The following is a 57,671-nucleotide window of genomic DNA, read 5'->3' on the forward strand; positions in this document are numbered from 1 at the left end:
GCGCTATCGCAACCCGCTACGATAAACTGAAATCGACCTTCCTCGCAGCCGTGCAGTTCGCCTCAATCATCATCCTGCTTAACTGACGACACGCCGTAGGTCTTGCTGACCGGATGACTGAGATAAGGCGAAACCTGTCATCTGCGTCCGTGGTCGAGTGACCCGAGGTTTGCGGTTCATGCAATGCTGCGGCAGATTGGGGCATGGTCCGTATTTTCATCGATTCTGATGCCTGCCCCGTGAAAGACGAAGTGTATCGTGTGGCTGGGCGCTATGGCTTGCATGTTTTCGTTGTCTCCAACCGGATGATTGCGGTGCCGGAATCGCCGTTAATCGAGCGCGTAGTGGTAGATTCAGGACCTGACGTCGCAGATGACTGGATTGCCGAGCGCACCTTGAACAGGGACATCGTCATTACGGCGGATATTCCACTGGCGGCGCGCTGCGTTGAAAAAGGCTCGTACGTTCTCGAACCGAAGGGGCGCCGTCTGGACCGTGATGCGATTGGCATGGCGTTGGCGATGCGCAATCTGATGACAGATCTGCGCTCGGCGGGCGTTATGACCTCGACCGGGACTGCGTTTGGGAAAGCTGATCGATCTCGCTTCCTCTCGGAACTCGATACGTTGGTTGTAAGGGCACGCAAGCCGTGACGTGGCCGGAATAGCGGTTGATGCGTTGCAGTTCGTTTGAAATTTGAAGCGGGAATATCCGGTTTCGGGTTGGCAGGATAATCCGTTGAGTGCCTAAAATGAGGCGACTACCGCCTGTCTGCTTGATGTTCACTGAACAGACAGGCAACGGGCGTGTCGTCAGTTAATTCCAATAATGGCGGAGCCGAATTGCACGGCTGCGAGGAAAGTTGACTTCAGCGTGTCGGTATGCCTCTGAACTGCTTCAGTTTGGCGAAGAACCGTTCAATGATGTTTCGTTTTTTATAAATTGAAAAACGGTTTTTCCTTGAGGGGATCGGCGTCATAAGCCTTGTGGGCGATGAAGGCCTCGGGATCGACTTCATCCAGGAGAGGCTCTGCTTCAGTGATGTCCGCCCTTTGCCCGGGTGTCAGGGAAAGAGCCACAGCCTTTCCCGCGGCATCGACAATGGCATGGATTTTGGTATTCAGTCCGCCACGGGATCGGCCGATGGCCTGATCCACCCCCCTTTTTTACAGGCGCCCGCACTATGCTGGTGAGCGTGGACAATCGCGCTGTCGATCATCATGTATTCGTTGTCATGGTCAGCAGCCAGATGCCGGAAAATCCGTTCGATCACACCGCTTTCACACCAGCGACGCAGCCGCCGGTGCACGTTCTTCCAGTCCCCAAAGCGAACAGGCAGGTCACGCCAGGGAATGCCTGCGCGATAACGATACAGCACGGCTTCGATAAACAGACGGTTATCCGCAGCCGTCCCACCGACATGACCTTTGCGACCCGGGAGAAGGTCCTTTATCCGCTCCCACTGACCGTCGCTCAGACCATACCGTCGCATTCACACTCTCCCCGAAAACAGGGAGAAAACATCACAGATCAGGCAGGAGTACAAGCGGCATAATCCTCCCGCTTAACTGACGACACGCCCTAACCCGTTCTTTCCTTCGCACCCGACGGAACCGTAGCTACGACGGGGGATATATCTTCAACCGGCCTGCGACCGGGGGCGACGCGGCGGAACCACATCACAACAGGGCGCAGGCAGATGCACAGCATGATCAGTGCCGCAACATCGGCGGCCGCAGCAGCCCCCTCCAGATGCCACAGCGTTGTCATGCCATAGACCAGTGGCAGGTAGGTCAGCGTTACGATGATACGCCCCTTCAGCACCTGCGAGACCTGTCCGATAACGGTCAGCAGCGGCTCAAGCGGCACGACGCCAAGACCCAGTATCGCGCTGCCCAGCATCAGCATGATCAGGTGCCGCCCCCCCTGCCAGTGAACATGCAGCATCCATGTCAGCAGGATATTGCCGATCGCCATCGCCACGCCCATGAGCAGGATGGAAAATCCGCCGATCATAAGGAACAGCTTGGTCGTGACACGTTTGATGCCGTACCAGTCCTGCTTTTCGCGCAGGCGGATGAATTCGGGGTAGAGTGCCGGCATCATAAGCTGCGCAGGCTTGGCGATCCCTTCACCAATCTGGCGGGACACGCGATAGACGGCGGCATCAGCCGGCCCCAGCAGCCCCCCCACCAGCAGCGTGCCGAACTGGTTGAAAACCGATCCCAGCACATGATTGCAACTGGTGGAAAGCGTGAAGCGCCAGATACCCGGCGCATCGCCGGACTTGAGGCGACTGAACAGGCTGAAACCTGCCAGCCCCCCTGCCCGCCTTATCTGCAGCCAGCCCAGCGTGGTGCTACTCATGAACATGACAAGCTGCGTCCCGCTCCACACCAGCAGGTAGTAATCCAGACCCATATGCCACATGAAGCCAAGACCTGACCCCACCGTGCGAACCAGCACGCCCGACAGATCGGTCAGCGTTGTCAGCCAGAAGGAATTGCACAGCCGGAACACACCCGCCGACCAGCTTGTATTGGTATAGGAAATCGTCACCATATAGATCAGCGCCGCCGTCTGATCGGCGGCAGGCCAGCCCATATAAGTGCCGAAAAGCACCACCCCCAGCGAGCCAACAAGCCAGCCCACACTCCCGCTGATATAATCGGCCCGCATACAGAATGCCAGCACGCGGGCGAACTGCGCCCGCCTGCCACGGGTAAAGGGATCAGTCCCGAAATGCAGCAATGGCTGCCATGACTGCAGATGCGTTGCGGCGGATACGGCGGCGCCGAATGTCGTCACCAGCATCAGCACACCGAACTGCTGCAATCCGAGTGCGCGCACGGCCCACGCGACGTAGACAAAGCTGCACACCGCATTCGTCGCCCGCCCGGCGATCAGGAAACCGGTATTGCCAAAAATACGCCTGAGCGCATCCCGTTCCTCACTGGACATGGGCGCTCACACGTACCAAAGCCCGCGCACGGCAAAAACCCGGACACGTTCCCTCTAGACCACCGGCGAAAACGATAGCGCAAGCCCCCCTGGCTGAACTCAGGCGCGGGTTATGGCCAGCAGGCTGTCGTCCGCGATATCTGGCATCAATGCCCATGGCTTCATACTTTAATGCGCCGGGCCGGTTGCCGCTAGCCCCCTGCCCCCACGCGTTGCAAACGATTCGTAACCGGCGATGCCGCCAGCGCCCAGCCAACCGCCATGAACAGCCACCCCGCCGTGGGCTGGGTCAGGAACGAGCTGGATGACTGAATAGGCCAGAAAACCAGAAAACAGGTAATGGCCAGCATCATCCGGCCCGGATCGCGTGCGGGAGACAGGTCCGTGCAGGCCACCCGCAACCAGCATAGCACCAGCGCCACATACAGACCGATGGCAGGCAGCCCGCCCATGGTCCCGATCAGCAGATAGTAGTTATGGGGGTGCAGATTACAGCCCGCCGCCCCGCCATGGGTACCTTCCGCCACGCCAAGCCATGGCAAGCCGTGGAAATAGGCCGGATCGGGACAGGCATGGCGAAATCCGTCAAATCCCAGCCCCAGCCATGGATGACGCCAGATCATGACACCCGCGCGGATAAACAGCATTCCGTAAGGACTGTCGGCAAAACCGTGCAGATGTGCGATGAAATTCACGACCAGCTTCTGATACGCCTGCGGCGCCAGCAGGGGTGACAGCACAACGCCCACCGCCCCCAATCCGGCAGCCACCAGCATCCCGCCCCGCAGACGCGGGATCAGAACGCCCACTATTCCCATCGCCATCAAAAAGTGCAGCAGCGGCATGCGCTGGGCCACCAGCACCATGGTCAGCATCAGGCCCATCAATATGGCCGCCGCCATGGTGCGCCCCCGCCTGCCTTCTCGCATGGATAACGTCATGGCCAGCGGGAACAGGGTGGGAAGTGCTGTCATGACCAGCGCATGCCCCGCGCGTGGTGCCCATAATGGACCAAGCAGCGCGCCATCAGCCCACCGGCCATACCCCATGAAGTTACGCCCACACAGATACTGCTGCCAGCACCCGGCCACCAGCCACACGGCCACTGCAGCATAAGCCTGCCCCAGCATCCGCCGCGTACGGGCATCGGGCAATATCCATACCTGCAGGGCCGCAACGAACAGGAAATAGCGCACGAAACACAGGGCCTGCACACCCGCATGAATGCCCCCCATTACGCCGGATGCAACAACAACGTCACCGCACAGCAGTGCCGCCACCACTACCCATGCCTGCCGTAACCAGCCCCAGTCCCGACATAGCAGGCAATGCACGACAAACAGCACGGCCACCACCGTCATGACGACTTCCGCCGGAGCCAGCGCGTACAGAAGCAACAGCGGCATGGGAATGACAAGGCCGGTTACACCCCGCCGCATCCAGTGCTCCACCCGCTGCATCAATCCTGTGTCCCACATGCCATCATGCACCGCATATGATACGCAGCCCGTCCCCATGAAAAGTGTAATGTCCAGGAAGAGGCCCGATAGCTGTCACCGCCCCTACGCGGCCTCGTGTATGTTTATCGTCCCGTTCATTCATCGGCGGGGCCTCCCATAACTCAGGCCGTCATGAGGCCTTGTGGGCGGAACGAACCAGGATGGAATGTGTAAAAAATCTGGATGAACGGGAGCCATATAATCGCGGCAACAGGGTGATTGCCCGTACTTTTCTTCCTGCGTCACACCCTTGCCGTCGATAGCACATACATCTTACGGGCGTTTCCTGTCGCCCGTCATCTCAACGCTGAACCACCCCATTATCCGTCCCTGAAGGGCTTCGGATACCCTGAAACATATGAAAAGACCCGCGTGCTACCCTCGCCCGTTGCGGGACGTTATAGCGGGCCTGCATCGAAAAAGGGCAGCAGGACAGAAACCGGGAGCAGCACCCGTAAACCGCTACGCATGATCCACGTTGAGCCTTCACCCGCAGGAGGCTGCCATGCGCCATACCTTACAGTTCCTCACCATCCTTGCCCTAAGCCTTTGTGCCACAGGCTGTCACCACCCATCGCATAACCGCCCTGTCTACTGGCATGAAAATCAGGATCCTTACAGAAACCCCGACCAGCACTGGAGCCGGGGGCCGCATACGGATCACTGACACCGCGCAGCTTCAGGCTGGAGAAAACGCAGGGGTCAGGCAGTCTGGGGCAATTGCACCGCGCGATCATCGAGATTACGACGCACATCCTGCACGAAACGCGAATATCTGACTGCCGTGAAGAAGATATCCATCAGGACACGGGCAGGCCATCTGCATGGACGCCTGACCTGAATCAGCAGGACATAGCGGGTATCGTCCGTATTGTTCCAGACTTCATGGTTATAGGTATCGTCAAACAGGATCGACTTGCCCGCGCTCCATGGATGGACGTGCATCTGTCCGTGATCTTCAATCTGTATCCAGCATTTTTCCCGGTCACGCGGAACATGCAGGGCCAGATGGTAGGTCAGCATGGCCTTCGTCATGCCCCTGTGCCGGGGGATATGACAGCCCGGTTCCAGCACGGAAAACGTCGCCGTGCACAGATTGGGAATCCGGTCGATCAGGGCGCTGGTGACAGGAACGCGCGCACGGTTTTCCTGTCGCTGGTAGCCATACCCCTCGAGAAAGAAGGACCGCCAGCGTCGGTCGGCTGCGATGCGGCCATGGTCGGGTGATATGTCCCCAAGGGAGGGGATCTCCTCCCCCCCAAGCCGGATGGCCTCATCGCGTATCCTTTCCCAGTTCTGTTCCAGTTCCTTGACCCAGAACATGATGTGCGGGTCAAAGACCGCCAGATCGGGAAGCAGGGAAAACCGCATGATGAAAGCATCAAGCCGGTCCCGGATGCCTTTGGTCAAATGATAGATCGATTTCCTTGTCGACATTTTTACTTTCTCAGAACACAGGCAGGATCAGGCCATATTATTTCATGAGATAGCGCATGAACATGCCTGCAGTTCGGCATGTACACCTGCGCCGACAGCATATCACACCAGTAACATAGGAAAATAATCCGGATTTCTGGTATTTATTGATACTTATTTTCATAATTTATTGGATCAACTTCCGGAAAAACGGAAATTTTTCTCCCAACATGACCTGATAGCATCCACCGTCTTTCCATCACGCTGCGATGGTCCGCCGTGTTCTGTGGAATACCAGATGCTGAATAGAGCATTACCAATGGGACAGTTCATGACCTTCCCATCCCGTCCGTTGCCCTTGGGGCACCGGCCATGCTAGATTTCTGTTCAGTAGCGCCCGTTCGATACCTTTTACGATGACGATCCGGACCTCGCACCTCCGGTACAGGGCTTCATCGCGACGGGACAGTTTCTGTCCCGCAACCGGTATACCGAAGGGCCCGACATGACTGTCGATCTCCTGATAACTGACGCCTATATCTATGTTGACCGTGGCCATGAAATTGCAGGCGGCTGGATCGCCATAAAGGACGGACGCATCCATTCCCATGGACAGGATGCGCAAGCCGCGCCACAGGCACACAGGACCATATCGGCCCATGGCCAGCTTGTGACACCCGGCCTGATAAACGCCCATCACCACATGTACCAGAACCTGACCCGGTCCTACGCGCCCGTTACGAACGGAACCCTGTTTGAATGGTTGCAGGGTCTCTATCCCCTGTGGGCAGGACTGGATGAAGAATCCGTCTATCTTTCCACTTTCATTGCCATGGTCGAACTGCTGATGGGTGGCTGCACGACCTCGATGGACCATATGTATGTCCACCCCAAGCCATTCCTGATCGACGCGCAGTTCCGGGCGGCGCGCGAGATCGGCTTCCGTTTCCATGCAACGCGGGGTTCCATGACCCGCTCTATCGAGGATGGCGGCCTTCCCCCCGCATCGGTAGTGCAGGACGAAGATACCATTCTGGCGGATAGCGAACGTCTTGTGGCCAAATTCCATGATGCGTCGCCGGGTGCTATGGATCGCGTCGCTCTGGCGCCATGTTCGCTGTTCAGCGTTTCCGAACGGATCATGCGGGAGTCCGCCATGCTTGCGGACAAGCACGACCTCCGCCTGCATACCCATCTTGCCGAAGACCCCGACGAAGATGCGTATTGCGCGGAAATATATGGCTGCACCCCCACGGAATATTTCGAGCGCGTCGGCTGGGCCTCTCCCCGGTCATGGGTCGCGCATTACATCTATCCCTCCAGCGCGGAAATAGACCGGCTGGCCCATGCGGGTGTCTGTACGGCCCAGTGTCCGTGTTCAAACATGATGATCGGCGGCGGTTCCGCCGATGCGATGGACCTGCGCCGACGCGGCATGCGGGTGGGGCTTGGCTGTGACGGCTCGGCATCGACCGATCATGCGTCCATGTGGCTTGAAACCCGCATGGCGCTTCTGCTTGGGCGTTTTCGTCATGGTCCGCACTCCATGTCCGCGCGCGATGCGCTCGACATGGCGACACGGGGCGGGGCTGCCTGCCTTGGCCGGGAAGACGAACTCGGCCACCTGCGCCCCGGTGCCTGCGCCGATCTGGTGATCTGGAAAATGTCGGACATCGCCCTTGCCGGCGCCCTGACGGACCCTGTCGAAGCATGGTTGCGCTGTGCGCCCGCCGTAGCTGGCACCACCATTGTCAACGGTCGGATACTGGTTGAGGACGGCGTGCCACTCATGTCCAGCCTCAACGACATCCTGCGCGCCCATACACGCGAAGCCCGCCGCATCCAGCGCCTGTCTGACCAAATCTGACCGACATTCGCACCATCCAGATCATGACAGGTCGCGTAACACCGGAAGTGCCTGCCTGATACGATTACATAGCCTTCAGGCGACGGGATCGTGCGGGATGAGAACTTACGCGGAATGTTAAGGGATGGCGGCCTGTGCCTGTCCCAAGAATGAAGGAATATAATCAGTCTTATCGACCATAACGGTGCTGCCCCACCCTCGATAACTGAAGAAGGCCACCGACCGGCCAGGCCGTGACAGCCCGGAGGGATGCATTTAGCATCCTTCCGGGCGCAGGCCAGAAAAGATCATTATCCATGCGCATGAACGCGACAGTTTTGTCAGGGTAGTATCTGGACGAGCGCGACAGACGTAGCTAAACAGTTCCTATGGAGAGGTGGCCGAGCGGTTGAAGGCAGCGGTCTTGAAAACCGCCGTGCGTGTGAGCGTACCGTGGGTTCGAATCCCACCCTCTCCGCCATCTCATTTCAACTTACCCGTTAGGCGTTGGTCCGTTATGGTCCAACTGCATCTTACGGCGTGCAGTTTGATTTTCTTAAAGACTGTTTGAAACAGTCTGTCCGGCAAACATCCAGAAATCATAAAGAAGTTTTTTGGCGTAGCTTTTTTCAAAACGCTTCGGGAAACGTTGCCTTTTCGCCAAAAGGCGACACTTAAAAAGTGCGCCTGTTTTTATAAAATATTTCTTTTCAAATAATATCTTATCCAAATAATAGTTTTTGCATTTATACTTTTTTAAAGTAATTCCTCCTCAAACGACAGTTACAATCATTCAGAAACAGAAGAAATGAGGCATAAGGCAATATGCCCGTTCATAAATAAAAAAAGCACCCGACCGGCATGGTCGGGTGCTTTCCTTATGAAAGGCTTTGCGCGCTTACGCCCGCCGAGACGGGCCGAAAGCGGCAGGGTCAGACCGCGCGGCGGCCTGCACCACCTGAACGCTGACCGCCACCGGGGCGGCCCCCACGGCCACCTGCGGGGGGACGACCACCGCCACCAGCAGGACGACCGCCGCCGGGGCGTCCACCACCGGGGCGTCCGCCGCCACGGCCACGACCGCCGCCACCACCCAGCACGGGCGGACGCATGGTCGAGTTCTCGGCCGCTTCCGAATGGTAGGGATGTTCGGACACAACCGGGATGGCCTTGCCGATATTCTTTTCAATATCCCGCAGCCATGCACGCTGTTCCGCATCGCACAGTGACACGGCCCAGCCTTCACGCCCGGCGCGCGCCGTACGACCGATGCGGTGCACGTAGCTTTCCGGCACATTCGGCAGGTCATAGTTGAACACGTGGGTCACGTCATCCACGTCGATGCCACGGGCCGCAATGTCGGTCGCCACCAGCACCTTGACGTTACCGGAACGGAAGCCCGACATGGCGCGTTCACGCGCACCCTGCGACTTGTTGCCATGGATGGCTTCGGCGGTGATGCCATGATCGCTCAGGAAGGCTGCGACCTTGTTGGCTTCATGCTTCATGAGCGTGAACACCACGGCGCGCTCGACCTTGGGCGAGTCCACCAGCAGCTTCAGCGCCTCGCGCTTGTTGCCCGTATCGACGAACATCACGGCCTGACGGATACGGTCCACCGTGCTGGACGGCGGCGTCACCTGCACGGTGGCCGGGTCACGCAGCAGACCATGGGCCAGGTCGGAAATGCTCTTGGGCATCGTGGCCGAGAACAGCAGCGTCTGGCGGTCGGTCGGCAGGGCCGCGACGATCTTGCGGATGTCGCGGACGAAACCCATGTCCAGCATGCGGTCGGCTTCATCCAGCACCAGCACTTCAAGACCGGACAGGTCCACATGCCCCTGACCCATCAGGTCCAGCAGGCGACCGGGGGCTGCAACCAGCACGTCCACGCCACGGCGCAGGGCTTCGATCTGACGCCCCTGCCCCACGCCACCAAACACGACAGCGTAGCTGAAGCGCATGTGGCGGGCATAGGATGCAAAGCTTTCCCCGATCTGGGAAGCCAGTTCACGCGTGGGCGCCAGCACCAGCGCACGGGCGCCCTTGGGGTGTGCACGGCCCTTTTCACGGAACAGGCGGTCAAGGATGGGCAGCGCGAAAGCTGCGGTCTTGCCCGTGCCGGTCTGCGCCAGACCAAGCAGGTCGCGCCCTTCCAGCAGGTAGGGGATGGCGCCGGCCTGAATGGGGGTCGGGGTGGCGTAGCCTTCCTCGTCCAGTGCCCGCAACAGCGGCTCTGCAAGATGAAGATCGGCAAACGTTGTCATGAATGGCGCCTCCTGGCGCAAAAAATCGGGGCCGCAGGCCGTAAGGCTGGCGGCGGACCCGGATGGCGAACCGACAGATATGCCCGTCCCTGTCCCTTGGTGGCACAGGGGCGCGTATTCTGGCGTCGCAGGGATATCATGTGAGGAATAAAGGCCGGTCCAGTCTGCGTTTCTGCGTGTCCCCCGCGTCAAGGACACGCGCAATCAAACCAGCACGAGGAACAGGCGCGGTCCGTTCCCAAGCGCGATGCTGTATCGCGTTGTGGATGCGGGCGCAAGCTTTTTCACGCCCGCATGCCCTGCCATATGTTTACAGGATATTCAGGCGGAAGGGAAACGGTCGGTCAGGATGACTTCGCTATCGGGCAGTTTACCAACCCGCGGCAGGGCCGGGACCAGGCCCTTGCCAATCACCACGAACATCGCCACCACATGGTTGGGCGGCAGGTTGATCAGCCTGCCCACCGCTTCGTAATCAAAACCATCCATGGGACAGGACTGATAACCCATGTCGGCTGCCGCCAGCATCAGGGTCTGCGCGGCCAGACCGCTGCTGCGCATGGTCTCGTCCTGCTGGACCCATTCGCGGCCTTCGTAATAGGCTTGGATCTTCTCCACCATCATCTGCTGCACGTCTTGCGGCGCGCCATTGAAGTAGCGGGCCGGATTTTTCTTCCATGCATCACGGTCCGCGCACACGACAATCAGCACCGATGCGTCGGTTACATGCGCCTGATCCCACGCGACCGCGCGCAGTTCACGGCGCAGGGCGGGGTCCCGGACCACCACGAAGCGGCAATGCTGGATGTTGAAGGCCGAAGGCGCCATCCGTGCCGCCGAAAGCATGGTCCGCAGTTCGGCATCGCTGATCGTGTGATCGGGATCGTAGGTCCGTATGGCCCGGCGGGTGCGGATTGCCTCAAGTGTATCCATTATCGCGTCTTCCCCTTGTGCCGCTTTTATGTGCGTGGGGTGTCCTTGCGCCGCAGCAGAAACAGCGCCTGTTCACCAAACAGGTTGGCCAGCCGGATCGAACGCCGCCATGGGGCGCGTTCGCCATCCTCATCAACCGCCATCCATTGCTGGACAACATAACCTTCATCTTCGCACAGCGTCAAAAAGTCGAGGATCGTGCATGGGTGGATATTGGGGGTGTCATACCATGGCGTGCTCCACACGCTGGTCATGGGCATGCGCCCACGGGTCAGCATCTGCACGCGCAGCCGCCAGTGCCCGAAATTGGGAAAGGATACGATGGCATGGCGACCGATACGTAGCATCTGGCGCAACACTTCGCGCGGACGTTCCACGGCCTGCAATGTGCGTTGCAGCACGACGTAATCGAAGGCGTTGTCAGGATAATGCGCAAGGTCATGGTCGGCGTCGCCATGCATGACCGGCAGTCCGTGCGCGACCGAACGGGTCACTTCCTTCATGTCGATCTCGATGCCACGCGCATCGCACCCGCTATTGCGGAACAGATGGTCCAGCAGCGCACCATCGCCACTGCCCACATCAAGCACCCGTGTTCCGGGCCGGATCATTCCGGCGATCAGCCGCTGGTCAAGGCGCATGGTCAGGCAATCCCGGCATGTTCGGCGGTACCGGCCAGAAAGCCGCGTATGGTCCGGTCAAAATCCGGTTCATCCAGCAGGAAGGCATCATGACCCTTGTCACTATCGATTTCGACAAAGGATACGTTGGCGGCAACCCGGTTGAGCGCCCGCGCCAGCAGTCGCGCCTGCGATGTGGGGAACAGCCAGTCCGAGGAAAAGGAAATGATGCAGAAGCGCGTACGCGTGCCCGCGAACGGGTGCGACATATCGCCATCATGCTCGGCACCCAGATCGAAATAGTCCATGGCCCGCGTAATGGTCAGATAGGAATTGGCATCAAAGCGCCGCACGAAGGATGATCCCTGATGGCGCAGATAGCTTTCCACCTCGAACATCTCCCCGAACAGGGAACCGGGCACCCCGCCCCGTCCCGGTTCATGGCGCACGCGGCGACCGAATTTGCGGGTCAGCGCGGCTTCCGACAGGTAGGTGATGTGCGCCATCATCCGCGCAACCGCCAGCCCCCGCGCCGGGATCTCGTTACATTCCCAGTACCGCCCGCCATGCCATTGCGGATCAGCGAAAATGGCCTGTCGGCTGACTTCGTTAAACGCGATGTTCTGCGCGGAATGAAACGGCGATGTCGCAATCGGCATCGCGGCGAACACATGGTCGGGGTAGGTTGCGGCCCATTCCAGCACCTGCATCCCGCCCATGGACCCCCCCACCACGGCCAGCAGGCGGCTTATGCCCATATGGTCGATCAGCAGTTTCTGCGCGCGCACCATGTCGCGGATGGTAATGGCGGGAAATTCGGTGCCCCACGGCTCCTGCCTGCCATCTTCGCCCCTACGCAGGCTACGCGGGCCGGTCGTCCCCATGCAGCCGCCCAGCACATTGATGCAGATGACAAAAAAACGGTCCGTATCAATCGGCAGGCCGGGTCCGACCATGCGGCTCCACCAGCCGGGCTTGCCGGTCAGCGGGTGCGGATCGGCTACATACTGGTCGCCCGTCAGCGCATGGCAGACAAGGATGGCGTTGTCACGCGCGGGCGACAGCGTGCCATAGGTGCGATAGGCCACGTCCACCGGTGCAAGGTGGAAACCGCAATCCAGACGTAATCCGTCCGGAAAGGTGACATGCTGGTGCGACAGGCTGGGGGCTGGGACGGTCTGGTCCATTCTGTATCCGGCATTGCGTCGACAGGGACGATAAAAGGCGGCAGGCACGCGCTCGCCCGCGCATGCGGGGGATACATGCTTCACAGCGTATGACATTACAACCCGGCGGTTGCAAGGTTCATGACCATATCACGGGTTTTACGGGTTCAGAACTGCTCCACCCTGCCAACCCCTTCTATCGCCTTGATCATCTGCGCCACGCGCGGCGTTACGCGATACCGCTCGGCCAGGGTCAGTTCAACGTCTCGCGTTTCCGCAACCGATGGCAGCAGGATCACCCGCCCCCGGCCACCGCCATTGCCATGCAGCACGTCGCGGATCGGTTCCAGCGCATCGGCGCGGTCAAACCATATGCGCAGCTCAGCCGCGGCCTCCGCCGCAGCCTGTTCCAGCTCCATCACGTCCGACGCGGTAATGCGCAGTGCCTCGCCTTCCAGCTTCAGGTCGGCGGTTACGACCACGGCATTACCTGCCGTCAGGATCTCACGCGACCGCGACAGCACTTCGGAGAAGAAGGTCACTTCGCACCCGCCGCTGGCGTCTGACATGCGCACCCATGCCATCTTGTTACCGGTGCGCGTGGGGCGTTCCTTGCGGTCCACCACGCAGCCCGCGATCTTGACCCGGCCAATGCCCGCCTGTGCCGCCGCTTCCAGCCCGGTGGCCCGGATGGCACCCAGCCTGCGCATGAGGGGACCGTAGGAATCAAGCGGGTGCCCGGTCAGGTGAAAGCCAATGGCGTCGGCTTCCATGTTCAGGCGTTCGAATTCAGGCCAGTCGGTACAACGCGGCAGGCGCAGCGGTTCACGCTGGGCGGGACCGCTGCCACCCCCACCAAACAGGCCGATCTGCCCACTGGCCGCTTCATGCGCGTTGGCCTGCGCGCGGCGCATCACGGTTTCCGCCGCACCACAGGCCTGCGCGCGGTTGGGCAGGATGGTGTCGAACGCCCCGGCGCGGGCCAGGTTTTCAAGCTGCATCTTGTTGACCTGCCTGGGGTCCAGACGCGCGGCCAGATCCTCAAGATCCTTGAAAGGTCTGTCGCCACGTACCGCCACCAGCGACTGCATGGCGCTCAGTCCGACTTTCTTCACCGCCGCCAGCGCGTAGCGGATGCCGTAGGTCTGGCCGTCGGGCATTTTTTCCACCGTAAAATCCGCGCCGGACGCATTGATGTCGGGCGGTAGCAGCGGAATGCCCAGCCGGTCGGCTTCCTGCCGCAGTCCCGCCAGCTTGTCGGTTTTTTCACGCGCAAGGGACATACACGCAGCGATGAAGGCGACGGGGTGGTTCGCTTTCATCCATGCGGTCTGGTACGAAACCAGCGCATAGGCTGCGGCATGGGATTTGTTGAACCCGTAATCAGCGAATTTGGCCATGAGGTCGAACACCTCCGCCGCCTTTTCGCGTTCGATGCCGCGCTTCATCGCCCCTTCGGTAAAGATTTCACGCTGACGGTCCATTTCAGCGCGGATCTTCTTGCCCATCGCACGCCGCAACAGGTCAGCGCCACCCAGGCTGTAGCCCGCCATCTTCTGCGCGATCTGCATGACCTGTTCCTGATAGACCATGATGCCGTAGGTCTCTTCCAGGATGTCGCGTATTTCCTCGTGCGGGGGTTCCCATGCCTCCCCGTGCTTGCGGCGACAGTAATCGGGAATATTCGCCATCGGGCCGGGACGGTACAGCGCCACGGCGGCGATCAGGTCTTCCAGACGGGTCGGGCGCATCTGCTTGAGCACGTCACGCATGCCCGCGCCTTCGAACTGGAACACGCCGCCGGTGTCACCGCGCGCCAGCATGTCATATGTCAGCCCGTCATCCAGCGGCAGGGCCGACAGGTCGACCTCAACCCCCATGCCATGCAGGAATTTCACCGCGCGTTGCAGGATCGTCAGCGTGGTGAGACCAAGGAAGTCAAATTTGACCAGCCCCGCCTGCTCGACAAACTTCATGTTGTACTGCGTGACCAGCATGTCGCTCTTGGGGTCGCGGTACAGCGGCACCAGTTCCACCAGTTCGCGGTCCCCGATCACCACACCGGCGGCGTGGGTACTGGCATGGCGGAACAGCCCCTCAAGCTGCTGGCCGATTTCCAGCAGGCGGCGGATGGCTTCATCCTCGTCGCGCATTTCCTGCAGGCGCGGCTCGCCTTCTATCGCCTGTTTCAGGGTGACTGGCTGGGCAGGATTGTTGGGAATCAGTTCCGCCACCCGGTTGACCATGCCAAACGGCAGGCCCAGCACACGCCCCACGTCACGCACGGCGGCGCGGGCCTGCAGCTTACCGAAGGTAATGATCTGGGCTACGCGATCCGGCCCGTATTCATGCCGGACGTAGCGGATGACTTCATCACGCCGGTCCTGACAGAAATCAATATCGAAATCCGGCATCGACACGCGTTCGGGATTGAGGAAACGTTCGAACAGCAGGTTGAACGGGATGGGATCGATATCGGTAATGGTCAGCGCCCACGCCGCCAGCGAACCCGCCCCCGACCCACGCCCCGGCCCCACGGGGATGTCATGCGCCTTCGCCCACTGGATGAAGTCGGCAACGATCATGAAATAGCCGGGGAAACCCATCTGGGCGATGATGTCGAGTTCAAACGCCAGCCGTTCTTCATATTTCTGGCGCGTCTCGTCATCGATTTTCATGCGCGACAGACGGTTCGCAAGACCGCTAATGGCCATGTGGCGCAGGGTCTGTTCCTCGGTCTGGCCTTCTTCCACCTTGGGACAGACCGGCAGCAGGGGCTTGCGCGTTTCCACCTGAATGGCACAGCAACGCGCGATTTCCAGCGTATTGTCACAGGCTTCGGGCAGGTCGGCGAACAGTTCGCGCATTACCTCCGGCGGCTTGAACCAGTGTTCGGGCGTGACCCGCCAGCGGTCACGCTCCGCCATCGTGCGCCCCTGCGCGATACACAGCAGCGCGTCATGGGCTTCATACATATCGGGGCGGGGGAAGAAACATTCATTGGTGGCGACCAGCGGTATGCCCATGCGATCAGCCATGGCGATCATGCCCGGCTCCACCGCGCGTTCCGCCGCCTGTCCATGCCGGTGCAGTTCCACGGCCATGTTGGCGCCATAGGCTTCATGCAGGCGGGCCATGAAGGTTGCGGCTTCGCGTTCCTGCCCTTCCGCCAGCATGTGAAACAGCGGGCCCCGGCTACCGCCAGTCATAAGGAACAGCCCCCCTGCCCGTTCACACAGCAGGTCGAGGGTTACGGTCGCCTCATCCGTTTCATTCTGGAGGAACCCCGCCGAGGACAGGAACTGGAGATTGGCCAGCCCTTCCGCATTGCGCGCCAGCAGCGCCAGCGGTTCGGCCGGCATGCCCGGCTTGTCGCTACGTGATGGCAGGGCAAGCTGGCAGCCGATGATGGGCTGCACGCCCTTCTTGCCGCAGTACTGCGAAAACTCCAGCGCGCCGAACATGTTGCCCGTATCGGTAATGGCGACGGCGGGCATGTTCATGTCATGCGCCAGCGCCACCAGTTCGGGCACGCGGATGGCCCCCTGACTGAGGGAATAGGCGGAATGGACACGCAGGTGGATGAAATCGGCATGGGACATGGCGACACTCTACCCTACTGGCCACCCGATTTGCACTACCTCCGAGACCTGGCCGACCTGCCCGCACGGGTGCTGCAGGGGCAACGGCAGACAGGACGCGCCCCGCGCACATGCCCGGCCAGAGTACGGCATCGGTTGTGAGTGGGGGCCTGAAAAAAGAAATGCCGGAACCCGAAGGTCCCGGCATGGGATAATGCAGACTGGTCGGATCAGACGGGGCGGCGTTCACGCAGGAACGGAAAGCACGCCATCCCCGAAAAAAAATCTAGGCGTCCGTCTCGCCCGACGTGTCCTCCAGCGGGATGATCTTCCCGTCACGCAGGGTAACAACGCGGTCCATGCGCCGTGCAAGGTCCATGTTATGGGTGGCGATCAGGGCGGCCACGCCATGCGCCCGCACGGTTTCAAGCAGCGCGTCGAATACCGCATCAGATGTATGGACATCCAGATTGCCGGTCGGTTCATCCGCCAGCAGCACCTGCGGGCGGTTGGCAAGGGCACGGGCGATGGCCACGCGCTGCTTCTCCCCCCCCGAAAGCTTGCCGGGCAGATGTTCCAGGCGATGCCCCAGCCCGAAGGCCGCCAGCAGTTCTTCGGCCCGTTCGCGTGCCTGCCTGCGCGAAACGCCTGCGATCATCTGCGGCAGCATGACGTTTTCCCGCGCGCTGAATTCCGCCAGAAGGTGATGGAACTGATACACGAAACCGATCCGGTCCCGCCGCAGTTCCGTACGGTCCCGGTCCGGCAGCGCACCCGCATCCTGTCCCGCCAGCAGGATACAGCCCGCATCGGGTTTTTCCAGCAGGCCCGCAAGGTGCAGCAGGGTCGATTTGCCCGTGCCCGACGGGGCCACAAGGGCCACGATCTCACCGGGATAGAGGGTCAGGTCCGCGCCACGCAGCACGTCCAGCACTTCTTCCCCACTGATATAACGGCGGGCAACCGCGTCCATGCGCAGCGCGGGTGTGGACGGATTGGGGTTCTCATTCATGGCGCAGGGCCTCCACCGGATCGGTCCGCGCCGCCCGCCATGAGGGATACAGCGTCGCCAGAAGCGACAGGACCAGCGCCATGACGATAACCTCGATCACCTGCGACCAGATCAGTCTGGCGGGCAGATGTTCGAGATAATAGACCTCCGCATTGAACAGGTCGGTGCCGGTGATACGCTGCAGAAGCTGGCGGATATGTTCGATGTTGAGACAGAACACGATACCCAGCACCGTGCCCGCTATCGTGCCGGTCACCCCGACCGACGCCCCGCACATGAGGAAGATGCGCATGATCGCACCCCGTGTCGCCCCCAGCGTACGCAGCACGGCGATATCGGCGCTCTTGTCCTTGACCATCATGATCAGCGATGAAATCACGTTGAACGCGGCGACAAGGATGATCAGCGTCAGGATCAGGAACATGACATTCTGCTCCACCTGCACGGCACCGAAAAAGGCGTTGTTGCTCTGCGTCCAGTCCATGACGCGCACGGTGCCATCCATGGCCTTTTCAATGCCCTGACGCACCGGGGCCACGTTTTCCGCATCGCGTGTCATGACCTGCACCTGCGTCACCTGACCGGGTAGCTGGAAATAGACCTGTGCGGCATGCAGGGGCAGAAATACGTAGCTGGCGTTGTAATCATTCACCCCTGCATCGAAAATCGCCACCACGCGATAGGCCCGCACGCGTGGCATGGTGCCAAACGCCGTTGCCGCACCCTGTGGTGAAACAAGGGTAAGCCTGCCGCCTACGGTTAGCCCGGCGCGTTCAGCCAGCGTGGTGCCGACGATGATGGTGTCATCATCTCCAAAGTCATCCAGCGTTCCGGCGACCAGATTGTCACTGACTTCGTGCAGGGCGATCAGGTCATTGCGGGTCATGCCACGCACCAGACCGCCCGCATTGTAGTTGCCCGAATTGAGCAGTACCTGCGATTCCACCAGCGGCGCTGCCGAAACCACACCCGGCACCTGACGCACGCGACCTGCGACATCATCATAATCGCTGATCGTGCGCGTAACGCCGTATACGCTCAGATCCCCGTTCAGGCCGAGGATGCGGCCCAGCAGGTCGGCCTTGAACCCGTTCATGACCGACATGACGATGATGAGCGTCGCAACGCCAAGGGCGATCCCCACAAGCGAGAAGATCGCAATGACGGAAACGAACCGTTCCCCGCGCCGGGCATGCAGGTAGCGCCCGGCGACCATCCGCTCGAAGGGACCGAACATCAGCCGTGGTTTTTCAGGACAAGGGCCAGCGCACCTTCAACCGTATCCTCGGTGCGTTCACCCGTGCGGCGGTTCTTGATCTCGACCTTGCCCTCCTTCGCCCCACGCGGGCCGACGATAAGCTGCCACGGATGCCCCATCAGGTCAGCATCGGCAAACTTCGCGCCCGCGCGTTCGCTGCGGTCATCATACAGCAGCAGGTCCGGCGCGGCCGCGTACAGTTTTTCGCAGATACCGTCACACACGGCGTCACCCGACTTGAGGTTGATGATCGCGGCCTTGAAGGGGGCCACGGATTCCGGCCAGATGATGCCGTTTTCATCGTGGCTGGCTTCAATAATCGCAGCAACCAGACGCGAGACGCCAATGCCATACGATCCCATTTCCGGATACAGCGGCGCGCCATCCGGCCCGCTGATCGCGATATCCATGGATTCGGTGTATTTGCGCCCGAAGTGGAAGATGTGCCCGACCTCGATACCACGGCCCTCGCGGCGGCGCCCGGCAGGTACCTGCGCCCATGCGGCTTCGTCATGCTTCTCGTCGGTCGCGGCGTAGAAGGAGGTCATGCGCGTGAAGAATTTCTCCAGCGACTGGCGATCGGTGATATCGACATCTTCTGCCAGCCAGTCCTGCTCCTCCAGTGCGCTGTCGAAGAACACGCCGCTTTCACCGGTGGGGGCAAGGATCAGGAATTCATGGCTCAGTTCGCCCCCGATCGGCCCCGTATCGGCCAGCATCGGGATCGCCCGCACGCCCAGACGCTGGAACGTGCGCAGGTAAGCCAGCATCATGCGGCGATAGGTATCGACAGCCGAAGCGTAGTCCGTATCGAAGCTGTAGGCGTCCTTCATGTAGAACTCACGCCCGCGCATCACGCCAAAGCGGGGACGCACCTCGTCACGGAACTTCCACTGGATGTGGTAAAGCACCTGCGGCAGTTCCTTGTAGGACTTGACCACCTGACCGAACAGGTCGGTGATCATTTCCTCATTGGTCGGCCCAAACAGCATGTCACGTTCATGGCGGTCACGGATGCGCAGCATTTCCGGCCCATAGGCGTCGTAGCGGCCCGAACGCTTCCACAGGTCGGCGGACTGGATGGTGGGCATCAGCATTTCCTGCGCGCCGATGGCATCCTGTTCATGACGCACGATGTTCGCGATATTGCGCAGTACCCGCAATCCGGCTGGCAGCCAGGCGTAGATGCCTGCCGCCGTCTGGCGAATCAGGCCCGCACGCAGCATGAGCCGGTGCGAGGTGATCTGGGCCTCGGTCGGATTTTCCTTGAGGGTCGGCAGAAAACTGCGGGACAGACGCATATCCGTATGAACCTTGAAGTATGGGAGCCAATAACGCGACGGACCCTAAACCAATAGCAACGCCCGTGGAATGGGGCATGTGCAGCCGTCCGCCCGATACCACACCGAAGCGTGATGCCCCGCCATCCCCCGGACGTAAACATCCGCGTGAGGGGGTGTAGCCGCTGCCCCCGTGCGGGGCTAAGGTGCGCGGGCAAATCTGGTTGCAGAAACGACGCCGGGTTTAGGGAAAACGTACCAAAAAAAATGGCAGGAAACGGATCAACCGCTTCCTGCCATAATCATTTCCGGCCTTGGCCTGCCGGTCAGACGCGCAGCAGATGCACATCCACCAGCGGGCGCTTTTGCAGCTTGCGGCCCAGTGCGCGGCGCAGGGCGGTTTTCGCCGCCTCGCGGAAGGTGGCGTCGCTTGCACGCAGTTCATCGGGAATCTCATCCAGCGCATTGCTGAACTCTTCCGTGATCCGCTGGGTTTCCGGGTCTTCCGCATCCAGCAGGCCCGGCGCGCTCACCTTCGGGTCACCGATCAGGTAGCCTTCATCATCCACCGCGAAGCTACCCAGAACCATGCCATTGAACAGCATGCGACGGCGCGCCGACAGGACGCCACCGTTCATGGGCAGAATCCGACCGCCATCAAGCACCAGACGCCCGGTGGGCGCCGTATCCCCGACTTCAACGCCATCAGCGCGGATATCGAGGATATCACCATCTTCCAGCAGGACCGGCTCGATATCGAGTTCCTGCGCAATGGCCGCGTTGGCGGTCAGGTGCCGCCATTCGCCATGTACGGGAATAAGGAAGCGCGGCCGCACGAGATCATACAGCATGCGCACGTCGCCACCCGTTGCATGGCCCGATACGTGAACAAGGTGATCCTTGTCCGTAATCACATGCACGCCACGGCGGGTCAGGCTGTCCTGCACCTGAATCACCGCCTGCTCGTTACCGGGGATCATGCGGCTGCTGTAGATGACGGTGTCATTCTCGCCCAGCGCGATATTGGGGTGCGTATCACCTGCAATGCGCGACAGGGCCGAACGCGGCTCTCCCTGGCTGCCCGTTACGATAAGCAGGATTTCGCCATCGGGAACCGAGTTGGCATCCTGTTCCGAAAGGAAGGCCGGCACGTCGGACAGATAGCCACATTCACGCGCCGCGACCTCAAGGTTGCGCAGGCTACGGCCCACCACCGCCACACGGCGGCCCGCCGCCTGCGCGGCCTTGGCCAGTGTTTCCACGCGCGCCACGTTACTGGCGAAGCAGGTAACGGCAATCCGCCCTTCAAGCGAGGCGATCAGCCGCGTCATCTCGCGCCGCACATCCGCTTCGGAGGCGGAGGGACCTTCGGTGCGGACATTGGTGCTGTCACACACCATCGCCAGCACGCCTTCACGCCCCAGGGCGGCAAAGGTCTCAAGGTCGGTCGGGGGGCCGACCTGCGGGTCGGGATCAATCTTCCAGTCGCCGGTATGGACGATGATGCCCTGCGGCGTACGCAGCACGAGCGACTGCGATTCCGGCACCGAATGGGTGACCGAGACGAAACGCAGGTCAAACGGCCCGACCGTAAACGCGCTGCCCGGCGCCACGACATGGATCGGCACCTGCTGGAGCAGTCCGGCCTCACCCAGCTTGCGGCGCAGCACGGCGGCGGCAAACGGGGTGACATAGACCGGACAGCCAAGCTGCGGCCACAGATGGGCGATCGCACCCAGATGGTCTTCATGCGCGTGGGTGACCACAAGGCCGGTCAGCGCCTTCTTGCGTTCGGCGATGAAAACCGGATCGGGCAGCAGGATCTCGGCTTCCGGCGTATCGTTGCCGCTGAAGCCGATACCACAATCGACTGCAAGCCATGCCTCGCCCTGACGGTACAGGTTGAGGTTCATGCCAATTTCACCTGTCCCGCCCAAGGGCAGGAATGAAACGCCTGTTACTTCATTCATCAAGAAATCCTGTTTCTGTTAATACGGTTTGCGATGGGTTCGAGAAAACGGGCCTGGAACGTCTGTTCCGTGCCGGATTGGTTGTCCTGTTGTCAGCCCGTTCAGGGCCAAGAATACCGTCAGTCACCAGCCTCAGGCCGGTATGCGCGCCGCGCTGCGTGGTGGAACCTGTCCATCTTCCCATTCCTTGCCCCAAGGGGACCGGATGGCTGAAAATGGTGCTCGACACCGACGCAGGTTTGCGGACCTACGCTAACAAATCCTGTATGGGATTATCATGTAATGCCGCTGACTCAAATCTCTTTCGGTGGTCGGGCTGGATTATTATCATCCGCGGGGCGCCAGAAGCACCTCGCCCGTTACGACCCGGACCGGGCCGGACGCCGTGTGCAAAAGCAGGATTCCATCATCGGCCAGACCTGCAAAAGTGCCGCTGAACTGCCGGTTTCCTGCCTTTACATCAATCTTTGTGCCTACCGGATGCCCGCGTTCAAGCCATGCCGTGCGGATTGCCCCAAACCCCTGCGCCGCATGACAGGCAAGCCAGCCATCCAGCCTGCGCAGCAGAACCTGCGCCATGTCGGGGGCAGTCGGCACATCCCCCCCGCATTCAGCCAGACAGGCCACATCCCGACCGGCGATAACAGGCGCACAGCGCAGGTTCGCCCCCATTCCGATAACCTGCCAGGCGATACCTCCGGCGCTGCCGGTCTCGATCAGGATACCCGCCATCTTGCGGCCATCCAGCAGCAGATCATTGGGCCATTTCAGTTCCAGCCGGTGCCCGGCAGGCAGAAAATCCGCAACCGCGTCATACAGCGCAAGCCCCGCGATGAATGGCCACAACCCCACAGGCACATCATCCGCCCCCTGCCCCATCAGCATGACGGACAGGGCCAGATTGCCACCGGGATCGGACCATTCCCGCCCCCGGCTGCCACGCCCCGCAGTCTGCTTCAGGGCCAGGATCGCGACACCGTTGGCGCCCTGCCCCGCATCCAGCCGCTCCCGGCACAGATCCGATGTCGATCCCAGCCGGTCATGCACCTCCAGCAGCCACGCCCCACCACCCATGCGGGGAATGGAACGGATGGAAGGACGGGCCGGGATATGGGTCATGCTTTACCTGAACAATGCGGAAGCCGCCGCCTGTGCCGCCGTGGCGACGGGACCAAGCCCCACCACGAAGAACACCGTCACCAGCCCCATTCCCACTGACACGAACGAGACGGAAACAGGAGACCGGTCCAGCGCCGGGACGGCGGTATCAAAGAACATGACCTTGACGATGCGGATGTAGTAGTACGCCCCGATCACGCTGCTTACGATACCGATTGCAGCCAGCGCGTAAAGATGCGCGTTGATCGCGGCATAGAACACCATGAGCTTGCCAAAGAACCCGGCCAACGGCGGCGCCCCGGCCATGGAGAACATGAATATCGCCATCGCCAGCGCCATGCCGGGGTCCGTACGGCCCAGACCGGCCAGATCGCTGATACGGGTTACGGCGCGGCCATTGCGGCGCATGGCGACAATGCCCGCAAATGCGCCGACATTCATGAACAGGTATGTCACCAGATAGACCAGCGTGCCACGCGTGCCTTCCGCCGTACCGGCGGCCATGCCGATCATGGCGTAACCCATATGCCCGATGGAGGAATAGGCCATCAGCCGCTTGATGTTCCCCTGCGGGATCGCCGCCAGCGAACCGAATACCATGGAAAGGGCGGATACCACTTCGATCAGCAACTGCCATTGTGGCGTCATGCTGCCGAAGGGACCGGCCATGACACGCAGCAGCACGGCGAAGGCCGCGATCTTGGGCGCGCCGGCCATATAGGCGGTCACCGATGTGGGGGCACCCTGATATACATCCGGCGTCCACATATGGAACGGCACCATCGACAGCTTGAAGCACAGCCCCACCAGCACGAACACGATGCCCACCATAAGGCCCGCAGGCAGCACGGCGCTGCCACGCACGGCCTGTTGCAGACCCGCATATTCCAGCGTCCCGGCAAAGCCGTAAGCCAGTGAAATGCCATAGAGCAGGATGCCCGACGCGAGCGAGCCAAGCACAAAATACTTCAGCCCCGCTTCAGCCGCCCCCACCCGGTCACGCGCGAAGGCGCACAGGATGTAGATGGACAGGGACGAAAGCTCCAGCCCCACAAACAGCGTCATGAGATTGCCAGAGGACGCCATGATCATGGCCCCCAGCGTGGAAAACAGGATCAGCACCGGGAATTCGAACTTGTCGATTTCCATTTCGCGCGCATAACCCACGCTCAGCACCAGTGACAGTGCCGCGCCCGTCAGGCTCAGCACCTTCATGAAGCGGGCAAAGCCGTCATTGATGAAAACATGGCTGTAGCCCGTGCCATCGGGCGAAATTACGACAAGCACCCCCGTCACGACAAAGGCCAGCAGCGTCATCATCGCGCAGGAAAAGAAAGCCTGCCCACGCTTCTGCATCACCCCGGCCAGGAGGATGGCCAGCCCCGACAGGGCCAGCACGATTTCAGGCAGAGCAAGTGTCCAGTTCATCGGTATTGGCCCTGACATCCTTGGGGTTAGCGGTAAAACAGCATGGTGGACAGTAGCACCACCAGGCCGATCAGCATGGAAAAGGCGTAAACCGCGATGGAGCCGGTCTGGACCCGCACCGCCTGTCCCGCACTGCCGGATGTCAGGCGGGCCAGTCCTTCGGGAATGGCCTCGATCACACCTTCATCCGCGCCCTTCCACAACAGGCGTGCAAGGGCACGGTACGGGCGGATGATCGCCACATCATACAGTTCGTCGAAATACCATTTGTTCAGCAGGAACAGGTAAAGCGGCCGCAGGCTGCGGGCGAGTGCCCCAGGAATACCGGGGCTTGCCACGTAGCAGACATAGGCGACCGCAATACCCAGCACGGCTGCGAATGTCGGCACCAGCGCGATGAAGCCCGGCGTCTGTTCAAGACGGTCGATCACGGACTGACCGGGCACACCGGCAATCGCCCCATTCCAGAATGCCGCATGACGCGCGCCGATATACAGCGGTTCCAGCGCCAGACCGGCCACCACGGCACCGAAGGACAGCAGCACGACCGGCAGCATCATGGATGGCGGGCTTTCATGCGCGCCTTCATACAGATGCCCGTCACGCGGCCGGCCATGAAACACCAGAAAGATCAGGCGCCAGCTATACAGCGCGGTCAGGAACGCGGTGATGCAGCCCATAAGCCAGCCATAATGGCCCATGCCATTACCCGACATCCATGCGGCCTCAAGGATCGCATCCTTGGACCAGTACCCGGCAAAGGGGAAGATACCCGCCAGCGCAAGGCTGCCGATCCACATGGCAATGTAGGTCAGCGGGATCTTGCGCCACAGCCCGCCCATGCGGAACATGTCCTGTTCATCGTGAACGGCATGGATCACGCAGCCCGCGCCAAGGAACAGCAGCGCCTTGAAGAACGCATGTGTGGTCAGGTGGAACATGGACGCCTGATAGGCCCCTACACCCACCGCCACGAACATGTAGCCAAGCTGCGAACAGGTGGAATAGGCGATCGTGCGCTTGATGTCAGGCTGCACCAGCCCCACCGTCGCGGCAAAGAAGCTGGTTGTTCCACCGATCAGCACGATCAGGTCGCGCGTGACGGGGGCAAGTTCCACCAGCGGCGACATCCGCACCATAAGGAAGATGCCCGCCGTCACCATGGTCGCGGCATGGATCAGGGCGGAAACCGGGGTCGGTCCCTCCATCGCGTCAGGCAGCCATGTATGCAGGAACAACTGCGCCGACTTACCCATCGCGCCGATGAACAGCAGCGTCGCGATGACTTCCAGCAGCGGATGCGTGCCAAAAAGCTGGAACGTGTCGTTCACATGTGCAGGCAGGGCGGCAAAGATGTCATCATAGGACACGCTGCCCAGACGGATGAAGATGAGCGAGATGCCGACAAGAAAGAACAGGTCCGCCACGCGGTTGACCACAAATGCCTTGATGGCGGCGGCACAGGCGGACGGACGGTCGTACCAGTAGCCAATCAGCAGGTAACTCGCCAGCCCCACCCCTTCCCAGCCGAAGAAGAGCTGGAGCAGATTGTCGGACGTAACCAGCATGAGCATGGCAAACGTAAACAGCGACAGATAGGAGAAGAAGCGGAAAACCGGCCTGCTCTCATGCGCCATGTAACCCACGCTGTACACATGCACCAGCAGGGAGACCACCGTGACCATGGCCACCACGCTGACCGACAGCGCATCCATGCGCAGTTGCCAGTCCGCCCGGAAACCCGCCGCATGGACCCAGTCGGCCACGGGCACGATAACCGTGTTCATGCCGCCGCCCATCTCGAACCCCAGCACGCCGATCGCGGCAAGTGCCGCACACGTCATGAAGGCGATGGTCGTGAAACGCGCGGCCCCGTCCCCCATAAGGTGACCGAAGCACCCGGCGACAAGAAACCCGATCAGGGGCGCGAACACCGCCACTTCAAAAAGGAAGGATGCTGTCTGCATTTTCCTTACCCCTTCATCATCGTGATATCGTCGACTTCGATCGAGCCGCGATTACGGAAATACACCGTGACAATGGCCAGACCGATGGCGGATTCCGCCGCGGCGATGGTCAGCACGAACAGGGTCATCACCTGCCCCGACAGGTCGCCGGTAGCCGCTGAAAACGCCACGAAATTGATATTGGCCGAAAGCAGGATCAGCTCGATCGACATCAGGATGATGATGACGTTCTTGCGGTTCAGGAAAATGCCGAACACGCCCAGAACCAGCAGGATCGCGCCAACACTCAGGTAGGGCGCAAGGCCGATCCCCTCAATCGCGCTATTCATCGTCCTGTCCTTTCGCGCCTTGCGCCGGGGTAATGACCACCAGCGCGGTTTGTGTCTGTTCCGCAGCCTCGCGCGCACGCCATGCTTCCGTCCCGTAGGTGCCGGGCACGGCGGCGACATCGTAGCTGTCATGCGGGCGCAGGAAGCCGCCCTGTGCCGCGACCCCGGCCCCCAGCGGCACCTGAAGCATTTCAAGCGATTCCTGGGGTATGCGGTCGTGCTGGCGGTCGATGTTCTGCCTGCGGCCCGTCGGGCGGTCGCGCAGGGTCAGCACGATCGCGCCGATCATGGCCACCAGCAGCACCAGCGCGCAGGTCTGGAACAGGAAAATATAGTGGGTGTAGAGCACATCCCCCAGCGCCGCCGTGTTGGTCCGGGTGGGCGAGGACGGAACCAGATGCGTGATCTGCCCGATATTGCCCGCCACGCGCCAGTGGGTGAACGCCATGATGAGTTCCACCAGCAGCACGCCACCAACCGCAGCCCCGATCGGGGCGTAACGCTGCACGCCTTCACGCATCTGCGCAAAGCGGACATCAAGCATCATGACCACGAACAGGAACAGCACCGCGACCGCGCCGACATAGACAATAACCAGCGTCATCGCCAGGAATTCGGCCCCCGCGATCAGGAACAGCCCCGCCGCGTTGAAGAACGCCAGAATCAGGAACAGCACCGAATGCACGGGGTTACGGGCGCACACCACCATGGTGGCGGACAGGACCAGAACCGCCGCGAAAACGTAAAAGACGATTTGGGTCATCATGGGTGAGCTTCCTGCCGCATGGATGTTTCCTCCTGCTGGCATGGCGGCCACGGCCTGCGCGCGGTCCGCCGTGCGGTATCAGCGGTACGGGGCATCAAGCTCGAGCCTGCGGGCGAGAACGCTTTCCCAGCGGTCGCCATTGGCCAGAAGCTTGTCCTTGTTGTACATAAGTTCTTCGCGGGTTTCGGTCGCGAACTCATAATTCGGCCCTTCGACAATCGCATCGACCGGGCAGGCTTCCTCGCACAGGCCGCAATAGATGCACTTGGTCATATCAATGTCGTAGCGCGTGGTGCGGCGGGAGCCGTCATCGCGCGGTTCGGCCTCGATGGTGATGGCTTCCGCGGGGCATGTCGCCTCGCACAGCTTGCACGCAATGCAGCGTTCTTCCCCGTTGGGGTAGCGGCGCAATGCGTGTTCGCCACGAAAGCGTGGCGAAAGCACGCCCTTTTCATAAGGGTAGTTGATCGTGGCCTTCGGCTTGAAAAACGCCTTCAGCGTCACGCTCATGCCCGCCACCAGTTCGGACAGCAGCATGGAGCGGGCGGCCTTGCTTAATGTACCCATTAGCCTGCTCCTCCGGGCAGAAGGCCCGTTACCATCAGGAATCCCGCGCTCAGCACCATCCACGCCAGCGAGAATGGCAGGAACACCTTCCACCCCAGCCGCATGAGCTGGTCGTAGCGATAGCGGGGGAATGTCGCGCGCACCCAGATGAACACGAACAGGCAGAACAGGATCTTGGCGATCAGCCACAGCGGCCCCGGTATCCATGTAAAGGGCGCGATGCCCAGCGGCGGCAGCCAGCCGCCAAGGAACAGGATGCTGACCATGCCGGACATGAGAAACATGTTCGCGTATTCGCCCAGAAAGAACAGGCCGAATGCCAGGGCTGAATATTCGACGAAGAAGCCCGCCACCAGTTCGCTCTCGCCTTCCGGCAGGTCAAAGGGCGCACGGTTGGTCTCGGCCAGCGCCGAGATGAAAAACACGATGAACATCGGGAACATCGGCAGGCAGAACCAGACATGGCGCTGCGCCAGCACGATGTCATTGAGGTTGAGGCTGCCCACCGCCAGCAGGACCGATACGATCACCAGCCCGATGGACACTTCATACGACACCATCTGCGCCGCCGAACGCAGCCCGCCAAGAAACGCGTATTTGGAATTGGACGCCCAGCCCGCGATCAGGATGCCGTAAACACCCAGCGAGGAAATCGCCAGCAGATACAGGACACCCACATTGATGTTGGCGATGGCCAGCCCGTTCCCCGTGGGGATCACCGCCCACGCCACCATGGCCAGCGAGAAGGTCAGGAACGGCGCGAACAGGAACAGCATCCTGTTTGCACCAGACGGGATGACCGTCTCCTTCGTCAGCATCTTGATCGCATCGGCGAAAGCCTGCAGCACGCCGAACGGGCCGTTTACATTCGGCCCCTTGCGCAACTGCATCGCGGCCATGACCTTACGTTCGGCCAGGGTCAGATACGCCACGCCCAGCAGCAGCGGCACCAGCACCGCCAGGGATTCCAGCACGATCAGCAGGATCTGGCCGATGACGGTATGAAAGAAGAAATCAGCCATGTCCCTACTCCGCAGCCTCGATGGCGGGGTGCACGTAAATCCCCGAACAGGTTTCCATGGTCGGACTGGCGCGGCACACGGCGTGGGTCAGGTAATAATCGGATATGACCGGCCGAAGCGGCGCATCCGACACCGGAACCGTCCCCGCATCGGGTGCCGTGGTGTCCGATGTGCCATGGCGGCTCCATGCCGCATGCCCGAATACCGGGCTGGCCTGCACCATGCGCGCGCGCAGGGCTTCCAGCGTATCGTACGGCAGTTTGCGGCCCGCCACTTCGGAAAAGGCCCGCAGGATGCGCCAGTCTTCACGCGCATCACCCGGCGGCATGACCGCGCGGAACGCTTCCTGCACGCGCCCTTCGGTATTGGTGTAGGTGCCCGGCTTTTCCGCATAAAGCGTGCCCGGCAGGATCACATCCGCCCGCGCGGCACCCGCATCGCCATGATGCCCCTGATAGACGACGAAGGTTTCCGGCCCGATACGATCGGTCGGGAACTCGTCCGCGCCCAGCAGCCACAGCACGTCAACGCCGCCATCCAGCATGCCCGCGACATCACGCCCCTGTGGGCCGGGCAGGAAACCAAGATCCAGCCCCGCCACCCGGCTTGCCGCCGTATGCAGGACATTGAACCCATGCCAGTCCGGGCTGATCGCCCCGACCTTCGCCGCCAGATCCCAGCATGCACGCGCAATCGCCTGCCCGTCCGGGCGGGTCAGCGCACCATGGCCGACAATGATCATCGGTTTTTTTGCGCCCGCCAGCACATCGGCAAACGGATGCGTGCCGTCGGCAAGGGCCGCCAGCGCGTCCGGCCCCTGCCCCAGCACATCCACTGCGTATGTCGGATCGGCATTGGGCGCGCCGATCATGCCGATGGGAAAACCACCCCGGCCTGCCGCAAGGTAGCGTTTACGGATACGCGCATTCAGCACGGGCGCTTCCTGCCGGGGAATGGAGCCTACGATCAGCAGGGCATCCGCATCCTCGATCCCGGCGATACCTGTGTTGAAAGTATAGAAGTCCCGGCGTGAAGTATCGTATTTCGCCCCGTCCTGACGGCAGTCAATATTGGGCGAACCCAATGTTTCCATCAGATCCTTCAGCGCCATCATGCTTTCCGCATCGCACATGTCGCCCGCGATCGCGCCGATACGCTGGCCCGGCACATCCTTCAGCCGTGTGGCGATGGTGGCGAACGCATCCTGCCAGCTTGCGGGCTGGAGCCTGCCATCCACCCGCACCCAAGGCCGGTCCAGACGGCGGCGGCGGAACCCGTCCACAACAAAGCGCCCCTTGTCCGCCAGCCATTCCTCGTTCACTTCGTCATTGATGCGCGGCACGATGCGCAGCACGGCGGCCCCACGGGCCTGCATGACGATATTGGTGCCTACCGCGTCGCACACATCGATTGAATCCGTGCGCTTGAGTTCCCACGACCGCGCGGTAAATGCGTAAGGCTGCGAAGTCAGCGCACCGACGGGGCAGATATCGATCAGGTTGCCCGACAGTTCGGATGTCAGGGCCTTTTCAACATAATTGGTGATTTCCAGATTTTCCCCGCGCGAAATACCGCCCAGTTCCGGAACGCCCGCGATTTCGGTGGAAAACCGGATGCAGCGCGTACACTGGATGCACCGTGTCATGACCGTCTTGACCAGCGGGCCAAGATACTTGTCCGTCACCGCGCGCTTGTTTTCATGGTAACGGGTATGGTCCGCGCCATAACCGAATGCCTGATCCTGCAGGTCGCATTCGCCGCCCTGATCGCAGATCGGACAGTCAAGCGGGTGATTGATCAGCAGGAACTCCATCACCGCGCGGCGGGCGCGACGCACCACCTCCGTATCGGTGAAGATCTGCATGCCTTCGTTTATGGGAAACCCGCAGGAGGCGACTGGCTTGCGCCCGCCCGAGACCTCGACCATGCACATACGGCAGTTGCCCGCCACCGACAGGCGTTCGTGATAACAGAAACGCGGGATTTCCTTGCCCGCCGCCTCACACGCCTGAAGGGCGCTGGAACCTGCCGCGACCTCGACGGGAATACCGTCAACGGTTACTTTCACCATTGTTCCTACTCCGCCGCTTCATTCATGCCAGCCGGAACCTGTACGGTCCGGCTACCGCCATGCGCCGCCTTGTAGGCGTGGATACGTTCTTCCATCACCGGGCGGAAACGGCGGATCAGCCCCTGGATCGGCCATGCCGCCGCATCGCCCAGCGCGCAGATGGTGTGTCCTTCCACCTGCCGGGTGACCTGCTCCAGCATGTCGATTTCCTCGATTTCCGCGCGGCCCTGCACCATGCGGTCCATGATGCGCATCATCCAGCCCGTGCCCTCGCGGCACGGCGTGCACTGGCCACAGCTTTCATGCTTGAAGAATTTGGAGAACCGCGCGATGGCCGCGATGATATCGGTGGATTTGTCCATCACGATCATGCAGCCGGTACCGAGGCCGGACCCCTCGGCGCGCAGGCTGTCGTAATCCATCAGCACGTTTTCACACACGTCACGCGGCAGCATGGGTACCGAACAGCCGCCAGGTATGACCGCCAGCAGGTTATCCCACCCGCCGCGCACGCCACCGCCATGCTTTTCGATGATGTCCTTCATCGGGACACCCAGCTCCTCCTCAAACACGCAGGGCGTGTTGACGTGACCCGATATGGCCATGAGCTTGGTACCCGCGTTGTTGGGCCGCCCCAGCCCGGCGAACCATGCCGCGCCACGGCGCAGGATGGTGGCGGAAACTGCAATGCTTTCCACATTGTTGACCGTAGTGGGGCAGCCATACAGCCCCATCGCCGCCGGGAAAGGCGGCTTCATGCGCGGCTGGCCTTTCTTGCCCTCAAGACTTTCCAGCAGGGCGGTTTCTTCCCCGCAGATATAGGCACCCGCGCCGCGATGGATATAAAAGTCGAAATCCCAGCCCGACCCGCAGGCGTTCTTCCCGATCAGTCCGGCTTCATATGCCTCGTCAATGGCATGCTGGAGATGACGGGCCTCGTTATAGAATTCGCCACGGATATAGATGTAAGCCGTATGCGCACCCATGGCGAAAGAGGCGATCAGCGCGCTTTCCACCAGCTTGTGCGGGTCATGGCGCAGGATTTCGCGGTCCTTGCAGGTGCCGGGTTCCGACTCATCGCCATTGATGACCAGGTAATGCGGTCGCCCATCATTCTTTTTGGGCATGAACGACCATTTGACGCCGGTGGGGAAACCCGCCCCGCCCCGGCCACGCAGGCCGGACGCCTTCATCTCGTTAATGATGGCATCGCGCCCGCGCGCCAGTATCGCGCCCGTATTGTCCCAGTCGCCGCGGGCACGGGCACCTGCCAGCTTCCAGTCATTCTGGCCATACAGGTTGGTAAAGATGCGGTCCTTGTCCTGAAGCATGACCTTACTCCTGCCCCTGCGGCTTCTGCACCGCATCTTCGCGCAGGACCTTGCGTCCACCCGCCGGGGCGCAGGCCATGCGCGCGATGGTCGGGCCGGGCGTGGGCCGTTCGCCCCGGCGCAGGGCCTCGATCAGTTCAAGCGTGCGCGGGCCGTCCAGGTCCTCGTAATAATCATCGTCAACCTGCAGGATCGGGGCGTTGGAGCATGCCCCCAGACATTCGACCTCGGTCAGGGTGAACAGGCCGTCCTTGCTGGTTTCGCCAAAACTGGTGATGCCGGTAGCCGCCTTACACGCCGCCGTTACATCATCCGAACCACGCAGCCAGCATGACGTGGTGGTGCAGACCTGCAGGTGATACCGACCGATCGGGGTGGTGTTGAACATGAGGTAAAAGGTCGCGACCTCGTAAACCCGGATCGGCGCCATTTCCAGCCGTTCGGCCACCACATCCATGGCCACGCGGGGTATCCACGCGCTGCCGGTCGCGCGGCCCATCTGTTTCTGCACGATATACAGTAGCGGCAGCACCCCGCTTGCCTTGCGCTCGGGCGGATATTTGGCAAGGACCGTGGCGATCTGGCGCTCACTGTCCTCATCAAATGCGAAATGGGTCGGTTCCGCGCCCTGTGGCGCGTCGGATTGGACGGACATGTCGGTCACCTGTCAATCTCGCCAAAAACCAGATCCAGCGATCCGATAATGGCCACGGCATCAGCCAGCATGTGCCGGCGCGACATCTCGTCGATTGCCTGGAGATGGGAAAAACCCGTGGGCCGGATCTTGCAGCGATACGGCCGGTTGCTGCCATCGGCCACCAGATACACGCCGAATTCCCCCTTGGGGGTTTCGGTTACGGTGTAAGTAGCGCCCGGCGGCACGTGATAGCCTTCGGTAAACAGCTTGAAATGATGGATCAGCGCTTCCATGGACCGCTTCATCTCGCGCCGTGGCGGGGGCGTGATCTTGTGGTCCTGCACCTTGACCGGGCCGGGACGGATCTGTTCCAGACACTGCCTGATGATGCTGACGCTTTCGCGCATTTCCGCCACACGGATCAGGTAGCGGTCGTAGCAATCACCCTGCCTGCCGACCGGCACGTTGAATTCCACCTTGGCGTAATTGTCATAGGGCTGGCTGCGCCGCAGATCCCACGGCACGCCCGAAGCCCGCAGGCATGGGCCACTGAACCCCCAGGCCAACGCCTGTTCGGTCGTGAACACGCCAATGCCAACCGTGCGCTGTTTCCAGATGCGGTTGTTGGTCAGAAGCGATTCCAGATCGTCGATCCAGCGCGGGAAGGTCGTGGCCCAGTCCGCGATACGCTCTTCCAGCCCGGCGGGCAGGTCACGCGAGACACCGCCGGGACGGACATAGTTGGCGTGGAAACGCGCGCCGGACGCTGCCTCATAAAACTCGAGCAGCTTTTCACGTTCCTCATACCCCCACAGCGCAGGCGTCAGTGCGCCACAGTCCAGCCCGAAGGAGGTCAGGTTGAGGATATGATTCAGAATGCGCGTGATCTCGGCAAACATGACGCGTATCCAGCGCGCGCGGTCCGGGGCCTCGATCCCCAGCAGCTTTTCAACCGCCAGCGCGAAGGCCTGCTCCTCACACATGGGGGAGACGTAGTCGAGCCGGTCGAAATACGGCAGCGCCTTGGGATAGGTCTTGTATTCGATCAGCTTTTCCGTGCCGCGATGCAGCAGGCCGACATGCGGAATGGCACGGGCGACAACCTCGCCCTCCATTTCCAGCACAAGCCGCAGCACGCCATGCGCGGATGGATGCTGGGGACCGAAATTAAGCGCGTGGGAATCAATTTCCACCACATGCCGCCGCACTTCGCCGGTATCGTCCTCCGGCAGGAGTGAGTCGGGAACAGCGGCATCGCTACGAAGGGTTACGTCGCTCATCTGTCGCCTACCCCTGTCGTTTCATGTTCTGGCGGCTGGCATGCGCCTTTTCATCGCCCGGCAGGGTCAGGATTCCCTCCCATGGCGATTCAAAATCGAAATTGCGGAAGTCCTGCACCAGATCGACGGGTTCATAGACAACCTGACGCCGTTCGCTGTCGTACCGCATCTCCACATATCCGGTCAGCGGGAAGTCCTTGCGCAGCGGATGCCCTTCGAAGCCGTAATCGGTCAGGATGCGCCGCAGGTCGGGCTGATCGGTAAACAGGATACCGAACAGGTCGTAGGCCTCGCGCTCCCACCATGTCGCGGCGGGCCAGATCTGGTGCACTGACGGGACGGGAGCCGTCTCGTCAGTGGTCACGATCACGCGGATACGGTGGTTATGGGTAACGGACAGCAGGTTGTAGACTACATCGAACCGTTCAGGCCGGTCGGGAAAGTCCACGCCGCAAATGTCCATCACCTGCTGGCAGGCAAATTGCGGATCGTCACGCAGCATGAGCATGAGCGCCAGCAGCCGGTCGCGTGTGGTGCGTACCACCAGTTCGCCCTTTTCCAGACCGGCGGAAATAATGCCCGGAACCCGTGTGGACAGGTGGAAGGTGATGGCCCCCAGCCCACCCGACACTGCGTACGGCACCACCGCCGATGGGGACGTGTTTGCTGGTTCAGCCACGGCGTATTGTCCCTGTCCTACGAATTTTCTTCTGAAGCTGCATGATGCCGTAGATCAGCGCTTCCGCCGTGGGCGGGCAGCCGGGCACATACACATCAACCGGCACGATCCGGTCACAGCCCCGCACGACGGAGTAGGAATAGTGGTAATACCCGCCCCCGTTGGCGCATGACCCCATGGAGATGACCCAGCGCGGTTCGGCCATCTGGTCGTAAACCCGGCGCAGCGCGGGGGCCATCTTGTTGGTCAGAGTACCCGCTACGATCATCACGTCCGACTGGCGGGGCGAACCGCGCGGGATGATGCCCATGCGATCCAGATCGTAGCGCGGCATGTAGGCGTGGATCATTTCCACCGCGCAGCAGGCCAGCCCGAAGGACATGGGCCACAGGCTGCCCGTCCGGCCCCAGTTCACCAGTTTGTCGAGATTCGCGACCACGAAGCCCTTTTCGGTAATCTCGCCCGTGATGCCCTTGATTACGGCGTCCTGCTCCGCCCCCGGCGGCAGCATTTCACGATTCCAGGCGATGCTGTCCGCAGGCCGACCAGGCCCGGATGTATCGTTGCCCATTGGTGCGCCTCCGCTTGTCATGCTCAATCCCAGTCCAGCGCGCCCTTGCTCCATTCATAGATGAAGCCAACCACCAGAACGCCCAGAAAACCCATCATGGACAGGAAACCAAACCACCCGATCCGCGATAGACTCATTGCCCATGGGAAGAGGAATGCGACCTCAAGGTCGAAAATGATGAACAGGATCGCGACCAGATAGAACCGCACATCAAAGCGGTGGCGCGCATCATCAAAAGCCTCGAAACCGCATTCGTAAGCCGACGTTTTTTCGGCATAGGGTTTCTGGTGGCCAAACAGCAGCGAACTGCCCAGCATCGCGCCAGCGATGACCACCGCAATGCACCCGAATATCAGCACGGGCAAATAATCAGTGATAACGGGATGCATGTTCCGTGTTCCCAACCTGTTAAGAAGCCATCTGCGTGTCTTTATCGACTTATGTGTGGCTTCGGGGATGCTAGACCCAACGTGGTGCAGGGAACAGTTACTTAACCGTGTTCTTTCAGGAACATTACTGTGAGGATAGATACAGGACCGGATACGTCAATATTGCGTGAATATTTGTTTACGCACGGTTTATTGTTCTCATTTTCCCGTGTGCCACCTGATTGAAGGCACAAAAAAACGCCAGCGCTGAAGCGTCTGGCGTGTCTGCCGGAAAAACCGGATAACCACGTGGCGCGAGTGACGGGGCTCGAACCCGCGACCTCCGGCGTGACAGGCCGGCGCTCTAACCAACTGAGCTACACCCGCATGGTGTGTGCCCCTGCCCCGCAATGCGGAACGAGGGAATATGGTGGGCGATGACGGGATCGAACCGCCGACCCTCTCGGTGTAAACGAGATGCTCTACCGCTAAGCTAATCGCCCGCGACCCTACTAAGCGATTGCAAAAAAAGGGGCAACCCAAAAAATGGATTGCCCCTTCTTTTTTTCCTGAAAAATCAGTCAGCCTTACTTGCTGACAGCTTCCTTCAGGTTCTTGCCCGGCTTGAAACGGACGGAAGTGGAAGCCGGAATGTCCAGCGGCTCACCCGTGCGGGGGTTACGCCCCTTGGCTGCCTTGCGGGTCGCCGTCACGAACGTGCCGAAACCGACCAGACGGACTTCCTGCTTGTTTGCCAGCGCCTTTTCGATCGCACCGAAAACCGCATCAACCACTTCGCTGGCTTTTGCCTTCGCCAGATCGGCTTCCTCGGCTACCGCAGCAACGAGTTCCTGCTTGTTAAGTGGCTTCTCCATTTTACGCCTTTCTTTGTACTGTGCGCCTACGCAATCATTCAAAAGTCGCGCCGCATTTCTGCACGCACTATGCCGCTGTTTTGTCTCACGTCAACCAACAGAATTGGAGGAATGACAGAGAAATCCGTCATTCTCCTTCTGCACGACAATTCTGCGCCGTAGCCTCTGCCCGATATTGACTAATGCGTCAACGCGGGCGCTGCCGTGCTTGCGGTATCAGCCGGTGTTACCGGTTCCGTCCACTCGATCGGCTCAGGCTTGTGCACCAGCGCCTGACCAATCACCTCATCCACATGGGAAACCGGCAGGATGGTCAGCGCGGTCTTCACGACATCGGGAATGTCGATCAGGTCCTTCTCGTTATCCTTGGGGATGAAGATGGTCGTCAGCCCCGCACGATGGGCCGCCAGCAGCTTTTCCTTAAGCCCACCAATGGCCAGCACGCGGCCACGCAGGGTGATTTCCCCCGTCATGCCCACTTCCCGGCGCACGGGAATGCCCGTCATCACGCTGACCAGCGATGTCGCCATGGCGATACCCGCCGACGGACCATCCTTCGGCGTAGCCCCTTCGGGCACATGCACATGCAGGTCACGCTTTTCAAACAGGTCCGGGCTGATCCCGAACGTAACAGCGCGGCTGCGGACGTAGGAAAGGGCCGCAGCTACGCTTTCCTTCATCACATCGCCCAGCTTGCCGGTCAGCTTGATGTTGCCCTTGCCCGGCACCATCACACTTTCGATGGTCAGGATTTCTCCCCCCACCTCGGTCCAGGCCAGTCCCGTCACGACTCCGACCATGTCTTCCGACTCGGTCTCCCCGTGCAGGAACCGCTTTACCCCTGCGTATTTCTCAAGGTTTTCAGCCGTGATCGCCACGGTCTTCGCCTTGCCGGTCACGATTTCGGTCACTGCCTTGCGGGCCAGTGTCGCAATTTCGCGCTCAAGGTTACGCACGCCCGCTTCACGCGTGTAGCTGCGGATCAGTTCCCGCAGCGCATCATCGGAAACAGACCATTCGCCCGGCTTGAGATTGTTCGCCGCCGTCTGCTTGGACAGCAGGTGACGCTTCGCGATCTCGACCTTTTCGTCTTCCGTGTACCCGGACAGGCGAATGATCTCCATGCGATCCAGCAGGGGCTGGGGCATGTTCAGGCTGTTGGCCGTGGTAATGAACATCACATCCGACAGGTCGTAATCGACCTCCAGATAGTGATCGCCAAAAGTGGCGTTCTGTTCGGGGTCCAGCACTTCGAGCAATGCGGAGGACGGATCACCGCGCCAGTCGGCGCCCAGCTTGTCGATCTCGTCCAGCAGGAACAGCGGGTTTGAGGTCTTGGCCTTCTTCATGCCCTGAATGATCTTGCCGGGCATGGAGCCGATATAGGTACGACGGTGGCCCCGGATTTCGGCTTCGTCACGCATCCCGCCCAGCGACATGCGGACATACTGCCGCCCCGTCGCCTTGGCGATGGACTTTGCCAGCGAGGTCTTGCCAACACCCGGCGGCCCCACGAGGCACAGGATCGGCCCCTTGAGCTTCTGCGCGCGACTCTGCACGGCCAGATACTCGATGATGCGTTCCTTGACCTTTTCCAGACCATAATGATCCGTATCAAGGACCTGCTGGGCTTCCGACAGGTCATGACGGACCTTGGAACGCTTCTTCCACGGGATGCCCAGAATCCAGTCGAGATAGTTGCGCACCACCGTCGATTCGGCGGACATCGGGCTCATGCTCCGCAGCTTCTTCAGCTCGGCCACCGCCTTTTCGCGCGCTTCCTTGCTCAGCTTGGTCTTGGCGATCTTTTCCTCAAGCTCGGCGGTCTCGTCCTTCCCGTCCTCACCTTCACCCAGTTCCTTCTGGATCGCCTTGAGCTGCTCGTTCAGGTAGTACTCGCGCTGCGTCTTTTCCATCTGCCGCTTCACGCGGTTACGGATGCGCTTTTCCACCTGCAGCACGCCGATTTCGGCTTCGATATGCGCAAAAACCCGTTCCAGACGTGCGTTCACGTCCTGAATTTCAAGGATTTCCTGCTTTTCGGGAATCTTCAGGTTCAGATGACTGGCAATGGTATCCGCCAGCTTGGACAGATCATCAATCTGGTTAAGGGAGACCAGCACCTCGGGTGCGATCTTCTTGTTCAGCTTGATATACTGCTCGAACTGACCAATCAGCGTGCGGCCGATCGCTTCGGCTTCCTTGCCGTCGCTCTCCTGCTCCGGCACGTCCTCGATCTCGGCCTCGAAATGACCATCGATTTCATGCAGCGCCGTAATGTGGGCGCGGCGGCCACCTTCGACCAGCACCTTCACCGTGCCGTCTGGCAGCTTGAGCAACTGCAGGATGGTGGAGACCGTACCGTAACGATAGATGTCATCCGGCGTAGGGTCATCCTGCGCGGCGTTCTTCTGCGCGACCAGCAGGATCTGCTTGTCGCTGCGCGTTACGGCTTCCAGCGCGCGGACGGATTTCTCACGCCCGACGAACAGCGGCACGATCATGTGCGGGAAAACGACAATATCACGCAGCGGCAGCACGGCCATCGTGTCGTGCCCGTTTTCGACTTCCTCGGGCTCGCGCGTTGCGGGTACCTGTGCTGCTGCCTTGTTTTCGATGGGGTCCGTCCCTTCGGGGACGGGATTCAGTCTGTCAGTTTCAGACATATTATGTTCGACCTCCTGATGGACGATCCCGGATGGACACCCGCCCTGGCGGCCTGCCCATCCGTTGCGCCGCATATGCGACAACCTTAAAGCTTCATGTTGTCACGACGCCGCACCACCACAACCCCGGTGGTGCCATTTCAGCGGAGAGACCAGGCCGCGCCGGGGGCCTCAGGCCGACTGTTCGGTCGGCTGGTTCTTGCCATACACGTAGACCGGCTGCGCCTTGCCTTCCGCCACTTCCTTGTTGACGACAACTTCCTCGACATTCTTCAGGCCGGGCAGGTCGAACATGGTCGACAGCAGGATGCTTTCCAGAATGGCGCGCAGGCCACGGGCGCCGGTGCGCCGGGCAATGGCGCGCTGGGCCACCTGACGCAGCGCGTCCTCGGTGAAGGTAAGCTGCACGTCTTCCATCTGGAACAGGCGGGCATACTGCTTGACCAGCGCGTTCTTGGGCTTGGTCAGGATCTCGATCAGGGCAGCTTCGTCCAGATCCTCCAGCGTCGCCACGACCGGCAGACGACCGATGAATTCGGGAATCAGACCGAATTTCAGCAGATCCTCCGGCTCGACATCGCGCAGCACGGCACCCATCCGGCGTTCGTCGGGGGACTGCACATCCGCCCCGAACCCGATGCCGGATCCCTTGCCGCGCGCGCTGATGATCTTGTCCAGACCGGCAAACGCGCCACCGCAGATGAACAGCATGTTGGTGGTATCGACCTGCAGGAATTCCTGCTGCGGATGCTTGCGCCCGCCCTGCGGCGGCACGGAGGCGACGGTGCCTTCCATGATCTTGAGGAGCGCCTGCTGCACACCTTCACCGCTCACGTCACGCGTGATGGAGGGATTGTCCGACTTGCGGGAAATCTTGTCGATTTCGTCAATGTAGACGATGCCGCGCTGGGCTTTCTCCACATTGTAATCCGCGGCCTGCAGCAGCTTGAGGATGATGTTCTCCACATCCTCACCAACGTAACCGGCTTCGGTCAGGGTGGTGGCGTCAGCCATGGTGAACGGCACGTCAAGGATACGCGCAAGGGTCTGGGCCAGAAGCGTCTTGCCCGAACCGGTCGGCCCGATCAGCATGATGTTGGATTTTGCAATCTCGACATCATTGTTCTTCTGGGCATGGGCCAGCCGCTTGTAGTGGTTATGCACCGCGACCGAGAGAACCTTTTTCGCATGCCCCTGCCCGATGACGTAATCATCAAGGATCTTGCAGATTTCCCGCGGAGTGGGCACGCCATCGCGCGATTTGACCAGATGCGTCTTGTGCTCCTCACGGATGATATCCATGCACAGCTCGACGCATTCATCGCAAATGAACACGGTGGGACCGGCGATCAGTTTGCGGACCTCGTGCTGCGACTTGCCGCAGAACGAGCAGTAAAGCGTATTTTTGGAATCGCCGGATTTGTTATTCATAACCGCTCCTATTCCCACAGAGGGGAACTTCTCCATACCTTGCAGCCGGACTGCAACATCCCGGCACGCCGCAGGTGACCCGAACCCTTGCGGGCGGGAAGCGCGCCTGCGTGCACGCTTCCCCTGATTGCCGGTTATTCCGCCGTTTTTGGGGCCGTGTTACGGCGGACGACTTCATCCACGATACCGAATGCCTGCGCTTCTTCCGCCGACATGTAGCTGTCGCGTTCCAGCTTCTGCTCGATTTCCTCAAGCGTACGGCCGGTATGCTCGTTGTAAATCTCGTTCAGGCGCTTGCGGATGGTCAGGATTTCCTGGGCCTGGATCTCGATGTCGCTGGCCTGTCCCTGCGCCCCGCCCGAAGGCTGGTGCACCATGACGCGGGCGTTGGGCAGGGCGAATCGCCGCCCCTTCTCACCACCTGCCAGCAGCAGCGACCCCATGGACGCAGCCTGTCCGATACACACCGTGCTGACGGGGCAGCGGATGTACTGCATGGTGTCGTAAATCGCGAGCCCGGCCGACACAACGCCGCCGGGGCTGTTGATATAGAACGAGATTTCCTTGCCGGGGTTCACGCTTTCCAGATAAAGCAGCTGGGCGGACACCAGCGCCGACACCTGATCGTAGACCGGTCCGGTCAGAAAGATGATCCGTTCCTGCAGAAGGCGGGAATAGATGTCGAATGCCCGTTCCCCGCGGGAGGTCTGCTCCACCACCATCGGCACCAGAGCATTATTGAAGATCTCTACGGGATCCCGATCCCTCATAGCCATATTCCCGATCCTGAAAAGCAAGGAGTCGATCCGCGTTTCCTGCCCGCCGCATGGGCGCACGGACATTATGGATGCAGTCGGCTCCTTCCCGGTTGCTTATGACAAAATAGAGACAAACACGCCAGATACCACCCCATTCCTGTCTTTTTGCCGGAAACGGGTTCCACAATCTGCGCGCGATCACCTGCCTGCAAACACATACGGCGCACGGAAGTGACCTTCCGTGCGCCGTATGGGCCATCTATGACGCGGAAGCGGATCAGACGTCAGCTTCCGGCATTTCAGCCAGTTCTTCCGGCGTCACGACCTTGTCTTCGACCTTGGCCAGCTCGACGATGTAGTCGATGACCTTGTTCTCGAAGATCGGGCCGCGCAGCCCATCAGCCGCCTGCGGGTTCTTGCTGAAGAACTCGAACACGGCCTGTTCCTGACCGGGGTAGCGCGAAGCTTCCGCACGGACGGCCTGCATCATCTCGTCCGGCGTGACGGTGATGTTGTTCACACGCCCGATTTCAGCCAGCAGCAGGCCCAGCTTCACGCGGCGTTCGGCAATCTTGCGATAGTCGGCGCGCAGCGTGTCCTCGTCCTTGTCCTTGTCTTCCTCATCGAGACGGCCCGCCTTGCGGTCTTCCTCGATACGGGACCAGATCTGGTCGAACTCGGCATCGACCATGGCGGGGGGCGCCTGGAAATCGGTCTTTTCAGCCAGCTTGTCCAGCAGTTCGCGCTTCAGGCGCAGGCGGGAAAGCTGTTCGTATTCCTGACCGACCTGCTTGCTGATCAGGTCACGGACCTGTTCCAGACCTTCGAAGCCGAGCTTCTTGGCCAGATCATCGTCGATCTTCGCTTCGATCGGGCGCTTGAGTTCACGCACCTTGATGTCGAAGGTCGCTTCCTTGCCTGCAAGGTGCTCCGCGCCGTAATCGGCGGGGAACGTCACGGTGATCACCTTTTCGTCACCGGCCTTCATGCCTTCGATCTGCTCGGCGAAACCGGGGATGAAACCCGCGCCGCCGATCTCGACATTCACGTCGTCGGCGGAACCGCCATCGAACGCCACGCCGTCGACCTTGCCGACGAAGTCAACCGACACCACATCACCGCTGGCGGCGGGACGGTCTTCCTCGACCTTCTCGAACTCGCGCTGGCGACCGGCGATTTCCTTCAGGGCCTTGTCCACGGTCTCGGCATTCACCTCGGACTTGAGGCGTTCCAGAGACAGGGTGGACAGGTCGGGAATGGTGATTTCGGGCAGAACCTCGAATTCGACCGTGAACTTCAGGTCATCCGTGCTGCCGGGCGCATCGCCGGACACCACGTCAACCTTCGGCTGCATGGCGGGACGCAGGCCGCGCTCGTCCAGCAGGGTGCGGGTCGCTTCGCTTACGACCTGCTCCAGAACCTCGCCCTGAACAGATTCGCCAAAACGCTGCTGAAGGATGCTCATCGGCACCTTTCCGGGGCGGAAGCCCGGCAGCTTCATGGACTGTCCAACTTCTTTCAGGCGCGCGGTGCGCTTGCTCTCGATTCCCGCTGCCGGCACCGTAACGGTGAACCCGCGCTTCAGGCCTTCGGAAAGCGTTTCAGTAACCTGCATCTGCCAGGCCATCCTCTCGGTCAGAACGTGTCAAAGAACGCAAGAGGCCGCTCGGGCCACCACGTCTGTTCGCATAACGCGACTTGCCGGGATCTTGGTACGGGCGGAGGGACTTGAACCCCCACGACTTGCGTCACCAGAACCTAAATCTGGCGTGTCTGCCAATTCCACCACGCCCGCACTGTGCCCAGGCTGTAAGCGCGCGGCTTTAGCGCACCATCGGACATCGGGCAAGATCCCAAGGGAAAAGGAATGGCGTTTTCAGCCGAAAAGTTTTTCCGCCTGCGCCTCCGCCCGCGCCCGCGCGGCCCCTACATGGGCATCGAACGCCTCGGCCACGGGCCATTCACCCGCATGCAGGGCGGCGTCGCCATGTATCCATACGCCCGCGCATGCCGCTTCCCATCGTGGCATGCCCGCCGCAAGGAGGGCTGCGATGATTCCCGTCAGCGTATCGCCCGACCCGGCCGTGCCCAGCATGGGGGTGGCATGGGCGTTGATCGCAACGCGACCATCGGGTGCCGCGATAATGGTGTCAGGCCCCTTGAGTACCGTAACCGCCCCGGTCCGGTCCGCCGCCTGCCGGGCGGCTGCGATACGGTCCGCCCCCGGCCTGCCGAACACGCGGGTGAACTCACCGATATGCGGGGTTATGATCGCGGCACCGCGCAGGCGATCAGGCTGCCCCGCCGCCATGGCGAAGGCTCCGGCATCGGCGATCACTTCCCGCCCGGCATCCGTCAGCACGGAAAAGGTCGTAGCCACCTCATCCACGGACAGGCCGGGACCACATACCCATACATGACGGCGCGAATCCTCCAGCAACTCCGCCAACGGGCCGGAATCGACAATCAGCCCCGGCGGCGCGGTCATACGGTAGACGGGGGCGCTGTCCCCCACGGCCAGCCGCACCAGCCCCGCGCCGGCTGCCCGCGCACCAGCCGCCGACAGGCGGGCAGCCCCCGGCATGTCGCGCCCGCCGCAGATGCTCACAACGCCACGGCTGTATTTATAGCTGTCCACCGTGCAGACGGGCGTGCGCCACAGGCCGGGTTCGTTGCGCCATGTCCGAATCGGCACGGAGTCCAGCGCTGTCTCCGGGATGGCGATATCGGCCAGCACGGTGCGACCGCACAGCGTACGCCCCGGCAGCAGCAGATGCCCCGGCTTGAGGCGGCAGAACGTGACCGTCATTTCCGCCTGTGGCGCATAGCCACGAACGGCCCCGGTGGCCCCATCCGCCCCGGTCGGGGTGTCAATGGCGACGATACGCGACGCCGCAGCCAGCACACGGGCCACATCCGGCTCCACATCGCGGCTCAGCCCGGCACCGAATATGGCATCAACCACCAGATCAAAACGCGCGGCGTTTTCGGGCGTGAAGGCCACGACCGGCCCGCCCCATTGCGCGGCGGCGTGGGCGGCATCCCCGCCTGCATGCGGCGGGGCAAGGCATGCTACGGCCACCGGCCAGCCCTGTTCCGCCAGCCTGCGCGCAGCAACGTAACCATCCCCCCCATTATTGCCCGGCCCACACAGCACCAGTACCCGGCATGGCCGAACATGCTGGCGAATGGCGCGTGCGACGGCGCGGCCCGCATTTTCCATCAGCACCGCCACAGGCACGCTGCGCGCGGCGGCGGCATCGACATGGCCCATTTCCGTCGGATCAGGCAGGAGCAGGCGGGCGCGAACCGCGGCCTGCTTACGTTCGTCTGTGGGCATTGCATCCCCCTTCCCAACAACTTTGACTGCGAAACCGCCCTTGCACATGTTACAGGAATGGGGAAACAAGCGCTGCGCATCGTGCCCGCGCATGATGCGCCGTTTTCGTTATTCCCCGACCCCGGCAAGGAGGCCCCGTGTCCCACTCCATAGTCTGGAGCCTTGTGCTCGCACTCCACATCACCGGCATGGCGGCATGGATCGGTGGCATGATCTATGCGGCCTTTGTGCTCAAACCCAGCCTTGGCCTGCTTGACGCCACCCAGCGCGCCTCCATCCATCTGCAGACGCTGAACCGCTTCTTCCGCATCGTCTGGCATACCATGCCTACGGTACTGATTACGGGGTGGCTCCTGATTTTTCATGATGGCGGGTTTGCAGTCGTCCCATGGCAGATCAACCTCATGCAGCTTCTGGGCCTGATCATGGCGGGCGTGTTCGCGCGCATCTACTTCGGCCCCTTCCAGAAGGCCCGTCGCGCCATTCGCCCGCAGCAGGGCATGTTCGATTCGATCCGCTCCCTTGTCATCCTCAATACCGGACTGGGCGTGCTGACCATCGTAGCCGCCTGCCTTGCCCATCCTTTCTGAAATTACGGGGGCACCACCATCACGCCCCCTTGATTTCCGTTGCAAAGGTAGATAGGCACGGGGAATGTGGCGCGTGAGGGGCCTGTCCCCGCCGTGTTACACTCCCCTTCCCTGCATTGCTGCAGGTACATCAGGGACGGCAGCCTGATACAGCGCGACACGGTGGCAATCGGACGGGGCCATATTCATCTGCTGATACGTTCGAGAGTAATTTGAGCGCCAAAAAAACTTCCCCCGCCCCGACACGTTCCGCAAAGACGGCGGCAGCCCCGGCCCCCGCCGCCAGCACCGACGGGGCTGCCCCCATTGATACGCCAGCAGAAACAGCCGCCGCGGAGCAGGCCCAGCCCCTGTTTTCCGAACTCGGCCTGTCCGAACCCATCCAGCGCGCCATTGATGAGATGGGATACCGTCATCCCACCCCCATTCAGGCACAGGCCATCCCCTATGTACTGATGGGGCGTGATGTGCTGGGCGTAGCCCAGACCGGCACGGGCAAGACCGCATCGTTCACGCTGCCGATGCTTGAAATCCTGTCCGGCTCCCGTGCCCGGGCGCGGATGCCGCGTTCGCTGATTCTGGAGCCGACGCGTGAACTCGCCCTTCAGGTCGCGGAGAATTTTGTCAATTACGGCAAGCACCTCAAGCTGACCCACGCGCTGCTGATCGGTGGCGAAAGCATGGCCGAGCAGAAAGAAGTGCTCAACCGTGGCGTGGATGTGCTGATCGCGACGCCGGGTCGCCTGATCGACCTGTTCGAACGCGGCGGGCTGCTGCTGACCCAGACGAAGCTGCTGGTGATCGACGAAGCGGACCGCATGCTGGACATGGGATTTATTCCCGATATCGAGAAGATCGTAAGCATGCTCTCGCCCATGCGGCAGACGCTGTTCTTCTCCGCCACGATGGCGCCGGAAATCCGCCGTCTGGCTGACATGTTCCTGAGCAACCCGAAGGAAATCACAGTCAGCCGTCCCTCTTCCGTCGCCACCACCATCGAAACCGGCCTTGCCATTGTCGATACCCAGGACAAGCGCCGCGCCCTGCGCAAGCTGCTGCGGGAAGCGGACATGCAGAACGCCATCGTGTTCTGCAACCGCAAGCGCGACGTGGATATCCTGTGCAAATCGCTGATCAAGCACGGCTTTTCGGCAGGTGCCCTGCATGGCGACCTGCCGCAGTCGGTCCGCTTTTCCACCCTTGAATCCTTCAAGAACAGCGAGTTGAAGATACTGGTCTGTTCGGATATCGCGGCGCGCGGAATCGACATTGGCGGTCTGTCGCACGTGTTCAATTTCGACGTGCCCTTCCATGCCGAAGATTATGTGCACCGGATCGGCCGCACCGGACGTGCGGGCCGCACCGGACACGCCTACAGTCTGGCCACCCCGGATGAAGAAGGTCTGGTACAGGCCATCGAGAAGCTGACGGGTAAGCCCATCCCCCGAATCGAGGTCAAAGGCGTGGATAATCTCGAATGGTCTGACGAACCGCGTCCCGCCAATGGACGGCGCAAGCCCCGTAACGAGGGCACGGGCCGTCGCAAGGCTGCAGCACCTGCCGCCCAGCAGCAGGCCCCGGCAGCCGCACCGGTTGCACCACCGGCAACCGAAGCGCCGGTTGCGCCGCGTGGCAGGGGCCGCAAGCCTGATGCCGCGGCCAATACGGCTTCGTCCGCGCCCAACCGGCGCGATTCCGGCCTGCTGCCTGCCGCACCGGACATGGCGGTTACCGGATTCGGTGATGACATCCCGGCCTTCATGCAGCTTCCGCGCCGTGAGAAGCCCGTGATCCCGGCTGACGAATAATCAGCCAGCGCGTTCAGGCAACAAGAGTAATGGAAAATTCAGGAGCCGAGGCCATCCGGGTGGTGGCGCTTGGCAATGATGGGGATGGCATAGCCCAGACCCCACAGGGGCGGGTATTCGTGCCCGGCACCATGCCGGGCGACGAAATCGTGCTGGCCAGCCAGACCGGTACGCAGGGTGTGCTGGAACAGGTCGTGACGCCGGGCCCCGACCGCGTAACGCCGGTATGTTCACTATTCGGGACCTGTGGTGGCTGCCGCCTTCAGCACATGGCGCTACCTGCCATGATGGCATGGAAAGCGTCACGTGTAACCGAAGCACTGAAACGTGCCGGTTTCACCACCCTTCCCGCCCCCGCTACCCGACAGGTCAGCCCCCATGGCAGGCGGCGCGTCGATCTGGCGTTCCGCCGGGTGGACAGACAGATCGTGCTGGGCCTGCACCGCCGCCGGGGCGATGTGGTGGACATGACGGAATGCGCCCTGCTGGACCCGGCGATTTTCGCGCTGCTCGACCCGCTGCGTCAGATGCTCCATTCCCTGCCTGCGGTGCATGCGGGTGGGGATATCCAGATCAACCTGCTGGATAGCGGTCCTGACCTGCTGATTGCCATGGATGGCACGCCGGACGCCAATGACCGCCGTATTCTGGCGCAGTTCAGCAAGACACATGGCATACCGCGTATTTCCCTGCGCACCCAGCCGCCGGAAACGCTTGCCCTTACCGGTCCGGTCTTTCATCATTTTGATACGGCACGTGTCGTGCCGCCACCGGGTGCGTTCCTGCAACCCTCCCGCGAGGGAGAGGACGCCATCAAGGCTGCCGTTCTGGCCGGGCTGCCCCGCAAGGGCCTGAAAGCCGGGATTATCGAGCTTTACGCTGGCTGCGGCACGCTGTCCTTTGCGCTGGCGCAGCACGCCAAGGTTCTGGCCTATGAAGGCGATCGGGCGGCATTTGCCTGCCTGAAACAGGCCAGTGGCGGCACGCGGGTACTGCCTGCCCTGCGTGATCTCAACCGTCAGCCTGTCATGGCCACCGAACTGGGCCGTGCGGGAGCTGTGGTGCTAGACCCCCCGCATGCTGGGGCCGGTGCACAGATGGCGCAGATCGTGGCGGGAAAACCACGCCACATCATCTATGTCAGTTGCAATCCCGCTGCCCTGCAACGCGACCTGACGCCGTTGCAGCAGATGGGCTACCGGCTGGAAAGCCTGACGGTCATCGACCAGTTCCTGTGGTCAGCGGAAGTCGAATCCGTATGCGTACTGACCCTGCCTAGCACGACGAGACTGAACCGCCGTTAGATCAGGCTGGGCGAGGTCGAGGAAATGTTTTTCCCCGACCGATCCCCACAATGTTTTCTGAACCGGTATTCAGTCCATCATCCACATGCGCATGCGGATTGCCTGTGGCTGCCCCTATAAGGGCGCGCCTCAGACGTGGAAGCTCTCGCCGCAGCCACAGCGGCCCTTTTCATTGGGGTTGCTGAAGGTGAAACCGGATTCGAGCTGCCTGACCTCATAATCCATCACTGAGCCGATCAGGAACAGCGTCGCCTTGCGGTCGACCAGCAGGGTAACGCCCTTGTCCACAACCACCTCATCACCGGGACCGGCCTGTTCCACAAAGGTCATGTCGTAGGCATGGCCGGAACAGCCCTTGGTGGAAACCGCGATGCGCAGCAGATGTCCGGCATGGTTGGTCTGGTACAGTTTTTCCAGCCGCTGTGCCGCCCGCTCGGTCAGGGACATAAGCGGCGGTAGCGCACGGCGGCGGGGGGCAGTGGTCGTGGTGGTGCTTTGTTCAGTCATGGCACGTTCCCCTTGCTGGGTTCAGAACATGTTCAGGGCAAGGCGGGCATCTTCGCTCATACGCGACATGTCCCACGGCGGTTCCCATACGATTTCAACTGTTGCGCTGGTGACCGTATCGATCTTCTCCACGGCTTCCTTCACCTGCAGGGGCAGTTCCTGCGCGCTGGGGCAGTTCGGGGCCGTAAGGGTCATTTCAACCTTGACCGAACCATCATCATGCAGGTCGATGGCGTAGATCAGGCCCAGTTCATATATGTTGACCGGGATTTCCGGGTCATACACCGTAGCAATCGCCGCAATGACGCTATCTTCATCGGGCGAACCGCCAGTAGCGGGGGTGACCGGCTGTTCCCCATCGGGCGTCCAGGCCGAGACGGGGTCGGTCTTTTCCAGCGATGCGTCATCATTGGCCTCAAGGGAGAAATGCCCGGCTCCCTCAGCCATGCCGATGGCGGCGGGCTCTACCTGATTTTTCTCGTCCATGAGACCTTCACCTGTCTTTATCGTCATTGAGCATATCAATCAGGGCCGACCACGGCAGCATCGCACAACGGATGCGCGAACGATGCCGGTGCAGCGGTGCAAAAACCGAAAGCTCACCCAGTCCATCCGGGGCCTCGCCCGTTTCGACCGCCGTGGCCAGCGCGGCGTGAATCCGTTTCACCTGTGCCGTGTCCTGCCCCATGACCCGTTCGGCCATAAGGTCAGCAGATGCGGCACAGATGGCGCATCCCCGTGTTTCATGCCGCACCTGCCCGATACGGCCATGGGTATCGACCTGCGCATGCAGGTTCACGCGATCCCCACAAAGCGGGTTCACCCCCTGCGCATGCAGGCTGGCGATATCCAGTTTACCGGCATGGCGGGGCGTTTTGGCCCGTTCCAGCACAACGGTGCGATACAGATCGTCCTGCGCCATCACACGTCAGACAAAAAAGCCGCGTATCTGTTCCAGCGTCGCGGCCAGCATGTCGATTTCCTCGGGCGTGGTGTAAATGCCAAAACTGGCCCGCGCCGTAGCCGACAGGCCCAGCCTGCGCATGAGCGGTTCGGCACAGTGATGACCCGCCCGCACGGCGATCCCGTTCCGGTCCAGCAGGGTGGCGATATCATGTGGATGAACGTCCGCCATGGTAAATGAAATCACACCCCCGCGCTGCGGCGCGGTCCCGACCACCTTCAGGCCGCTGACCTGCCCCAGCACCTTCAGCGCATGGGCCGTCAGCGCATCTTCATGCGCACCGATCCGGTCGAACCCGATGGATTCGATATAGGAAAGGGCGGCGCCCAGTCCAATGGTCTCGATAATGGCGGGTGTCCCGGCCTCGAACTTGTGCGGCACGTGTGCCCATGTCGAACGCTCGAACGAGACGCTGGCAATCATGTCGCCACCACCAAGGAAGGGGGGCATTTCCTCCAGTATCTCGCGCCGTGCCCACAGCACGCCAATCCCTGTCGGACCATACAGCTTGTGCCCGGTCACGACATAGAAATCGGCATCCAGTTCGCGCACGTTCACCCGGCGATGGACCGCAAGCTGGCTGCCATCGAACAGCACCTTCGCGCCTGCGGCATGCGCCATGTCCGAAATGGCGCGGGCATCGGTAATCGTGCCCAGCACGTTGGACATATGGGTGATCGCAACCAGCGCCACCCGCCCATCGGACAGGTTGCGGCCAAGCGCATCCATATCCAGCGCACCATCATCCGTTACCGGGGTAACGCGCAGTTCGATACCCATGCGCTCACGCAGCATCTGCCATGGCACGAGGTTGGCGTGATGCTCCATCTCGGACACCAGCACCACCTGCCCCGGCCGGAGCAGCGAACCATAGGAATGGGCCACCAGATTGATGGCCTCGGTGCTGTTGCGGGTGAAAACGATTTCTTCCCGCGCGCCAGCACCCAGAAACGCCGCAACCTGATCGCGCACGGCTTCATACGCTTCGGTGGTCCGTTCGCTCATCCAGTACAGGCCACGATGGATATTGGCATACTGGGTGCGCATGGTGTCGGCCATGCTGTCGATGACCTGCCGGGGTTTCTGCGCGGACGCGGCGCTGTCCAGAAATACAAGGTCCTTGCCATGCACTTTCTGTGACAGGATGGGAAAATCCGCCCGGACATGCCGCAGGCTGTTACCCGCATCGGTCTTACCGGTCACCATCTGGTCCATCATGCTGCTTCCCGCTTCCACCAAGCTTCTACAGCAAGGTTGAGACTGTCTTTCAGCCGCTGGTCATCAATCTGGTCCACCACATCGTGCAGGAAGGCGCGGATCAGGATGGACCGCGCAGCCTCGCCTGAAATGCCACGGCTGCGCAGGTAGAAAAGCTGGTCATCATCCAGCGCCCCCACGGTAGCGCCATGACTGCATTTTACATCGTCGGCATAGATTTCAAGCTCGGGCTTGGCGTCGATTTCAGCACCGTCCGACAGAAGAAGCGCCTGATTCATCTGGTAGCCATCGGTTTTCTGGGCGATCCGGTCCACCAGGATCTTGCCCTGAAACACACCGCGCGCCTGATCCGACAGGACATTCTTGACCGTCTGCCGGGATATGCACTCAGGGGCCGCATGGGTAATCACACTGCTCAGGTCGCCATGCTGGTGGCCCATCAGCAACTGTGCGCCATTGACATGCACGCTTCCCCCGGCCTGCGTCAGCGCCGCATGCACTTCATGCCGCGACAGGCTGCCCCCCAGCGTGAGGGTAAAACTGTCATATACGCCCGCCGCCGCAATGCGCGCATGACTGACGGCCAGATGCAGCGCCTGCCGGTCTTCAGCCTGAATCCGCGCATGGGACAGATAGGCGTCATCCGCAACCACGATGTCATAAAGCGGATTGTGCAGGTAATATCCCTGCCCCACCGCCGCATCCAGCACCGCCAGCCTGCCGCCCTTTTCCACACGGATATGATGGCGCGGGTGGAAGGATACCGGCGCATCTTCCGCCGTCAGCCCGATACTGGCCAGAAGCAGGCAGCCTGCATCAACCCCATCGGGCACGACCAGCACCAGACCGTCGCGCGCCATGACGGTATTCAGCGCCGTCGTAACATCGCCTACCGGGTCGATATCGTCCTGAACCGCGCCCGACTGAGCAAGCGTTGATACCTTCACACCCTTGGGCAGACGTGAGCGGGCGGCATCGAAATAGCCGTTTACGAACACAACCCGGTCAGCACCGGCACCGAGGCCGGAGATCGTCTCCACCTCCGCCAGCAGGGTATCAACCGTGGCGCCATCCACATCCCGCTGAGCGGTTGCGAAAGGCACATCCGCCAGCGCGCGCAGGCTGGTGTATTTCCATGCCTCCACACCCGCGCGGGGTAGCCCCGCATGGCGCAGGAAATCCGCCGCCGTGCGCTGCTTTACCCCGGCATCCACCGCACCCCGGTCAAGGAAGGCTGAGGCATTGACCCCGACCGGTGTGATGGCGTTCACGCTGCCTCCGCCAGGAAGCGCGCGTAGCCCTGCGCCTCAAGCTGCTTGGCCAGTTCCGGGCCACCGCTATGAATGATGCGGCCCCTGGCCATCACATGGATGCGGTCCGGGACGATATAGTCCAGCAGGCGCTGGTGATGGGTGATGACAAGGGCGGAAAAATCCGGTGCGCGCAGGGAATTCACGCCTTCGGCCACGATCCGCAGCGCGTCGATGTCCAGTCCGCTATCCGTTTCGTCCAGAATGGCGAAGGAAGGCTGGAGCATGCGCATCTGCAGCACTTCGTTGCGCTTCTTCTCACCGCCCGAAAAGCCGACATTCACATTGCGCTTGAGCATCTCGTCCGACATGGACAGATGCTTGGTTTCCTTGCGCACGGCCTTGAGGAAAGCCACCGCATCCAGCTCTTCCTGCCCGCGCGCGCGGCGGACCGCATTGACGGCAGTACGCAGGAAATTGGCGTTGTTCACACCCGGCAGTTCCACAGGGGACTGAAAGGCGAGGAACAGGCCAAGGGCTGCGCGCTCCTCTGGCTCAAGGGCCAGCAGGTCCTGCCCCTTGAACGTGGCGCCGCCGCCCGTGACTTCGTAGTCCTCACGGCCCGCCAGTACATAGGACAGGGTCGACTTGCCCGACCCGTTGGGGCCCATGATGGCATGGACCTCACCCGCCGGAATCTGCAGGTCGACACCGCGCAGGATTTCCTTATGGGTCCCACCGTCCGAAATGCGGGCGCACAGGCCATCAATGCTTACGAATTGCTTGCTCACGTCTTTCAATCCCTGTTAGCCCACGCTGCCTTCAAGGCTGATCTGCAGAAGCTTCTGGGCTTCCACCGCGAATTCCATGGGCAGTTCCTTCAGAACGTCCTTGCAGAACCCGTTCACGATCAACCCGACCGCGTCTTCTTCCGACAGGCCGCGCTGGCGGCAATAGAACAACTGGTCTTCCGATATCTTGGAAGTGGTCGCCTCATGCTCCACGCGCGCGGACATGTTGCGGCTTTCGATATAGGGCACGGTATGCGCCCCGCAGCGATCACCGATCAGCAGGCTGTCGCACTGGGTGAAGTTGCGGCTGCCCGATGCCTTGGGCATCATCCGCACCAGCCCGCGATAGGTGCTGTCGGACTGGCCCGCGCTGATGGTCTTGGCGATGATGGTCGAACGCGTGTTGCGCCCGATATGGATCATCTTGGTCCCGGTATCGGCCTGCTGGTGGTTGTTGGTCACGGCGACGGAATAGAACTCGCCCACCGATCCCTCGCCCTGCAGGATGCACGACGGATATTTCCACGTGATGGCCGAGCCGGTTTCCACCTGCGTCCATGAAATCTTGGACCGCGCGCCACGGCATGCGCCGCGCTTGGTCACGAAATTGTAGATGCCGCCCTTCCCGTTTTCATCACCGGGATACCAGTTCTGCACGGTGGAATACTTGATGGAGGCATCATCCATCGCCACCAGTTCGACCACGGCGGCATGAAGCTGGTTTTCATCGCGCATCGGCGCGGTGCATCCTTCAAGGTAGGAGACGGACGCACCGTCCTCCACCACGATCAGGGTGCGTTCGAACTGCCCGGTATTACGCGCATTGATACGGAAATAGGTGGACAGTTCCATCGGGCAGCGCACGCCCTTGGGCACGTAGACGAATGAACCGTCCGTAAATACTGCCGCATTCAATGCCGCGTAGAAATTGTCCGTCACCGGCACCACGCTGCCCAGATACTGGCGCACCAGTTCGGGATGCTCGCGCACCGCTTCTGAAATCGGGCAGAAGATCACGCCGGCTTCCTGCAGCGTCTTGCGGAAGGTGGTGGCGACCGAAACACTGTCGAATACAGCATCGACCGCCACGGGGGCGCGGGCTTCCTGACCTTCGGGCACTTCCACACCAGCCAGCATCGCCTGTTCATGCAGCGGGATGCCAAGCTTTTCATATGTGCGCAGCAGTTCCGGATCGACCTCCTCCAGCGATTTGGGGCCGGGTTTCTTGCGCGGTGCGGCGTAGTAATGCACGTCCTGATAGTCGATGGGGGGATGATGGACCTTCGCCCATGTCGGCTCGCGCATTTCCAGCCATGACCGGTACGCCTTCAGCCGCCATTCCAGCAGCCACTGCGGTTCCTGCTTGCGGCTGGAAATCAGGCGAATCGTATCTTCGTTCAGGCCCTTGGGCGCGATATCCATTTCGATATCGGTTTCGAACCCCCATTTATAGGTGCTCTGTCCCAGGGTTTCGACCGCCTTGCGGGTTTCGGCTACTGCCGGCATGTCTCTTTCCTCTCCCCCTTGTTTCAGGCCGTGGCCTCGGGTCCGACAAGCATGGATGGCGCGGGATTGCCCAGTCCGCCCAGCCTGTCGAGGACTGTATGGTTCTTCATATCGGCCAGCGTGATGGCTGATAGCGCGTTGCGGATGGCGGCGTTGACCATGTCCCACTGCCCGCCCAGCCCGCAGGTGGAGCGCGCATCACATTCCCCCCCGTCCACGCAGGTAGTCAGGGAAATGGGGCCGTCAATGGCCTGGATCACCGCCGCGATGGAGATTTCCTCCAGCGGGTAGGCCAGCCTGTAGCCGCCGCGTGCGCCGCGCTGCGAGATCACGATGCCCTGCGTTGCCAGAATCTTGAGTACCTTGGCCACCGTCGGTTCGGGAATGCCCGTCGAACGCGACAGGACAGGCGAAGTCGTGACTTCGTCCTTCTGCCCCAGCCGGACCAGCGCCACCACGGCATAATCGGTCAGTTTCGACAGTTTCAGCATTCCATTCTCCCGTACGTCTGGCCCGGGTTTCTATTTGGACCGAAACAGTACTGTTTCATGAAGTCTCAGATGGGCCACCAGCCGTGCGTCGTCAAGTCCTATCGTACACTACGGCCATGCCTTACCCGATCCCGGTTCCGAATATCAGTTCCAATAGCACGGACAGGCCACACCCGGCCAGAAAACCCACCAGCGTGCCATTCAGCCGTATATACTGGAGATCCTTGCCTACCCTGAGCTCCAGCCGCTCGCTCAGGCTGTCGGCATCCCAGCCGTTAACCACCGAGTAAATAAAACGCGACATCCTGTCCCGCAGGAAGGGCAGGCTGCCCATGATCATGCCCCGCGCGCCATCATTGATGCGCTTGCGCATGCCGGGGTCATGATACATCTGCTCCGACAGCCGGTGCAGTGCATCGCGCACGAGGGAGGCAACCCAGCTTGTTTCCCCCTTGCGCATATCCTCCTCGATCATGCGGCGCAGGCGGCGCCAGACATCGCCGCTCCAGCCGCGCACGCTGTCATGCGTCAGCACGCCCAGCACGGCGTCCGTGATTTCGCGCCGCCGTTCCGCATCCTGCTCGATCCGGTCGATTTCCGTGCGGACCCATGTGGTGAATCCCTCACGCAGTTCCGAATTCTGCGGGTCGACGCGGTCCAGTTCCTGACTGGCGGCCAGCAGGACCTTGGTGGCGATCGAACCGCCAATCGCCCAGCCCAGCACCCTGCCCCCCTGCTCACGCACACGATCCTCGATCATGGCGCGCAGGGCGGGTTCCTTGGCCTTTAGCCCTTCCTTCAGCCGCAAAAGCAGGAAGGACAGCACTTCCTGATGGCAGTCACCTTCCACCATGGCGCGCAGGCTGCGGGTAATGATGGGGGCGATTTCCTCCCCCCCCAGCAGTACCGGCAGCATCCGGGCGATGGCAAGGCTTGCGCGCCCGTCTTCCAGCCGGTCCAGCATATGCGGCACGGAACCCAGCACGGCGCGGTTGACCATCTCCGCCGTTTCCGGCTCCTGCAGGATGGTTCCGATCAGGGATGGCAGGTCGATCCGCGCGAAGGCGGCGGCGACTTCCTTTTCCGTAAAGACATTGGTGGATACGAACCGCCCCAGCGCCTGCGCCAGCCGTTCTTTCTGCGCGGGCAGGATGGCGGTATGCGGAATCGGCAGCCCCATGGGCCTGCGGAACAGGGCCGTCACGGCGAACCAGTCGGCCAGACCACCCACCACCCCCGCCTTCGTGCCGGAGCGCAGGATTTCAAGCCATGGCCGTTCAGCCAGCCAGCCCATCTGCGGCAGGGCGTAACCCGCCACCGTCAACGCGGCCATGCCAGCCAGCAGGCCGGTGGCGGACCGTTTGTAGCGCTGCAGTATCCGCCGCGCATCCTGGTCCGACTGTGGAATACCGTTCATGAAGTTACTGATACCATTGTCTTCCCTCCAGCCCAAGCAACACTCGTCACAACACGCCAAATAGACGTGAATATGATACGCCAGACATTGCAGCGCGCATCCGAACATGGGATTTGGTGAAAACCATGACGAACTTCCATGACAGGACAACACCATGACCGAAGCCGCTGCCCGGAATGTGTCCGATCTGCTCGCGCAGGCCGATCGACTGATCGCCAGCCATGACGAAACCGCATCGGGCAGCCCGGTCATGGCGCTTGCGCGCCAGATCAGCCGGCAGATGGCCAGTGGCGACCTGCTGGTAGGACAGGTGGAAGAAATCGTGCGCCTGCTGCGTGACCGCGCCTTTGCCGGGCGCGCGCACCATATCGCCACCTATCTGGACAGCCCGGACGACCAGACGGTCAACACCCGCATGCACACGGTCGCGCAGCACATCGTGCAGCCCGACCCCGATGACAGCCCGGTGCCCATCGCCCGCTTCCGCGCCGCGATCGAACGCAGCCGCTTCGCCGCCGTCTTTACCGCCCACCCTACCTTCGCGCTGGCCAATCCGGTCTATGAGGCACTGGCCGAACTCGCCTCCGCCAATCCTGACGCGCCGCCCGCGCATGTCCCGGCCTTCCTGACCCATCGCCGCGCCGGACCACCCACGCTGGATGAGGAATTCAGCCTTGCCACGCAGGCCATCCTGCGTGGACGCAACGCACTGGACCGGCTGAACACGATCCTGCTGTCCGAAGCGCGCAGCCATTGGCCGCAACTTTGGTTTACCCTGGCCCCGCGTCCCATCATCATGACAAGCTGGGTT

47 protein-coding genes, 4 tRNA genes and 2 pseudogenes (1 of these 53 running past the window's edge) are annotated in these 57,671 nt (G+C 61.4%); 8 read left to right on the top strand and 45 right to left on the bottom strand.

What is annotated here, in order from left to right:
* Together CFR79_RS00005 and CFR79_RS00010 are read left to right on the top strand one after the other, a co-directional pair.
* Positions 1-86 (top strand): annotated as a pseudogene (locus CFR79_RS00005) (IS5/IS1182 family transposase); the annotation flags it as partial.
* A 117-nt stretch (positions 87-203) separates the two neighbouring features.
* The gene (locus CFR79_RS00010) at positions 204-653 is read left to right on the top strand and encodes a YaiI/YqxD family protein (protein ID WP_110546330.1); all 450 of its coding nucleotides are present in this window, start codon (positions 204-206) and stop codon (positions 651-653) included.
* 159 nt (positions 654-812) lie between these two features.
* Here the strand turns inward: CFR79_RS00010 and CFR79_RS00015 are convergent.
* From CFR79_RS00015 to CFR79_RS00030, 4 genes and pseudogenes are all read right to left on the bottom strand, one after another.
* Positions 813-1,492: pseudogene (locus CFR79_RS00015) on the bottom strand (IS5 family transposase).
* A gap of 89 nt (positions 1,493-1,581) precedes the next feature.
* The gene (locus CFR79_RS00020) at positions 1,582-2,961 is read right to left on the bottom strand and encodes a lipopolysaccharide biosynthesis protein (RefSeq protein ID WP_102323340.1); all 1,380 of its coding nucleotides are present in this window, start codon (positions 2,959-2,961) and stop codon (positions 1,582-1,584) included.
* Positions 2,962-3,152: 191 nt separating this feature from the next.
* Positions 3,153-4,421 (bottom strand): O-antigen ligase family protein, encoded by a 1,269-nt coding sequence (locus CFR79_RS00025; protein WP_181417323.1) that lies wholly within the window; start codon positions 4,419-4,421, stop codon positions 3,153-3,155.
* 741 nt (positions 4,422-5,162) lie between these two features.
* Entirely contained in the window at positions 5,163-5,897 is a 735-nt protein-coding gene (locus CFR79_RS00030) for an aspartyl/asparaginyl beta-hydroxylase domain-containing protein (protein WP_110546333.1), read from the bottom strand.
* A 484-nt stretch (positions 5,898-6,381) separates the two neighbouring features.
* On the opposite strand from CFR79_RS00030, the gene CFR79_RS00035 reads away from it, so the two are divergent.
* Together CFR79_RS00035 and CFR79_RS00040 are read left to right on the top strand one after the other, a co-directional pair.
* Positions 6,382-7,743, top strand: coding sequence for an 8-oxoguanine deaminase (locus CFR79_RS00035; RefSeq protein WP_110546336.1), 1,362 nt, complete (start codon positions 6,382-6,384; stop codon positions 7,741-7,743).
* A 370-nt stretch (positions 7,744-8,113) separates the two neighbouring features.
* A tRNA-Ser gene (locus CFR79_RS00040) sits at positions 8,114-8,203 on the top strand.
* Between the two features lie 451 nt (positions 8,204-8,654).
* Here the strand turns inward: CFR79_RS00040 and CFR79_RS00045 are convergent.
* The 32 genes from CFR79_RS00045 to CFR79_RS00200 form a co-directional block, all read right to left on the bottom strand.
* Entirely contained in the window at positions 8,655-9,989 is a 1,335-nt protein-coding gene (locus CFR79_RS00045) for a DEAD/DEAH box helicase (protein ID WP_110546337.1), read from the bottom strand.
* Between the two features lie 321 nt (positions 9,990-10,310).
* Positions 10,311-10,922, bottom strand: coding sequence for a nitroreductase family protein (locus CFR79_RS00050; RefSeq protein ID WP_110546341.1), 612 nt, complete (start codon positions 10,920-10,922; stop codon positions 10,311-10,313).
* A gap of 26 nt (positions 10,923-10,948) precedes the next feature.
* The gene (metW, locus tag CFR79_RS00055; protein ID WP_102323334.1) at positions 10,949-11,563 is read right to left on the bottom strand and encodes a methionine biosynthesis protein MetW; all 615 of its coding nucleotides are present in this window, start codon (positions 11,561-11,563) and stop codon (positions 10,949-10,951) included.
* Between the two features lie 2 nt (positions 11,564-11,565).
* A complete protein-coding gene (gene metX, locus CFR79_RS00060; RefSeq protein ID WP_102323333.1) occupies positions 11,566-12,729 on the bottom strand; it encodes a homoserine O-acetyltransferase MetX in 1,164 nt (387 codons plus the stop codon).
* A gap of 146 nt (positions 12,730-12,875) precedes the next feature.
* Positions 12,876-16,310 (bottom strand): DNA polymerase III subunit alpha, encoded by a 3,435-nt coding sequence (gene dnaE / locus CFR79_RS00065; RefSeq protein ID WP_102323332.1) that lies wholly within the window; start codon positions 16,308-16,310, stop codon positions 12,876-12,878.
* A 265-nt stretch (positions 16,311-16,575) separates the two neighbouring features.
* The gene (locus tag CFR79_RS00070; RefSeq protein ID WP_110546344.1) at positions 16,576-17,301 is read right to left on the bottom strand and encodes an ABC transporter ATP-binding protein; all 726 of its coding nucleotides are present in this window, start codon (positions 17,299-17,301) and stop codon (positions 16,576-16,578) included.
* Entirely contained in the window at positions 17,294-18,538 is a 1,245-nt protein-coding gene (locus CFR79_RS00075) for a lipoprotein-releasing ABC transporter permease subunit (protein ID WP_102323330.1), read from the bottom strand. The genes CFR79_RS00070 and CFR79_RS00075 overlap by 8 nt, the downstream gene beginning before the upstream one ends.
* A complete protein-coding gene (gene proS, locus CFR79_RS00080; RefSeq protein ID WP_110546347.1) occupies positions 18,538-19,860 on the bottom strand; it encodes a proline--tRNA ligase in 1,323 nt (440 codons plus the stop codon). Before proS ends, CFR79_RS00075 begins: the two co-directional genes overlap by 1 nt.
* 305 nt (positions 19,861-20,165) lie before the next feature.
* Positions 20,166-21,809, bottom strand: a complete 1,644-nt coding sequence (locus tag CFR79_RS00085; protein ID WP_110546349.1) for a ribonuclease J — start codon at positions 21,807-21,809, stop codon at positions 20,166-20,168.
* Between the two features lie 327 nt (positions 21,810-22,136).
* The gene (locus tag CFR79_RS00090) at positions 22,137-22,928 is read right to left on the bottom strand and encodes a biotin--[acetyl-CoA-carboxylase] ligase (RefSeq protein ID WP_110546351.1); all 792 of its coding nucleotides are present in this window, start codon (positions 22,926-22,928) and stop codon (positions 22,137-22,139) included.
* Between the two features lie 3 nt (positions 22,929-22,931).
* Entirely contained in the window at positions 22,932-24,356 is a 1,425-nt protein-coding gene (nuoN, locus tag CFR79_RS00095) for an NADH-quinone oxidoreductase subunit NuoN (RefSeq protein WP_110546353.1), read from the bottom strand.
* A gap of 26 nt (positions 24,357-24,382) precedes the next feature.
* Complete coding sequence (gene nuoL, locus CFR79_RS00100; RefSeq protein WP_110546355.1) at positions 24,383-26,323, bottom strand: NADH-quinone oxidoreductase subunit L; 1,941 nt, start codon at positions 26,321-26,323, stop codon at positions 24,383-24,385.
* A gap of 5 nt (positions 26,324-26,328) precedes the next feature.
* Positions 26,329-26,652 (bottom strand): NADH-quinone oxidoreductase subunit NuoK, encoded by a 324-nt coding sequence (gene nuoK / locus CFR79_RS00105; RefSeq protein WP_102323324.1) that lies wholly within the window; start codon positions 26,650-26,652, stop codon positions 26,329-26,331.
* Positions 26,645-27,418 carry an NADH-quinone oxidoreductase subunit J gene (locus CFR79_RS00110; RefSeq protein ID WP_110546358.1) on the bottom strand — a complete coding sequence of 258 codons (774 nt, stop codon included), beginning with the start codon at positions 27,416-27,418 and terminating at the stop codon, positions 26,645-26,647. Before CFR79_RS00110 ends, nuoK begins: the two co-directional genes overlap by 8 nt.
* 78 nt (positions 27,419-27,496) lie before the next feature.
* Positions 27,497-27,985, bottom strand: coding sequence for an NADH-quinone oxidoreductase subunit NuoI (gene nuoI, locus CFR79_RS00115; RefSeq protein WP_102323322.1), 489 nt, complete (start codon positions 27,983-27,985; stop codon positions 27,497-27,499).
* Positions 27,985-29,007 (bottom strand): NADH-quinone oxidoreductase subunit NuoH, encoded by a 1,023-nt coding sequence (gene nuoH / locus CFR79_RS00120; protein ID WP_102323321.1) that lies wholly within the window; start codon positions 29,005-29,007, stop codon positions 27,985-27,987. The genes nuoI and nuoH overlap by 1 nt, the downstream gene beginning before the upstream one ends.
* Positions 29,008-29,011: 4 nt before the next feature.
* Complete coding sequence (nuoG, locus tag CFR79_RS00125) at positions 29,012-31,078, bottom strand: NADH-quinone oxidoreductase subunit NuoG (RefSeq protein ID WP_110546361.1); 2,067 nt, start codon at positions 31,076-31,078, stop codon at positions 29,012-29,014.
* 5 nt (positions 31,079-31,083) lie between these two features.
* Positions 31,084-32,409, bottom strand: a complete 1,326-nt coding sequence (gene nuoF, locus CFR79_RS00130; protein WP_102323319.1) for an NADH-quinone oxidoreductase subunit NuoF — start codon at positions 32,407-32,409, stop codon at positions 31,084-31,086.
* Between the two features lie 4 nt (positions 32,410-32,413).
* Positions 32,414-33,064, bottom strand: a complete 651-nt coding sequence (locus CFR79_RS00135; RefSeq protein ID WP_102324161.1) for a complex I 24 kDa subunit family protein — start codon at positions 33,062-33,064, stop codon at positions 32,414-32,416.
* Positions 33,065-33,069: 5 nt separating this feature from the next.
* On the bottom strand, positions 33,070-34,326 hold the full coding sequence (locus CFR79_RS00140) for an NADH-quinone oxidoreductase subunit D (RefSeq protein ID WP_102323318.1): 1,257 nt from the start codon (positions 34,324-34,326) through the stop codon (positions 33,070-33,072).
* A gap of 7 nt (positions 34,327-34,333) precedes the next feature.
* Positions 34,334-35,005 (bottom strand): NADH-quinone oxidoreductase subunit C, encoded by a 672-nt coding sequence (locus tag CFR79_RS00145; protein WP_102323317.1) that lies wholly within the window; start codon positions 35,003-35,005, stop codon positions 34,334-34,336.
* A complete protein-coding gene (locus CFR79_RS00150; protein WP_102323316.1) occupies positions 34,998-35,576 on the bottom strand; it encodes a NuoB/complex I 20 kDa subunit family protein in 579 nt (192 codons plus the stop codon). Before CFR79_RS00150 ends, CFR79_RS00145 begins: the two co-directional genes overlap by 8 nt.
* A 23-nt stretch (positions 35,577-35,599) precedes the next feature.
* Positions 35,600-35,965: an NADH-quinone oxidoreductase subunit A gene (locus CFR79_RS00155; protein ID WP_102323315.1), complete on the bottom strand. Its 366-nt coding sequence runs from the start codon at positions 35,963-35,965 to the stop codon at positions 35,600-35,602.
* Between the two features lie 289 nt (positions 35,966-36,254).
* Positions 36,255-36,331, bottom strand: a tRNA-Asp gene (locus CFR79_RS00160).
* Between the two features lie 41 nt (positions 36,332-36,372).
* A tRNA-Val gene (locus CFR79_RS00165) sits at positions 36,373-36,447 on the bottom strand.
* 84 nt (positions 36,448-36,531) lie between these two features.
* The gene (locus tag CFR79_RS00170; protein ID WP_102323314.1) at positions 36,532-36,819 is read right to left on the bottom strand and encodes an HU family DNA-binding protein; all 288 of its coding nucleotides are present in this window, start codon (positions 36,817-36,819) and stop codon (positions 36,532-36,534) included.
* A gap of 179 nt (positions 36,820-36,998) precedes the next feature.
* The gene (lon, locus tag CFR79_RS00175; RefSeq protein WP_102324160.1) at positions 36,999-39,485 is read right to left on the bottom strand and encodes an endopeptidase La; all 2,487 of its coding nucleotides are present in this window, start codon (positions 39,483-39,485) and stop codon (positions 36,999-37,001) included.
* 171 nt (positions 39,486-39,656) lie between these two features.
* Positions 39,657-40,916: an ATP-dependent Clp protease ATP-binding subunit ClpX gene (clpX, locus tag CFR79_RS00180; protein ID WP_102323313.1), complete on the bottom strand. Its 1,260-nt coding sequence runs from the start codon at positions 40,914-40,916 to the stop codon at positions 39,657-39,659.
* Between the two features lie 134 nt (positions 40,917-41,050).
* Positions 41,051-41,686, bottom strand: coding sequence for an ATP-dependent Clp protease proteolytic subunit (locus CFR79_RS00185; RefSeq protein ID WP_102324159.1), 636 nt, complete (start codon positions 41,684-41,686; stop codon positions 41,051-41,053).
* A gap of 265 nt (positions 41,687-41,951) precedes the next feature.
* On the bottom strand, positions 41,952-43,289 hold the full coding sequence (tig, locus tag CFR79_RS00190; RefSeq protein WP_110546732.1) for a trigger factor: 1,338 nt from the start codon (positions 43,287-43,289) through the stop codon (positions 41,952-41,954).
* 95 nt (positions 43,290-43,384) lie between these two features.
* A tRNA-Leu gene (locus CFR79_RS00195) sits at positions 43,385-43,469 on the bottom strand.
* Between the two features lie 81 nt (positions 43,470-43,550).
* Positions 43,551-45,014, bottom strand: coding sequence for an NAD(P)H-hydrate dehydratase (locus CFR79_RS00200; protein WP_110546734.1), 1,464 nt, complete (start codon positions 45,012-45,014; stop codon positions 43,551-43,553).
* Between the two features lie 137 nt (positions 45,015-45,151).
* Here CFR79_RS00200 and CFR79_RS00205 point away from each other — a divergent pair, with 137 nt between their 5' ends.
* The 3 genes from CFR79_RS00205 to CFR79_RS00215 all read left to right on the top strand — a co-directional run bounded on the left by CFR79_RS00205 (position 45,152) and on the right by CFR79_RS00215 (position 48,716).
* The gene (locus tag CFR79_RS00205; RefSeq protein WP_102323312.1) at positions 45,152-45,604 is read left to right on the top strand and encodes a CopD family protein; all 453 of its coding nucleotides are present in this window, start codon (positions 45,152-45,154) and stop codon (positions 45,602-45,604) included.
* Between the two features lie 212 nt (positions 45,605-45,816).
* A complete protein-coding gene (locus tag CFR79_RS00210; protein ID WP_110546363.1) occupies positions 45,817-47,412 on the top strand; it encodes a DEAD/DEAH box helicase in 1,596 nt (531 codons plus the stop codon).
* Between the two features lie 29 nt (positions 47,413-47,441).
* Positions 47,442-48,716, top strand: coding sequence for a class I SAM-dependent RNA methyltransferase (locus tag CFR79_RS00215; protein ID WP_110546365.1), 1,275 nt, complete (start codon positions 47,442-47,444; stop codon positions 48,714-48,716).
* Between the two features lie 129 nt (positions 48,717-48,845).
* Here CFR79_RS00215 and CFR79_RS00220 read toward each other — a convergent pair whose 3' ends face one another.
* From CFR79_RS00220 to CFR79_RS00260, 9 genes are all read right to left on the bottom strand, one after another.
* Positions 48,846-49,223, bottom strand: coding sequence for a HesB/IscA family protein (locus tag CFR79_RS00220; protein WP_102323309.1), 378 nt, complete (start codon positions 49,221-49,223; stop codon positions 48,846-48,848).
* A gap of 21 nt (positions 49,224-49,244) precedes the next feature.
* On the bottom strand, positions 49,245-49,709 hold the full coding sequence (locus tag CFR79_RS00225) for an SUF system Fe-S cluster assembly protein (protein ID WP_110546367.1): 465 nt from the start codon (positions 49,707-49,709) through the stop codon (positions 49,245-49,247).
* Between the two features lie 7 nt (positions 49,710-49,716).
* Positions 49,717-50,145 (bottom strand): Fe-S cluster assembly sulfur transfer protein SufU, encoded by a 429-nt coding sequence (gene sufU, locus CFR79_RS00230; protein WP_102323307.1) that lies wholly within the window; start codon positions 50,143-50,145, stop codon positions 49,717-49,719.
* A gap of 6 nt (positions 50,146-50,151) precedes the next feature.
* Positions 50,152-51,402, bottom strand: coding sequence for an aminotransferase class V-fold PLP-dependent enzyme (locus CFR79_RS00235; RefSeq protein ID WP_102324156.1), 1,251 nt, complete (start codon positions 51,400-51,402; stop codon positions 50,152-50,154).
* Positions 51,402-52,676, bottom strand: a complete 1,275-nt coding sequence (sufD, locus tag CFR79_RS00240; protein ID WP_110546370.1) for a Fe-S cluster assembly protein SufD — start codon at positions 52,674-52,676, stop codon at positions 51,402-51,404. The genes CFR79_RS00235 and sufD overlap by 1 nt, the downstream gene beginning before the upstream one ends.
* Entirely contained in the window at positions 52,673-53,446 is a 774-nt protein-coding gene (gene sufC, locus CFR79_RS00245; protein ID WP_102323305.1) for a Fe-S cluster assembly ATPase SufC, read from the bottom strand. Before sufC ends, sufD begins: the two co-directional genes overlap by 4 nt.
* A gap of 15 nt (positions 53,447-53,461) precedes the next feature.
* On the bottom strand, positions 53,462-54,952 hold the full coding sequence (gene sufB, locus CFR79_RS00250) for a Fe-S cluster assembly protein SufB (protein ID WP_102323304.1): 1,491 nt from the start codon (positions 54,950-54,952) through the stop codon (positions 53,462-53,464).
* A 23-nt stretch (positions 54,953-54,975) separates the two neighbouring features.
* Positions 54,976-55,443, bottom strand: coding sequence for an SUF system Fe-S cluster assembly regulator (locus CFR79_RS00255; protein WP_102323303.1), 468 nt, complete (start codon positions 55,441-55,443; stop codon positions 54,976-54,978).
* A 121-nt stretch (positions 55,444-55,564) separates the two neighbouring features.
* Positions 55,565-56,860, bottom strand: a complete 1,296-nt coding sequence (locus tag CFR79_RS00260; protein ID WP_102323302.1) for a DUF445 domain-containing protein — start codon at positions 56,858-56,860, stop codon at positions 55,565-55,567.
* 154 nt (positions 56,861-57,014) lie between these two features.
* Here CFR79_RS00260 and CFR79_RS00265 point away from each other — a divergent pair, with 154 nt between their 5' ends.
* Positions 57,015-57,671 carry the start of a phosphoenolpyruvate carboxylase gene (locus tag CFR79_RS00265; RefSeq protein ID WP_110546372.1) on the top strand. It continues 2,148 nt past the right edge of the window, so the window shows 657 of its 2,805 coding nt (coding positions 1-657); it begins with the start codon at positions 57,015-57,017; the stop codon falls past the right edge of the window.

Origin of the sequence: Komagataeibacter saccharivorans, assembly GCF_003207825.1 — a bacterium.
GTDB lineage: Bacteria > Pseudomonadota > Alphaproteobacteria > Acetobacterales > Acetobacteraceae > Komagataeibacter > Komagataeibacter saccharivorans.

Coding starts and splice junctions, on each gene's coding strand:
- CFR79_RS00010 (WP_110546330.1), top strand. CDS start 204: ATGGTCCGTATTTTCATCGATTCTGATGCCTGCCCCGTGAAAGACGAA.
- CFR79_RS00020 (WP_102323340.1), bottom strand. CDS start 2,961: ATGTCCAGTGAGGAACGGGATGCGCTCAGGCGTATTTTTGGCAATACC.
- CFR79_RS00025 (WP_181417323.1), bottom strand. CDS start 4,421: ATGCAGCGGGTGGAGCACTGGATGCGGCGGGGTGTAACCGGCCTTGTC.
- CFR79_RS00030 (WP_110546333.1), bottom strand. CDS start 5,897: ATGTCGACAAGGAAATCGATCTATCATTTGACCAAAGGCATCCGGGAC.
- CFR79_RS00035 (WP_110546336.1), top strand. CDS start 6,382: ATGACTGTCGATCTCCTGATAACTGACGCCTATATCTATGTTGACCGT.
- CFR79_RS00045 (WP_110546337.1), bottom strand. CDS start 9,989: ATGACAACGTTTGCCGATCTTCATCTTGCAGAGCCGCTGTTGCGGGCA.
- CFR79_RS00050 (WP_110546341.1), bottom strand. CDS start 10,922: ATGGATACACTTGAGGCAATCCGCACCCGCCGGGCCATACGGACCTAC.
- metW (WP_102323334.1), bottom strand. CDS start 11,563: ATGCGCCTTGACCAGCGGCTGATCGCCGGAATGATCCGGCCCGGAACA.
- metX (WP_102323333.1), bottom strand. CDS start 12,729: ATGGACCAGACCGTCCCAGCCCCCAGCCTGTCGCACCAGCATGTCACC.
- dnaE (WP_102323332.1), bottom strand. CDS start 16,310: ATGTCCCATGCCGATTTCATCCACCTGCGTGTCCATTCCGCCTATTCC.
- CFR79_RS00070 (WP_110546344.1), bottom strand. CDS start 17,301: ATGAATGAGAACCCCAATCCGTCCACACCCGCGCTGCGCATGGACGCG.
- CFR79_RS00075 (WP_102323330.1), bottom strand. CDS start 18,538: ATGTTCGGTCCCTTCGAGCGGATGGTCGCCGGGCGCTACCTGCATGCC.
- proS (WP_110546347.1), bottom strand. CDS start 19,860: ATGCGTCTGTCCCGCAGTTTTCTGCCGACCCTCAAGGAAAATCCGACC.
- CFR79_RS00085 (WP_110546349.1), bottom strand. CDS start 21,809: ATGAATGAAGTAACAGGCGTTTCATTCCTGCCCTTGGGCGGGACAGGT.
- CFR79_RS00090 (WP_110546351.1), bottom strand. CDS start 22,928: ATGACCCATATCCCGGCCCGTCCTTCCATCCGTTCCATTCCCCGCATG.
- nuoN (WP_110546353.1), bottom strand. CDS start 24,356: ATGAACTGGACACTTGCTCTGCCTGAAATCGTGCTGGCCCTGTCGGGG.
- nuoL (WP_110546355.1), bottom strand. CDS start 26,323: ATGCAGACAGCATCCTTCCTTTTTGAAGTGGCGGTGTTCGCGCCCCTG.
- nuoK (WP_102323324.1), bottom strand. CDS start 26,652: ATGAATAGCGCGATTGAGGGGATCGGCCTTGCGCCCTACCTGAGTGTT.
- CFR79_RS00110 (WP_110546358.1), bottom strand. CDS start 27,418: ATGATGACCCAAATCGTCTTTTACGTTTTCGCGGCGGTTCTGGTCCTG.
- nuoI (WP_102323322.1), bottom strand. CDS start 27,985: ATGGGTACATTAAGCAAGGCCGCCCGCTCCATGCTGCTGTCCGAACTG.
- nuoH (WP_102323321.1), bottom strand. CDS start 29,007: ATGGCTGATTTCTTCTTTCATACCGTCATCGGCCAGATCCTGCTGATC.
- nuoG (WP_110546361.1), bottom strand. CDS start 31,078: ATGGTGAAAGTAACCGTTGACGGTATTCCCGTCGAGGTCGCGGCAGGT.
- nuoF (WP_102323319.1), bottom strand. CDS start 32,409: ATGCTTCAGGACAAGGACCGCATCTTTACCAACCTGTATGGCCAGAAT.
- CFR79_RS00135 (WP_102324161.1), bottom strand. CDS start 33,064: ATGTCCGTCCAATCCGACGCGCCACAGGGCGCGGAACCGACCCATTTC.
- CFR79_RS00140 (WP_102323318.1), bottom strand. CDS start 34,326: ATGAGCGACGTAACCCTTCGTAGCGATGCCGCTGTTCCCGACTCACTC.
- CFR79_RS00150 (WP_102323316.1), bottom strand. CDS start 35,576: ATGGGCAACGATACATCCGGGCCTGGTCGGCCTGCGGACAGCATCGCC.
- CFR79_RS00155 (WP_102323315.1), bottom strand. CDS start 35,965: ATGCATCCCGTTATCACTGATTATTTGCCCGTGCTGATATTCGGGTGC.
- CFR79_RS00170 (WP_102323314.1), bottom strand. CDS start 36,819: ATGGAGAAGCCACTTAACAAGCAGGAACTCGTTGCTGCGGTAGCCGAG.
- lon (WP_102324160.1), bottom strand. CDS start 39,485: ATGTCTGAAACTGACAGACTGAATCCCGTCCCCGAAGGGACGGACCCC.
- clpX (WP_102323313.1), bottom strand. CDS start 40,916: ATGAATAACAAATCCGGCGATTCCAAAAATACGCTTTACTGCTCGTTC.
- CFR79_RS00185 (WP_102324159.1), bottom strand. CDS start 41,686: ATGAGGGATCGGGATCCCGTAGAGATCTTCAATAATGCTCTGGTGCCG.
- tig (WP_110546732.1), bottom strand. CDS start 43,289: ATGCAGGTTACTGAAACGCTTTCCGAAGGCCTGAAGCGCGGGTTCACC.
- CFR79_RS00200 (WP_110546734.1), bottom strand. CDS start 45,014: ATGCCCACAGACGAACGTAAGCAGGCCGCGGTTCGCGCCCGCCTGCTC.
- CFR79_RS00215 (WP_110546365.1), top strand. CDS start 47,442: ATGGAAAATTCAGGAGCCGAGGCCATCCGGGTGGTGGCGCTTGGCAAT.
- CFR79_RS00220 (WP_102323309.1), bottom strand. CDS start 49,223: ATGACTGAACAAAGCACCACCACGACCACTGCCCCCCGCCGCCGTGCG.
- CFR79_RS00225 (WP_110546367.1), bottom strand. CDS start 49,709: ATGGACGAGAAAAATCAGGTAGAGCCCGCCGCCATCGGCATGGCTGAG.
- sufU (WP_102323307.1), bottom strand. CDS start 50,145: ATGGCGCAGGACGATCTGTATCGCACCGTTGTGCTGGAACGGGCCAAA.
- CFR79_RS00235 (WP_102324156.1), bottom strand. CDS start 51,402: ATGGACCAGATGGTGACCGGTAAGACCGATGCGGGTAACAGCCTGCGG.
- sufB (WP_102323304.1), bottom strand. CDS start 54,952: ATGCCGGCAGTAGCCGAAACCCGCAAGGCGGTCGAAACCCTGGGACAG.
- CFR79_RS00255 (WP_102323303.1), bottom strand. CDS start 55,443: ATGCTGAAACTGTCGAAACTGACCGATTATGCCGTGGTGGCGCTGGTC.
- CFR79_RS00260 (WP_102323302.1), bottom strand. CDS start 56,860: ATGAACGGTATTCCACAGTCGGACCAGGATGCGCGGCGGATACTGCAG.